Here is a 56,755-nt window from a genome sequence, read left to right as displayed (position 1 = left end):
CTCGCCGAAGTTGTTGGTAGCACCGCCGCCATCGGTTACGGCCTCGCTGCCATCGGCCCGGGTATCGGTGTCGGTCTGGTCTTCTCTGCCTACATCCAGTCGACCGCTCGTCAGCCGGAGTCGTCCCGCCTGACCCTGCCGTACGTCTGGATCGGCTTCGCCGTGGTCGAGGCGCTCGCCCTGCTGGGTATCGCGTTCGGCTTCGTCTGGGCCAAGTAACTGACTCCCTCATCCTCGTTGGGAGGTCTCAATGCTCACTTATCTGGCTGCTGAGGCCGCGGAAACCACCGAGCACAACCCGATCATTCCCGCCTGGGAAGAGATCGTGGTCGGCTCGATCGCGTTCGCGGTGCTCTGCTTCGTCCTGATGAAGTTCGTCTTCCCGCAGATGGAGAAGACGTTCCGCGCCCGCGTGGACGCGATCGAGGGCGGTATCAAGCGTGCCGAGGCCGCCCAGGCGGAGGCGAACGAGCTGCTCGAGCAGTACCGCGCGCAGCTCGCCGAGGCCCGGACCGAGGCCGCGCGCATCCGCGACGAGGCCCGTGCCGACGCCGAGGGCATCCGGCAGGACGTGCTCGCCAAGGCTCGCGAGGAGTCGGACCGCATCATCGCGGCCGGCAACGAGCAGCTCGCGGCGCAGCGCGAGTCCATCGTCCGGGAGCTCCGTGCGGAGGTCGGGACGCTGGCCGTCGACCTGGCCGGCAAGATCGTCGGTGAGGCGCTGGCCGACGAGGCCCGCACGCGCGGCACCGTCGAGCGCTTCATCGCGGACCTCGACGCCGCCGGCACGGCGGGCGGGCGCTGATGGCGTCCGGCGTCACCAACCAGGCCTACGGCGACGCGGCGGAGCGGCTCCGCGCCGCCACCGCCACGTCCACGGGCGCGCAGCTGGCCACGGTCGCCGACGAGATCCTGTCGGTGGCCGGCCTGCTGCGGGGTCAGCCCCGGCTGCGCCGGGCGCTGACCGACCCGTCGCGGCCAGGCGAGGACCGTGCCGGGCTGTTGCGCTCGCTGCTGTCCGGCAAGGCCGCCGAGGTGACCGTCGACGTGCTCGCGGTGCTGGTCTCGGGCCGGTTCTCCCGGCCCGGCGACCTGCTGGACGCGACCGAGCGGCTGGGTGTGGACACCCTGCTGGCCTCGGCGCAGAAGGACGGCAAGCTGGCGGACATCGAGGACGAGATCTTCCGGTTCTCGCAGATCGTCGCAGGCACCCCGGAGCTCGCCGCCACGCTCAGTGACATCGGTGCTCCGGTCGCCCCCCGGGCTAAGCTGGTCGGGGACTTGCTGGACGGCAAGGCCCAGCCGATCACCGTGCGCCTCGTCCAGGTCGCGCTCGAGGGCTTCGGTGGCCGTGGCTTCGAGGCCTCGCTGAACAGGCTGGTCGAACTGACCGCCGCGCAGCGGGACCGCGAGGTGGCGTATGTGACGGTGGCGAAGCCGCTCGGCGACGCCGAGGAGACCGCGCTGGCCGCCAAGCTCTCCGCGATCTACGGCCGTGAGGTCTCGCTGAAGGTGGACGTCGATCCCGCGATCATCGGCGGCGTCAGCGTCCGGGTCGGCTCCGACCTCTACGACGGCACGATCCTGCGCCGGTTGAACGCCGCCAAGCAGGCGTTCGCTAAATAGTCCTTTCCCCTCGATTCCTTAATCGAGAAGCCCCTCGGTGGCGGCGACGTCCCGAGCTAGACAGAGAAGGCAGAGGATGGCCGAGCTGACCATCTCCTCGGACGAGATCCGGGGGGCGCTAGAGCGCTACGTCTCGTCCTATTCGCCCGAGGTCTCCCGTGAGGAGGTCGGCATCGTCTCCGATGCGGGCGACGGTATCGCGCACGTCGAGGGCCTGCCCTCGACGATGGCGAACGAGCTGCTGGAGTTCGCCGACGGCACGCTGGGTGTCGCCCTGAACCTCGACGTCCGCGAGATCGGCGCCGTGATCCTGGGTGACTACGCGAACATCGAGGAGGGCCAGCCGGTCAAGCGCACCGGCCGGGTGCTCTCGGTGCCGGTGGGCGACGCCTTCCTGGGCCGCGTCGTGGACGCCCTGGGCAACCCGATCGACGACCGTGGCGAGATCGCGAACGAAGGCTTCCGCGAGCTCGAGCTGCAGGCGCCGAACGTGATGGCGCGGCAGCCGGTGAAGCAGCCGCTGCAGACCGGCATCAAGGCGATCGACGCCATGACGCCGATCGGCCGCGGCCAGCGCCAGCTGATCATCGGTGACCGCAAGACCGGCAAGACCACTGTCGCGATCGACACGATCATCAACCAGAAGGCGAACTGGGAGTCGGGCGACCCGACCAAGCAGGTCCGCTGCATCTACGTGGCGATCGGCCAGAAGGCCTCCACCATCGCCAGCATCCGGGGCACGCTCGAGGCCCAGGGCGCGCTGGAGTACACGACGATCGTCGCGGCCCCGGCGTCCGACCCGGCCGGCTTCAAGTACATCGCACCGTACACCGGTTCCTCCATCGGCCAGCACTGGATGTACAACGGCAAGCACGTCCTGATCGTCTTCGACGACCTGACCAAGCAGGCCGAGGCGTACCGTGCCGTGTCGCTGCTGCTGCGCCGCCCGCCGGGCCGCGAGGCCTACCCGGGTGACGTCTTCTACCTGCACTCCCGCCTGCTGGAGCGCTGCGCCAAGCTCTCCGACGAGCTGGGTGGCGGCTCGATGACCGGCCTGCCGATCATCGAGACCAAGGCCAACGACATCTCGGCCTACATCCCGACCAACGTCATCTCGATCACCGACGGCCAGATCTTCCTGGAGTCCGACCTGTTCGCCTCGGGTGTCCGCCCGGCGATCAACGTCGGCACCTCGGTGTCCCGGGTGGGTGGTTCGGCGCAGGTCAAGGGCATGAAGCGGGTCTCCGGCCGGCTCCGCCTCGACCTGGCCCAGTTCCGTGAGCTGGAGGCCTTCTCGGCCTTCGCCTCCGACCTGGACCGCGCGTCGCGTGCGCAGCTGGAGAAGGGCATCCGCCTGGTCGAGCTGCTCAAGCAGCCGCAGTACTCGCCGTACTCGGTGACCGACCAGATCATCGTGATCTGGGCCGGCACCACTGGCCAGCTCGACGACATCCCGGTGGCCGACGTGCGCAAGTTCGAACAGGAGCTGCTGGAGTACATCAAGCGGAACCTGAGCGACGTCTACACCTCGATCGAGTCGACGAACAACCTGACCGACGACAACATCGCTTCGCTGGAGTCCGCGGTCGCGGAGTTCAAGAAGTCGTTCCAGTCGAGCGCGTCGGCGACCGAGAGCGGTAACTGAGCATGGCCGGTCAGGTACAGGCGCTGCGTCGGCGCATCCGAACGGTCAAGTCGACCAAGAAGATCGCCAAGGCGCAGGAGCTGGTCGCGACCAGCCGCATCGCCAAGGCGCAGGAGCGGGTGAACGCGTCCCGGCCGTACTCGGTGGCGATCACCAAGGTGCTGGCCGCGCTGGCGTCGAACGCTTCGGTCGACAACCCCCTGCTGGTCGCGCGCGAGCGCGTCCGGCGGGCGGGCGTCCTGCTGATCACCAGTGACCGGGGCCTGGCCGGCGCCTACAACGCCAACGCCATCCGGACCGCCGAGCAGCTGATCGCTCAGTTGCGCTCGGAGGGCAAGGAAGTGGCGCTTTACGTGGTGGGCCGCAAGGGCGCCGGCTACTACCGGTTCCGCAACCGGGAGATCGCGGCGAGTTGGACCGGTTTCTCCGAGCGTCCCACCTTCGCGGACGCCAAGAAGATCGGCGACGCGCTGATCGAGGGCTTCGCGGCGGGCTCGGAGACCGAGGGCGCCTTCGGTTCCGAGGGCATCGCGGGTGTGGACGAGCTCCACATCGTGAGCACCGAGTTCAAGTCCCTGATGACCCAGACCGCACAGGCGAAGCCGCTCGCGCCGGTGCAGGTCGAGGACGACGCCGAGGAGCAGTCCGAGGGGCTGCGCCCGGCGTACGAATTCGAGCCGGACGCCGACGAGCTGCTCGACGCGCTCCTGCCGAAGTACCTCAACACGCGGATCTACGCGGCGTTGCTGGACTCGGCGGCGAGCGAGTCGGCATCCCGGCGGCGGGCGATGAAGAGCGCGTCGGACAACGCCGACGACCTCCTCAAGCGGTACACGCGCGAGATGAACTCCGCGCGGCAGGCTGCGATCACCCAGGAAATCAGTGAGATCGTCGGCGGCGCCAACGCGCTGGCGGCGGCGGGAAGTGATGTGTGATGACTGCTGTAGCTGAGCCCACCAAGGCGGAGACCGCTGTCGGCCGCGTCGTCCGGGTCATCGGCCCGGTCGTCGACGTCGAGTTCCCGCGGGACGCCATGCCCCCGATCTTCAACGCCCTGAACGTCGAGGTGACCCTCTCCGAGGGCACCAAGAAGCTGACGCTGGAGGTCGCCCAGCACCTGGGTGACAACCTGCTCCGCGCGATCTCGATGCAGCCGACCGACGGTCTGGTCCGCGGCAAGGAGGTCGTCGACACCGGTGCGCCGATCTCGGTGCCGGTCGGCGACGTGACCAAGGGCCACGTCTTCAACGCCCTCGGCGAGGTGCTCAACGTCGACCCGTCGACGCTTGACATCCAGGAGCGCTGGGCGATCCACCGCAAGCCCCCGGCGTTCGCCGACCTCGAGCCGAAGACCGAGATGCTGGAGACCGGCATCAAGGTGCTCGACCTGCTCGCGCCGTACGTGCGTGGTGGCAAGATCGGCCTGTTCGGTGGCGCGGGTGTGGGCAAGACCGTGCTCATCCAGGAGATGATCATCCGGGTCGCCCGGAACTTCGGTGGCACCTCGGTGTTCGCCGGCGTCGGCGAGCGCACCCGTGAGGGCAACGACCTCATCCTGGAGATGGACGAGGGTGGCGTTCTGGACAAGACCGCCCTGGTCTTCGGCCAGATGGACGAGCCGCCGGGCACCCGTCTGCGGGTCGCGCTGACCGCGCTCACCATGGCGGAGTACTTCCGGGACGTCCAGAACCAGGAGGTGCTGCTCTTCATCGACAACATCTTCCGGTTCACCCAGGCCGGTTCCGAGGTGTCGACCCTGCTCGGCCGGATGCCGTCCGCGGTGGGTTACCAGCCCACCCTGGCCGACGAGATGGGTGAGCTGCAGGAGCGGATCACCTCGGTCCGCGGCAAGGCGATCACCTCGCTGCAGGCGATCTACGTGCCCGCCGACGACTACACCGACCCGGCGCCGGCCACCACCTTCGCCCACCTGGACGCGACCACCAACCTCGAGCGGTCGATCTCCGACAAGGGCATCTACCCGGCCGTGGACCCGCTGGCCTCCAGCTCGCGGATCCTGGCGCCGGAGTTCGTCGGCGCCGAGCACTACACGGTCGCCCGCGAGGTCCAGCGGATCCTCCAGAAGTACAAGGACCTGCAGGACATCATCGCCATCCTCGGTATGGACGAGCTCTCCGAGGAGGACAAGGTCACGGTCGCCCGGGCCCGCCGCATCGAGCGGTTCCTGTCGCAGAACACCTACGCGGCGGAGCAGTTCACCGGCGTCCCCGGCTCGACGGTCCCGCTGAAGGAAACCATCGAGGCGTTCAAGAAGATCGCTGAGGGCGAGTACGACAACTACCCGGAGCAGGCCTTCTTCATGTGCGGTGGTCTCGAGGACCTGGAGAAGAACGCGCACGAGCTGATGAAGGGCTGACCTCAGTCTTCGCTCAGTTCTGACGAACAGGAAGCCGTGCCGGTGTCGACCGGCACGGCTTCTCGTTGTCTACGGGGTGTACCGAGACGTCAGGGTTGGGGATGTGGTGGCCGAGTCCGTGAAACCGCGCCGGGCGCCGCTGTGGGCCCGCCTGGCCGCTGTTTCCGGCGTCGTGCTGATGCTGACCAGCGGCGCCGTGTTCGTCACCGGCTCCGCCCTGATCACCAGGTACACCGGGGCGGTGGACGCGGACGGCCGCCTGTTCGGTTCGGCGTCCTCCGGCCGCCGGGGGGCGGAGGACATCCGGGGACCGCTCAACATCCTGTTGGCCGGCATCGACCCGCGCGACGAGCACACCGCGCCGCTGTCCGACTCGATCATCGTGGCGCACATCCCGGCCGGCATGGACCAGGTGTACATGTTCTCCGTGCCGCGCGATCTCTACGTGGACATCCCACCCTTCGCGCCGACCGGCTACGCCGGCGGCACCGCGAAGATCAATTCCGCGATGTCGTACGGCAGTGCCACCGGCGACGGGCGGCACGACGTCAGGCAGGGGTTCCAGCTGCTCGCCCGGACGGTCGGCCAGCTCACCGGCATCCAGGACTTCCAGGCCGGCGCGATCATCAACTTCGGCGGGTTCAAGAAGATCGTCGAGGCGATGGGCGGGGTGACCATGAAGATCGACATGACGGTACGGTCGGAGCACCTGCAGCCCAGCGGCAAGCCCCGCCCGCGCCGGCCGGAGTGCGCCGACAACTCGTGCGCGCACCCGTACACCGGGCCGCAGAAGACGTACCGGCCCGGGACGTACCACCTGAGGGCCTGGGAGGCGCTGGACTACGTCCGGCAGCGGTACGGCCTGCCGCACAGCGACTACGACCGCCAGCGGCACCAGCAGCAGTTCATCAAGGCGATGGCCGGACAGGCGCTGAGCAAGGGCGTGGCGACCAGCCCGTCCCGGATGCTGGCGATCCTGGACGCGGCCGGCGACGCGCTGACCTTCGACGGCAACGGGCACAGCGTGCTCGACTGGGGGCTGGCCCTGAAGGACCTGAACACCGACAACATGGTGTCGATCAAGTTGTCCGGCGGTGGGGTCTACGCGGGCGACACGTACCTGGGCGAGAAGCTGGCGGACGGCTCGGAAGATTTCTTCGAAGCGGTCCGGGAGGACCGGGTCCAGGAGTTTCTGCTGGCCCACCCGGAGTTCGTGAACCGCAACAGCTAGCCGGGGCCGAGACCCGGGCGAACGGCCGCGGGCGGGTCCGATTAGACTTTCACCCATTCGGTTCGCAGCGTCAGAGGGAGACAGCGTGGCCAACCAACTCCACGTCGAGGTCGTCGCCGTCGAGCAGAAGGTCTGGGCCGGCGAGGCCGAGATGCTCGTCGCGCGGACCACCGAGGGTGAGATCGGTGTGCTGCCCGGCCACTCGCCGCTGCTCGGTCTGCTCAAGGAGCCGTCCCAGGTGCGGGTGAAACTCGCCGGCGGTGAGCAACTCACCTACGACGTCGCCGGAGGCTTCCTCTCCATCGACGCGAATGGCGTCACGGTGCTCGCCGAGAGCGCCACGCCGGCCGCTCCCGAGCAGCACTGACGCCGCCGATGCGGGTTCTGGAAGTCATCGGAATCTGCCTCGTCGCGCTGCTCGCGCTTCTCTTCGCCATCTTCTTCCGCCGCCGGCTGCTCATACTCGGCGGCGGCACCATCCGCCTGCAGGTCCGCACCAGCACGATGGTGCCGGGCCGCGGGTGGTCGCCGGGCCTGGGCCAGTTCGTCGGCGACGAGCTGCGCTTCCACAAGATGTTCAGCCTGGCGTTCCGGCCCAAGCGGGTGCTCGACCGCCGGGTCCTGACGATCGCCGAGCGCCGGCTGCCGACCGGGCCGGAGCGGCTCACCATGCCGGGCCACTGGGTGGTGCTGCGCTGTGCGATGGGCGCCACCGAGGCCGAGATCGCCATGGCCGAGACGACGGTGACCGGCTTCCTCTCCTGGCTGGAGGCGGGGCCGCCGCGTGATCCGGGCAGTGTCCCGGGCCGGTCCATCTTCGGCCCGCGCCAGGTGGAGAGCTGAGCCTGGCCTCTCCGCTTCGCGGAACCGCTTGTTGCGGATTGGCCGTCGCGTGCGGCCCGTGGCGCGTCTAGCGTCGGGGCATGCGGATTCGGATCGTGGACGCCTTCGCCGATCGGCCCTTCACCGGGAATCCGGCAGGGGTGCTGGTCCTCGACGGGGACGACTTCCCCGCCGACGACTGGATGCAACGGGTCGCGGCCGAGGTCAACCTCTCCGAGACCGCGTTCCTGCACCGGCTGCCTCCCGGCGGGGACGCGGACTGGGCGCTGCGGTGGTTCACCCCGGGCGTCGAGGTCGCCCTGTGCGGGCACGCCACCCTCGCGAGCACCCACGTGCTGCACCGGGCCGGGCTGGTGTCGGGCCGGGTCCGGTACCGGACCGTCCGCAGTGGCGTCCTCGCCGCGGACGTCGCCGAGGACGGGCTGATCACGCTGGACTTCCCGGCCTCGCCGCTCAGCCCGGTCGACGTGGACCCGGCGCTGGCGCAGGCGCTGGGCGTGGAGGTGGTCGCCACCCACTGGACCGGGCCGATCACCGACGACGTGCTGGTCGAGGTCGCCGACGAGAAGACGGTGCGGTCGCTCGGGCCGGATCTGGGCGCGCTCGCCCGGCTGACCCGGCGGGGTGTGCTGGTGACCGCCGTCGCGGAGGATCCGGCGGCCGGCTACGACTTCGTCTCCCGGTTCTTCGCTCCGGCGGTCGGCGTGCCGGAGGACCCGGTGACCGGTTCCGCGCACACGTCGCTGACCCCGTTCTGGACCGGGCGGCTCGGGCGCGACGAGCTCACCGGCTATCAGGCCTCGGCCCGCGGCGGCCTGGTCAGGGTCGCGATCCGCGGCGACCGGACGCTGCTCGGCGGCTACGCGACAACGACTATTGACGGTGAACTGCTCGTCTGACGCACCGGTTGCCCGATGCGTCGTGTCTGCGGGCACACGGGACAACAGCCGGCTGGCGCGCGGCGAGATGATCCCGCGGCCTGGTGTCCGCCGTGGATGGAGAGCCGGGTGCGGATCGCGGCCTGGTGTCCGCCGTGGATGGAGAGCCGGGTGCGGATCGCGGCGTCGTGTCCGCCGTGGATGGAGGACCGGGTGCGGGCCGCGGCGCCGCGCCCGCTGCGGACACGGCGCCGGGCGGGTGGACCGGGTGGGCGTGTGCGCAGTGTCCGGCCCTGCCACCCACCCGGAATGAAGGGTGCGGCGATCGTCCTGGACGCGCCAGCGGCCAGATCGCCGCGCCCGGCCCCGGCGGGAGCGGCGGCCTGTACCCCGCTGGGCCTACGACCTCCAGATCTTGAATGATCTTGAGTTATTCGCGGGATCCGCCCGGCACCCACTTCACGTCGCCGTCCGGGTTCGCCACCCGGGACAGGATGAAGAGCAGGTCGGAGAGGCGGTTGAGGTACTTCGCGGGGAGCACGCCGGTCCGCGCCGGATCGGCCTCGATCAGTGCCCAGGCGGACCGCTCGGCGCGGCGCGCCACGGTGCGGGCGACGTGCAGCAGCGCCGCTCCCGGCGTGCCGCCCGGCAGGACGAAGCTGTCCAGCGCGGGCAGCCGCTCGTTGAACTCGTCGCACCAGCCCTCCAGGCGGGTCACGTAGTCCTCGGTGATCCGCAACGGCGGGTACGGCGGGTTCTCGCTGAGCGGGTTGCCGAGGTCCGCGCCCAGGTCGAAGAGATCGTTCTGGATGCGGCCGAGCACCGCGCGCAGCTCGTCGGGGAGCGCGCCGAGCGCCAGCGCGACGCCCAGCGCCGCGTTGCACTCGTCCGCGTCGGCGTAGGCGGCGATGCGCGGGTCGGTCTTCGCCGCGACCTCGTTGTTGACCAGACGGGTCTGGCCGGCGTCGCCGGTTCGGGTGTAGATGCGGGTGAGATGCACAGCCATGGGGCCACCCTATGCAGTCCGGGTGGGCTCCGGCCCATACCATGGCCCGCGTGGATGTGATCAGGGTCAAGGGCGGCGCCCGGCTCGCCGGTGACGTCACCGTCGGTGGCGCGAAGAACTCGGCACTCAAGCTGATGGCTGTCGCGCTGCTCGGTGAGGGCCGCAGCGTCGTGGCGAACGTGCCCCGGATCACCGACATCGCGATCATGGCGGAGGTGCTGCGGCGGCTCGGCTGCGGGGTGACGCTGGAGGGCACCGAGGCGGTGATCGACGTGCCGCTGGAGCCGGGCGCCGAGGCCGACTACGACCTGGTCCGCCGGCTGCGCGCGTCGATCTGCGTGCTCGGGCCGCTGCTGGCCCGCCGCGGTCACGTGCGGGTGGCGCTGCCCGGCGGCGACATGATCGGCTCCCGCGGCCTGGACATGCACGTTTCCGGTCTGGCCCGGATGGGCGCGGAGATCTCCAACGAGCACGGCTTCGTGATCGCCTCGGCGCCGGCCGGGCTGCGCGGCTCCAAGATCTGGCTGGACTTCCCGAGCGTCGGCGCCACCGAGAACCTGCTGATGGCGGCGGTGCTGGCGAAGGGCGTCACGGAGATCGACAACGCCGCCCGGGAGCCGGAGATCGTGGACATCTGCGAGATGTTGACGGCGATGGGCGCGCGGATCGAGGGGGCCGGCACGTCGACGCTGACCATCGAGGGCGTGGACGGGCCGCTCAAGCCGGTGCGGCACACCACGATCGGGGACCGGATCGTCGGCGGCACCTGGGCGTACGGGGCGGCGATGACCCGCGGCGACGTGACAGTGCACGGGGTGCGGCCGGAGTTCCTGGACATCGCGCTGGACAAGCTGGTGGCGGCCGGGGCGACTGTCGAGCCGGGCGACAACGAGTTCCGCGTCCGGATGGCCGAGCGGCCCCGGCACGTCGACATCGTGACGCTGCCGTACCCGGGGTTCGCCACCGATCTGCTGCCGATGGCGATCGGGCTGGCCGCTGTCGCCGAGGGCGCGTCGCTGATCACCGAGAACATCTTCGACGGCCGGTTCATGTTCGTGAACGAGATGGTGCGCCTGGGCGCGGACATCCGCACCGACGGGCACCACGCGGTGGTCAACGGGCGGGACCGGCTCTCCGGCGCCCCGGTGCGGGCCACCGACATCCGGGCCGGCGCCGGGCTGGTCATCGCCGGGCTCTGCGCGGACGGGGTGACCGAGGTGGGCGAGGTGCACCACATCGACCGCGGTTATCCGGACTTCGTCTCGGACCTGGCCCGGCTGGGCGTCGAGGTGGAGCGCACCGACGTGCCCGAGCCGAGCTTCGGCTTCTGACGCTCAGCTCGATCCGACGAGCCGGCGGGCCTCCTCCACCTCCTCGGCGAAGACGAGCACGCAGACCCGGCCGTCGTGCCGGGTCGCGCTTGTGGACCGGATGCCCGCGTCGATGAGCAACCGCCGGATCTCGTCGGCGACCTCCCGCTCCTCGGTGACCGCGGCGGGCCGGAGCAGGCCGTAGTCCTCCTGCTGCCCGTGTTCGCCCCGCTCGCCGAAGATCGCGAGGCCGTCCGCGTGACCGTCGGTGGCGCTGACGGGTTGCAGACCCATCCGCCAGAAGACGGCGCCGAGGAAGCCGACCAGACCGACGGCGATCAACGGTCCGATGAGGTACCAGCCGTCACTCGTGGCCATGCGCACAGTCTGACACCGTGGATCGAGGATTTCCGGCGGTTTGCCCCGAACGTGAGTCGGCCTAAGTTTCCGTTCAGTAACCCCGTTAGACTGGCGGCGCATTTCGACGAAGGAGTTGAGCATGGCGGGTCGTCTCGCGGTCATCGGTTCCGGATTGATGGGCTCCGGCATCGCACAGGTCTCGGCGCAGGCCGGTTGGCAGGTCACCATGCGGGACGTCGACGACGCCTCGCTCAAGCGCGGCATCGCGGCGATCGGCGACTCGCTCAACCGGTTCGCGGCCAAGGGCCGGATCGCCGCGGAGGACGTCGAGGCCACCCTCAGCCGGATCACCCCGACCACCGACCTGGAGGCGGCCGCCGACGCCGACATCGTGGTCGAGGCGATCTTCGAGAAGGTCGAGGCCAAGCACGAGGTCTTCAAGCAGCTCGACAAGATCTGCAAGGCCGGCGCGATCCTCGGCACCAACACCTCGGCCATCCCGATCACCCAGATCGCCAAGGTCACCGCGCGGCCGGAGTCGGTCGTCGGCATCCACTTCTTCTCGCCGGTGCCGATGATGAAGCTGGTCGAGCTGGTCCGCGGCTACCAGACCTCGGACGAGACCCTGGCCACCGCGCGGGACTTCGCCGAGGGCGTCGGGAAGACCTGCGTCGAGGTCAAGCGCGACGTGGCCGGCTTCGTCTCGAACCGGTTGTTCTCGGCCCTGCTCGTCGAGGCGATCAAGCTGGTGGAGTCCGGGGTGGTCTCGGCCGCCGACCTGGACACGGTGATGAAGCTCGGGTTCGGTCACGCCATGGGCCCGCTGGCGACCATCGACCTGACCGGCCTCGACGTCATGCTGAACGCGGCCGGCAACATCCACCGCGACACCGGGGACCCGAAGTTCTTCCCGCCGGAGCTGCTGCAGCGCATGGTCACCGCGGGGGACCTGGGGCGCAAGACCGGCAAGGGCTTCTACAGCTACTGAGACTTCTGATTCGGTACGTACGCGCGACGTCCGTCGCCACCGCGGGCCGCGGCGCGCCCGCGGGTTCCGGCTGGTCGCCGGGGGTGTCTCACGCCCGTCGAGACACCCCCCCGGACGCCACCGGGCTAGGGCGACGCCGCTGCTGGGCCGGCTGTCGGCGCCGCACGCGTGGTTCGCCGGTCGGTGGGCGCACGACGCCTGAGCGGCGCGCTCGCGGTCCGGGCGGTCAGTGGGCGGCGGCGAAGCTGAGCGAGAGCAGGGTGGCGGCCACCATGCCGCCCAGCAGGGTCAGCCCGATTCCGCCGATGTCCAGCCGTGCCCGCAGCCGGTGGTGCGCCAGGAAGGCCGCCGCCGGCACCCCGGCGGACGGCGCCACGATGAACGTGAGCCATCCCAGGCCACGGATCAGCATCCCGCCGAAGACCGGCGTATGGCCGAAAGTGACCAGCCCAGCCGCGACCAGCCCGGCGAGCGTCGAGGCCACCGCGCCGATCAGCGGCAGCAACGGCAGGGACCAGCGCGGCAACGGGCGCCGGCCGCCCGGCCGGATGCGGTCCTCGATCCGGTCAGCGGCGCGGGCCAGCAGCGCGCGCGGCGACTGCGGGCTGTGCGGGGCGATCTCCGAGGCGGACGGGCCGCGCTGGAGCGCCACCCGGGGCAGCGCCTCCACCGGCGCCGGCTCCGGCACCTCGCCGAGCGCCCGGATCCGCAGGCCACGAGCGCGCCGCAACTGGTCCCAGAGCCGCGCCGCCTCCCGGTCCACGTCGAGCACCTGGGCGGCGGCCGCGCCGGCCCAGCGGTCCGCGGCCAGCGCGTCGTTCTCGGCGCGGGCCAGCTCGCCGGCCGCGCGGGCGGCGCTGTCCTGGTACGCCTGCTCGGCCTCGTCCAGCTCGGCGTCGCGCCGCCGGGTCACCTCGGCCAGCGCGCTCACCATCAACTGGTAGTCGCGGCTGGGCGGCTGCCGGTCACGTGTGGTCACTGTTCACCTCGTACGGGATGATCACTTCCGGGGTGCGGTGCACCGAGCGGTCGAAGAACAGGGCCCGGCGGGTGCGTGGATACCAGGCCGGGCCGCCGGGCTGCGGGTACAGCGGGGCCAGGTCGGCGCCCTGCACGTCGAGCGCCACCCAGGCGCCGATGGCGTCGAGCCGGGTGCCGGCCCCACCCAGGTCGTCGCGGAGCCGGGAAACCGTGCGCCACCAGCCGAGCACGTGGATCCGTTGTTCCGGGCCTTCGGCCAGCAGCTTGCGCAGCGCCGGATCCCCGGCCGCGTCCAGCGCGAAGCCGATCACGTAGTGCGGGACGTCGCGGGGCGCCAGGTCGAAGCGGGCGTCGCCGACGTCGTACCAGTCGGCCGACGGCAGCTCCGCGTAGAGGCGCGCGGCGGCCAGCCCGGCGGCCGGGTCCAGGCACAGCACGCTGAAGTGCGCCGGACCCTGTGCGGCCAGGCTGAGCGCGGCGGCAGCGAGGACGTCGCAGGCCTCGTCGGTCCGGGTGCCGAGCACCGCCAGGTTGCGTCCCGGCATCCGCCCGAGCCGCAGGCGGGCCGGTTGCGCCGCCACGTCGATGCGCTCGCCGAGCACCGCCCCGGGCGACGACCCCACCGGCTCCGTCGCGGACGGCACGCGCCCGGACGGCCGCAGCGCGGACGGCAGCCGGGGCACCGCGTCGCCGTCGAAGAGCCGCGGCTCCGCGCAGCCGGGTGGCCGGTCGCGCCACAGCCTGCGTTGCAGGGCGCGCCAGAGGGTCCGGTCACCGGCGTCCGGCAGGCGCACGATCCGGTTGGCGCCGGACATCCCGGACTCGGTGTTGATCACCGCGTGGAAGCGCGGGATGACCGCCGCCGCCAGGTTGTCGTCGGCCAGGATGCGGCGGGCCTTGGGCAGCGCGATCCGGAGCGTGAACTGGGCGATCAGACCGGGCCGGCCCCACAGCGCCTGGATCCCGGCCACGTCCTGCGAGGCGAGCACCAGGTGGATGCCCTGCGAGCGGCCCCGCCGCGCGAGGTCCTCGAGCAGGCCGACGGCCTCCTCGGCGACCGCGTCCCGGCCGGCCAGCAGCACCTGGAACTCGTCGATCACCGCGACGATCCGCGGCCAGTGCCCGTCCGGATCCTCGGTACGCAGCTCGGACAGCTTCCCGGCGTCGTGCCGTTTCGCCGCCTGGGCCCGGGTGCGCAGCTCCTCGCCCAGGTGCCGGAGCAGGGCCAGGCCGAACTCCCGGTCGCCGTTGACGTTGATGCCGGCCAGCCGCACCTGCGGGAGCCAGCTCGGGTCGCGCGGGCCCGGGACGTACCGGGCGAAGGACACGCCCTCCTTGAAGTCGAGCAGGTAGAGCGCCAGTTCCTCGGGGCCGTACCGGGTGGCCAGCGAGCCCAGCAAGGTGTAGATCAGATTGGTCTTGCCGGAGCCGGACGGCCCGCCGATCAGCGCGTGCGGCGGGTCGTCGCCGAGCGGCACGTCGACAAGCGTGCCGTCGGTGCTGTCGCCGATCGGCGCGACGAGACCGTGCAGCGCCGACTCCCCCCAGTACTTGTCCGGTTCCAGGTCGGCGAGCCGGGCCGGGTCCCGGCCGGCTCGCATCCGCTCGGCGGTGGCCCGGCAGAACGCGACGATCCGTTCCGGCGGGGGCGGCGGGTCCAGCCGGATCTCCAGGCTGCCCAGCGAGGCGCAGGTGGCGACCTGGTCGCGGACCACGATCCGCTCCACCGTCGGGTCGTCCTCCAGGGGCAGCCCGCGGACCACCAGGTGCACTCCGCAGGCCACCCCGGTCCGTACGATCCGGTCCAGCTGCGCCCGCTGCGCGGCTGTCATCTCCACCGAGGTGGCCCGGTCGGCGAGCAGCACCACCAGCCGCCACGGCTCGGGGCGCGGTCCGGGCCGGGCGGCGGCCAGGTCGGCCAGCGACGGGTGCTGCCCGCCGAGCGACTCGTTCACCCGGCAGATGTGTTCGGCGAGGTCGTCCAGGAGCGAGCCGAGCCCGCCCGGCCCGACGAATGTCGGGTTGAGCGACGCGAACGGGGCCAGCGTGCCGCCCAGGTTCCGCGGGTCGTACACGGTCAGGTGCACGTCGCCGGCCCGGGTGCTGCCCAGCGCCCGCAGCAGCACTCCGGTGATGAGGTCGTCGACCTGCGGGGACGTCCCGGAGACGTGCAGGTGCACGGCGTCCAGCAGCGGGATCAGGCCGGGCAGCGCGGCGGTGTCCTCGAACGTGATCGCGCCGATCCGCAGCAGCCCGGGACGGCTGCCCGGGTCGGGCTCGCTGGGCGCCCACAGCCGCCAGGGCGCGCCGGCCGCCCCGGTGGCGCTGGAGGTGGCCAGGCCGCGCAGGTGCCCGGCGAGCCGGGTGGCCTCGCTGCGGTAGCGCCGCTGGACGTCCTCGCGGGCCGACTCGCGCGCGGCGGTGAGCTGGCTCAGGCAGGTCGCGTAGGCGTCGCGGACCAGCCGGCGCCGGTTCTGCGCCTCGCCTCGTGCCGACTCCGCGGCGGCCAGCAACGCCCGAGCGGAGCCGCGGGCCTCGGCGAGTTCCTGCCGGACCGCGGCGACCAGCGCGTTGCGGTGACTACCCACGCGACCCCCCGGAATCCATGTGGGGGTATTTTAGCGATTTCCCACCATTATGACCGATTAGTCATTGCGTGTCGTGTTCTGTCGCTCGAAAAGGCCTCTGTCCACAGCCGGCCGGCCACCACCATCGCGGCCTCCCGCTGCCACTGCCGCATGGTGTCCCGCGGCACGCTGCGCCGGAACCAGTCGACAGCCATCCGGGCCTCCCGGCTCAACCCGTCCGTCCGCGGCCGCCGGGCGTACGGATTCACCCCGAGCACCCCGCAGAACTGCAGCGTGTTGTAGTACCGCCAGGCGTCGGAGGTGTCGAACGGCCCGGACGGCCGCAGCGCCGACACCGACTCGCGCAGCACCGCCCGCAGCTCCCGGGCCCGGGTCCGCGGCTGGTCGTCGCCGCGCCTGGCCACCCGCCGGGCCACCACCGGCAGATCGGTGAGCGGACTGCGGGACAGCCGGTTCAGGTCGTTGAAGTCCTCCAGCGCCCGCCGGGTCAGCCGGAGGAACTCGGGCTCACCGACCTCGGCCAGCCGCCGGCGCTCCCGCAGGCGCAGCAGCGCGTCCGCGTTCAGGAACAGCGCCGCCCGGTCGTGGCGCAGCCGGACGTCACGGCCCAGCGCGATCAGGTCGAGCACCCGGCTCAGCCGCCCGGTCAGCCCGGCCGCGGTCGCGGCGGCCGCCAGCGGCACGAACTGCAGCACGGTCACCAGGTCGTCGCCGCGGGTCGCGTACATGGTGAGCATCGCCGGCAGGCCGACCAGCAGCAGCACGCCGAGCCCGGCGGCCAGCGAGCGCCGCAGGTCCAGGCGCAGCCGCTCGCCGCCGGCCACCGCATGGGCCACCGCTGTCAGATAACCGAAGACCAGCAGGTCCAGGCCGATCGCGGCGAGTGCCGGGGCGGGACCGCCGGCGTCCACCGGGAGCAAGAGCAACGCCAGGCCGGCCGCGTAGAGCCACGCCATCGAGGTCAGCGCGAGCGGCAGGCGGCGCGGGACCACCTGCTCACGGTTGCGCCAGAGCAGGAACAGCGCACCGGCCAGCGGGGTCAGCCCGACCAGCTTCCCGGCGCCGGGCAGCGCGACGATCATGAGCTGGAACAGCACGCCGAGCACCAGGGCGCCGATGTCGATCGGGCGGCGTTCGGACGGCGCCAGCGGCAGCAGCGAGACCACGCTGCCGGCCCAGGCGAGGGCCGGCAGGCAGACCAGGATCTGGGCGGTCCGGGAACCCGGCGCGACCGTCCAGGTCACGACCGCGACGGCGTACGCGGTGAGCGCCGCGCCCGCCCACCGCAACGCCGGCCGACCGGGATCCCGCCCGATCAGATAGCCGGCGAGCCACCAGGTGAGGGCGAAGGCGGGTACGGCGAGTGCGAGCACCCGCAGAGTCAACCAAACAGTCGGCGCGTTTCGGCACCCGTAAGTCTCGCCTGCCTCCGGCGCCCGCGGCGCCGGAACACCCACACCGCGCCCCAGACCAGCAGCACCAGGCCTACCAGGACCAGCGCCGGGAGCAGGATCGCCAGCACGGACAGGAGCACACTGCCGATGTCCTCGGCGGTGCTGGCCACCGGGGCACCGAAACCGGCAGTGGTGACGTTCACCACCGGGCGGGAGGCCGCCTTCACGCCGTGCACGCAGAGCGCGATCAGCACGCCGGCCGCGATCGGCACCCACTGGTGCGAGCCGAAGAAGGAGCCCGGGTCGGAGACGGTGACCGTCTGCGAGGAGGAGCCGGCGCCGAACGCCAGGCCGCCCGCGGTCGGCCGGACCACTGTCTGCACCACGTCGTTCAGGTGGTCGACCACTGGCACCTTGTCGGCGACCACCTCGATGGCCAGCAGGATCGCCAGGATCACGAGGGTCCAGCCGTTGGCGAGCCAGGACCAGCCGGCCGGCAGGTCGATGGCGTCGGTGTAGCGGGCCAGCAGGCCCATGCTGAGCAGGGGTATGTACGCATTCAGGCCGGCGGATGCGGCCAGACCGGTGCCGGTCAATGCTTCGAACACGATGTCAGCATGGCACCGGCACGCACGTCCCGCCCGACACGCTTCCGGTAGTGTCGCCGGGTGCGTCTGGTCATCGCGAAGTGCTCCGTCGATTACGTCGGACGGTTGTCCGCCCACCTGCCGCTCGCGACGCGGCTGCTCATGGTGAAGGCCGACGGGTCGGTGTCGATCCACGCCGACGACCGTGCCTACAAGCCACTGAACTGGATGAGCCCGCCCTGCAGGCTCCAGGAGGCGCCGGGCGTCTGGAAGGTGGTGAACAAGGCCGGCGAGGAGCTGCGGATCACCCTGGAGGAGATCTTCCAGGATCACTCGTACGATCTGGGCGTCGACCCGGGCCTGGTCAAGGACGGCGTCGAGGCGCACCTGCAGGAGCTGCTCGCCGAGCACCCGGAGACGTTCGGCGAGGGGCACACGCTGGTCCGCCGCGAGTTCATGACCGCGATCGGCCCGGTGGACCTGCTGCTCAAGGACGCCGAGGGCGGCTCGGTGGCGGTCGAGGTGAAGCGCCGTGGCGAGATCGACGGCGTCGAGCAGCTCACCCGGTACCTGGAGCTGATGAACCGGGATCCGCTGCTGGCCCCGGTCAAGGGCGTGTTCGCGGCCCAGGAGATCAAGCCGCAGGCGCGCGTGCTGGCGACCGACCGCGGCATCCGCTGCGTGGTGGTCGACTACGACAAGCTGCGCGGCATGGAGCGCGACGAGCTGACCCTCTTCTAGGCCCGCAGTTCGACGCGGGCCGGGTCGGTGGTGCCGGCCAGGTAGGCGCGGGCGCCGATCAGGGCGAGCGCGGTCTGGAAGAGCAGCAGGGTGTACGTCAGCGGCCCGCCCTGGCCGACGGCGACCACCGTGGGGACGCCCAGGATCAGGGCGTCCGGCCCGGCGAAAGCGTGCACCAGCGGGCCGGTGGAGACGGTGCCCATCGGGGTGTCCAGGGGCAGCAGATCGTTGCGGACGAAGCCGGCCCGGGCCCGGCGCACCGCGGCCACCCCGCCGGTCACCCCGAGCGGCACGCTGAGCAGGAACCACTGTCCACCTGGCAGGTCACCGGCGACCTGCATCAGCACCAGCGCGATCAGCGACCAGGCGAAGGCCAGGGCGACCGGGATCCGGAGCCGTTGCAGCAGGGCCGCCCGCGAGCTCAGGCCGAGCAGCCGCAGCAGCACCGGGTTGCCCGCGTCGGTGTTGACGGTCGCGGTGGTGGTGCCGCCGGCGATCATCGCGCCGAGCAGCACGGCCACCGCGGCCACCCAGGGCGGCGCGGCGGTCAGCAGCAGCGGGATCGGCGTGGCCGCGAGCAGCCAGAGCAGGCGGGGCAGCCGGCGCCGGACGAGCAGGAAGTCCTGGCCGGTGAGGACCGGCAGCCGGGCCGGCGGGCGGGCGCTGCGCAGGCGCCGGTTCGACCAGTACCGTCGCGCCACCAGGTCGGTGACGAAGGACGGTTCCATCCCGAACGCGGTGTCGAAGATGGTACCGGTGGTCTTCGCGGCGTCCAGCACGCGATCGTCCGGGGTGCGAGCCAGATCGCGTACGATCAAGGCACTCCCGGCCGCGACGACGACCGCGAGTGATCCGGCGAGAGTGACGAGCAACGGCCTCGACAACCACCCGCCGGTCGCGGGCCGCGAGCGCACCGCCAGGTTGTCGGCGATCAGCAGCGCCAGCCCGGCGGCCGCCAGGGCGGTGGCCAGCCGGTCGGTGACCCGGGCCCAGCCGTGCGCCCGCTGCGCCACCACCGCGACCAGCAGCAGGCCCACGCCGAGCAGCGCCCCGGCGGCGATCAGCGGCCCGGCCACCGCGTGCGGCGCGGCGTGCCCGGCGAGCGCGGTGGCGATCAGGGCGGCGAGACACGCGGCGACGAGCGCGGCCAGCCGCAGCGACGGCAACAGCAGGCGGCGGCGGCTGACCGGGGCGGTGAGCAGGAAGTACGCCGCCGGCCGGCCCAGTGTGACGGGTCCGGTGGCGCGCATCGCCATCAGCAGGAACCCGGCCCCGAGCAACCCCAGCGCCACGGCCGGCAGGATGCCGAGATCGGGCGTACCGGGCCAAAAGATTTTGGAAATCTGTTTGTGGGTCACGGCGCCGAGCACCGCGATCAGCAGCGCCGCGAAGTAGAGGTTGCCCAGCGTCGCGCCGCGTTCGCGATGGGACACCTGGCGCTGGTGGATCCAGCGGCGCACCGGCCGCAGCGAGACGATGACTGTCATCGGGCCAGCGACTCCATCGTGGTGATCGCCGCCCCCGAGGCCACCGCGAACTTGTCGTCGTGGCTGGCCATCAGCAGCGAGCCGCCGGTCGACAGGTAGTCGGTCAGCATCCGCGCGACGGTGTCCCGCCCCTCCGGGTCCAGCCGCTGCTCCGGCTCGTCCAGGATGAGCAGCGAGCTGGGCCGCAGCAGCGCCATCGCCAGGGTGAGCCGCTGCTTCTGTCCGGAGGAGAGCGACGGCGGGATGGCGTCGCCGTGCCCGGCCAGCCCGAAGCGCTCCAGCGCCTCGTCGACGCCGGCGTCGTCCGGGTCCTGCCCGTGCGCGCGGCAGATCAGCTCGGCGTGCTCGCGGGTGGTCAGCCCCGGGTACCAGGTCGGCGGCTCGACAGTGGTCACCACGGCGGCCCAGAACTCCGGGCTGGAGCCGGGAGCGGCGCCGAAGACCCGGATCCGGCCGTCGTCCGGTCGCTGCAGGCCGCTCACGCAGCGCAGCAGCGTCGACTTGCCGACGCCGTTCTCCCCGGTCACGCAGACACCGGTGCCGGCCGGGACGGTCAGCGCGACGCCGGCCAGCACCGGCGCCGAGCCGTAGCTCACGCAGAGATCGCTTACCTCAACCGCGGGGTGGTCGGCCACCCGGACAGCCTAGGGCCTGGTCGGCCGGGCCGTGAGAGCGAGGCGAGGTCCAGGCGGAGCCTTACCGCCTACGGCCGTAGAGCAGGCGCAGGGCCTTGACGATCTGCCTGACCTGGGCCGGGGTGCGCTCGAAGGTCATCGCTGGGAGAAGTGAGCGCGCCCGGCGCACGGTGATCGCCTTGGGCCGGGCGAACTCGCGCAGCCCGTCCTCACCGTGGATACGGCCGAACCCCGACTCGCCGACCCCGCCGAACGGCAGATTGCCCATCCCCACGAAGGTCAGCGTCCCGTTCACGGCCACCATCCCGGCGCGCAGCCGCCGCGCGATGCGCACCGCGTCGCGCTTTCCGAAGACCGAGCCACCCAGGCCGTACGGCGTGTCGTTGGCCTTCCGGATCGCCTCCTCCGCGTCGCGGACCCGGGTGATCGTCAGCGTCGGCCCGAACGTCTCCTCGCGGATCTCCGACGAGTCGTCCGGCACGTCCACCAGCACGGTCGGCGCGACGTACGGCGCCCGCACCGCCTCGGCCCCGCCGAGCACCGCCCGCCCGCCCCGGGCCAGCGCGTCCTCGATGTGATCGCGGATGATCTCCAGCTGCCGCGGCATGGTGATCGGGCCGATCTCCTCGCCGGTGCGCAGTTTCCCGGCCTTCTCCACGACCGCCTGGACGAACCGGTCGTAGACCGGCTCCACCGCGTACACCCGCTCGATCCCGATGCAGGTCTGGCCGGCGTTGGTCATCGCGCCCCAGACCGCCGCCTCGGCCGCCGCCGGCACGTCCGCGTCGGCGTCCACGATCAGCGCGTCCTTGCCGCCGGCCTCGATCACCACCGGCACCAGGTTCTCCGCGCAGGCGGCCATCACCTTCTTGCCGGTGGCGGTGGAACCGGTGAAGGAGACCTTGCCGACGCCGGAGCGGCACAGCGCCCCGCCGACATCGCCGAGCCCGTGCACGGCCCGCAGCACCGGCTGCTCCGGGACGATCTCGGCGAACGAGTCGGCCAGCCACTGGCCGACCACCGGGGTGTACTCGCTGGGTTTGAAGACGATCGCGTTGCCGGCCGCCAGCGCGCCGGAGATCGGGCCGATCGGGGTGACAATCGGGTAGTTCCACGGGCCGATCACGCCGACCACGCCGTACGGCTGGTACTCCAGGTGACCGACGTGCTCGGCCAGCAGCAGCCGGGTCCGCATCCGCCGCGGGCCGAGCACCCGCCTGGCGTTCCGGGCGGCCCAGTCCAGGTGCTCGACGGCGGCGGTGACCTCGACGATCCCGTCGTTGATCGGCTTGCCGCTCTCCGACCTGGCCAGCTCGGCCAGTTCCTCGATCCGCTCCACCAGCAGGGTGCGCCAGCGCAGCAGCCGGACCTTGCGGCCCTCCCAGCCCCGGCTCTGCCACCAGACGGCGGCCTCCCGGGCCTGCTCGACGGCGGCCGTCACCGCCTTCTCGTCGGCGACCGGCACCCGGCCGGCCTCCTCGCCGGTGGCCGGATTCGTGGAGATCAGCTGGCCGTCCTCGATCACGGGCAGGCCGGGAACGTGAGTCGCCGTCATGTCGGGAGTCTAGGCTGAATGTTACCGGTGAGTCACTACGTACTCTTGACGTCGTGAGCCCCCGCCGCAACCACCCGCGCCGTCGCACCGCCGACGAACCGCAGCCGGACCGTCCCGGCATCACCGAGCAGCGCGTCCAGCAGTGGCAGGACGGCGAGTGGATGGTGCGCAGCATCTTCGGGGCGGCGGCCGTCAAGACGTACCTCTGCCCGGGTTGCCTGCAGGACATCCGGCCCGGGGTGGCGCACGTGGTGGCCTGGCCGGCCGACGGCTGGGGCGACGCGGCGGACCGGCGGCACTGGCACACCGGCTGCTGGCGGGCCCGCGACCGGCGGGGGCCGGGCGTGGAGCGGTCCCGCAACGCGCCACGCTATGGATGAGCCCTTCCCGCCAGCCGAAAAGGAACAACGGCCTCATGTCGAGCAATCAGATCCGTGCCAACTCGATCCTGCCCGCCGAGCGGGAGGAGATCGAGCTGCACACCGCGGACGGCGTCACCCTGGTCGGTGAGCTGGCCCGGCCGGCCGGGCGCGAGCCGGTGGCCACCCTGGTCTGCCTGCACCCGCTGCCCACGCACGGCGGGATGATGGACAGCCACGTCTTCCGCAAGGCCGCCTGGCGCCTCCCCGCCCTGGCCGGCCTCGCGGTCCTGCGCTTCAACACCCGGGGCACGTCGAGCGTCCGCGGCACCAGCGGCGGCTCCTTCTCGGCCGGCGTCGGCGAGCGCTACGACGTGGCCGCCGCCATCGAGTTCGCCGAGTTCGCCGACCTTCCGGACATCTGGCTGGTCGGCTGGTCCTTCGGGACGGACCTGACGTTGATGTACGGCCTGGACCCGGCGGTCACCGGGGCGATCCTGCTCTCCCCGCCGCTGCGCTTCTCCGAGCCGGCCCACCTGGCGGCGTGGGCGGCCGACGGGAAACCGGTGACCGCGCTGATCCCGGAGTTCGACGACTACCTGCGCCCGGCCGAGGCGAAGGCCCGGTTCGCCGCGATCCCGCAGGCCGAGGTGGTGGCGATGCCGGGCGCCAAGCACCTGTGGGTGGGCGACGCGGAGAAGGCGCTGGACGAGATCGTCAAGCGGGTGGCCCCGGGTGTCCCGACGCCGCTGCCGCGCAGCTGGGAGGGTCCGATGGAGACCGGCGACATGAACGCCTACGCCGATCGCACGGTGGCCGCCTTCGCCGACGTCGACGTCCCCCGGCCCCTGCGGGACTGACCGCCGCGGGCCGGGGCCCTCGAAGGTCCCGCCCGCGTGCCGGGCGTCGGGCTCGTATTCGCGTTCTGTCCCCGGCCGCAGCGGCGCCGGGTGTCAGGCGACGCCGGGCGGGACCTCGTCGAATCCCGGGGTGTGCGCCGTGAAGGCGCCGGCAACCGGTGGGTCGGCCGGCGGCCGGGGCCGCAGCATGCCGGGCCGGGTCGCCGGTAGCGGCTCGGAGTCGAGCAGTGGCGCCGAACCCAGCGGCCGGGAGAGCAGCCGCACCTCCGCGGCCATCGGAGCCACCCGGAGCGGCCGCGCCTGTTCCGCATCGGACTCGTCATCCGCGAATTCCGACTCGCCGGAGTCGCCCTCCGGCGATCCCGCTTCCAGCGCCGCGGGCCCGAGCTCGACCTCCGATCCGGGCTCCGTCTCCGGCTCCAGCTCCAGCTCCGGTTCCGGTTCCGGTTCCGGCCCCGACCCCGGTTCCGGTTCTGGTTCCGACGCGGGTTCCGGCTCGGATCCCGGTTCCGGCTCCGACGAGCCGAGGTCCGTGTCGTTCACCGGCCCCGGCGAAGCCTCGATCTCAGGCGCGGAAACGTCCTCCGCCAGAACCGGCTCCACCGGGTCCGCGTCCGCGGAGCCGATATCGAGCAGCTCGGCGTCGACAGGTTCGGCATCCACAGGTTCGCCGTCCGCCAGGACCGCGATTTCGGCGACCGCGACGACCGGCTCTTCCGGGGTTTCCGCGAAAGGGATGCCCGCCGCCTGCGCAGCACCGGTGCCCGGCGCCTCCGCGGAACGGGCGCCCGGCTCGGCGACAGCGTCCGAAGCCTCCGCAACGCTCGCGGCCACGCCCGGCGCATTCGCCAGATCGCGCCGGGCGGCGATCAGATCCGGTCGCGGAGCCACCGCCCGAACCGGCGCCAACCCACTCACCACCGCGGACGTGATCTCCGCCGCGTACCGCCCGTCCGGGTCGTAGTCCGGGTCGAAGACGGTGATCTCCACGCCCAGGCAGTGCGGCGACTCCACCAGCCCGGTGAGCAGCAGCTCCAGCTCCGGGAACGCGATTCCGCCCGGGTCCGGCGCGTCCACCGCGGGCATCACCGCCGGATCGAGCACGTCCACATCGACGTGCACCCAGTACCCGGCGCAGTCCACCAGCTGATCGCGGGCCCACTGCGCGCTGCGGGCCGCGCCCTCGGCGCGCAGCATCGGGACCGGCCGGGTCACTATCCCGGCCGCCTGCAGGTCCAGCCGGTACTCGTCCTGCGCCCGGATCCCGAGCACCACCACGTCGATGTCGCGGAAGTACGGCCGGCGGCTCTCGATCGCCGCCAGGTTCGCCTGGCCGCGGCCGGTCACCAGGGCCAGGTCCTCACCGGCGGCGGCGCCGACGTAGGACGCGTTGCCCGGGTGCCGGAAGTCGGAGTGCCCGTCGACGAAGACCAGCCCGATCCGCCCGCCGACCGCCTCGCCGAGCCGGTGCATGGCCAGCCCCGATCCGATCAGGATGGAGCAGTCCCCGCCGAGGACCACCGGGAACTCGCCGCCGTCGATGATCGCGCCGATCCGGTCGGCCAGCGCGCGCGAGTACGCCGCGATCTCGGCCGCGTGCGCCACCCCGTCGCCGGGCCGCCAGTCGCCCGGGTCGTACCGCGGCGGGGTGAGGCAGCCGGCGTCCCGGGCGGCGAGCCGGGTCAGCAGCCCGTGGTCGCGGAGGGCGCCGGGCGCCTTGGCGCAGCCCGGCACCGACGTGGGCGTCGGCGGGCGCAGGCCGAGATTGGACGGCGCGTCCAGAACGGCGATGCGTCGCACGACGCCCTCCCGCTTCGCTCGTGACTGTCGGTTCTAGAAGAGTGCGCTGGCCAGGGCCCGTCGCGCGCCGGCCACCGCGGGGTCGTCCGGCCCCGCCACGGTGAACAGCGACAGCAGGTGCTTGCGCACCGCCTCCCGCTCCTCCCCGCTGGTCCGCTTGACCAGGGCGACCAGCCGCGAGTACGCGTCCGGGGCCTGGCCGCTGAGCACCTCGATGTCGGCGGCGAGCCGCTGCGCCTCCACGTCGTCGGGGTCGGCGGCGGCCCGGGCCAGCACCGACGCCGGGTCCTGCCCGTTGATCCGCCGGTACAGCTCGACCTGCGCGAGGCCGGCCTCGGCGGCCGTGTCGGCCGGCGACTCGGCGAGGATCTTCCGATAGGCCGCCTCGGCCGCGTCCAGGTCGCCGACCATCAGCGCGTCGTCTGCCGCGTCCAGCCGGGGGTCCTCCGGCGCGGCCGCGCCGCCGCCCTCCACCCCGGCTGCCTTGAGCACCGCGTCGATGTACTGGCTGATCTGGCTCTCCGGCAGCACCCCGGTGAAGCCCTCGACCGGCTGGCCGCCGATCACCGCGCTCACCATCGGGATGCCCTGCACCCGGAAGACCTGGGCGAGCCGTGGGTTGGCGTCCACATCGACCTTGCCGAGCACCCACGAGCCCTGGCCGGCCACTGCCAGTTTCTCCAGGATCGGGGAGAGCTGTTTGCACGGCGCGCACCAGTCGGCCCAGAAGTCCAGGATCACCGGCGTGGTGAGCGAGCGCTCCAGCACGGTGCTCTGGAAGTTGGCCTCGGTGACGTCGATGATCGTCTCCGGGGCGAGGCCCGGCAGGGCGCCGGGAACCGGGTCGCCGCCGGAGCCGTCGGAGGCGGCGGGACGGCTCGGCGCGGCGGGCTTGGCCGGCGCCGGGGTACGCAGCGCGCTGAGATCGACCGCGCCGCGGGTGAAGATCGACGGAGTGGTCCGTGGGTCGCTCATGGTTATCTAGTCTCGCACGCTGTCCGGCCTGTTCGCGCCGCCGCCAGGCGGGCGATATCGGACGTCACCGAGCTACCCCCGGACCCTCCGTGATCGGGTCAGAATCGCGCGGGTTCCCGGTAGACGCCCCACTCGCCCCGCAACGCGTCACAGATCTCACCGAGGGTGGCCTCGGCGCGGGCCGCCTCCAGCATCGCCGGGATCATGTTGCGCTCGGTGCGGGCGACCGCGACCAACTCGTCCAGGGCGGACTTGACCCGTACCGGATCGCGTCGCTGTTTCCGCTCCTCCAGCACCCGCCGCTGGTCCACCTCGACCTCGTGCGACACCCGGAGGATCTCCAGCTCCTTGGCGACCGTGCCGGTGTGCGCGTTGACCCCGACGATCCGCTTCTCGTTCTTCTCCAGGGCCTGCTGGTAGGTGAACGCGGCCTCGGCGATGTTCGCGGTGAACCAGCCGTCCTCGATGCCGCGCAGGATGCCCGCGGTGATGCTGCCGTCGTGGCCGAGCTCACGGATCCGCTGGAAGATCTCCTCGGCCTCGGCCTCGATGCGGTCGGTGAGGGCCTCCACGTACCAGGAGCCGCCGAGCGGGTCGGCCACGTTCACCACCCCGGTCTCCTCCATCAGCACCTGCTGGGTGCGCAGGGCGATCTCGGCGGACTCGTCGGTGGGCAGCGCGAGCGTCTCGTCGAGGGCGTTGGTGTGCAGCGAGTTGGTGCCGCCGAGGACCGCGGCGAGCGCCTCGACCGCGGTGCGCACCACGTTGTTGACCGGCTGCTGGGCGGTGAGCGAGACCCCGGCGGTCTGCGTGTGGAACTTGAGCCACAGCGCTTTCTCGCTGGTGGCGCCGTACTCCTCGCGCAGGTGCCGGGCCCAGATCCGGCGCGCCGCGCGGAACTTGGCGATCTCCTCGAAGAAGTCGATGTGCGAGTCGAAGAAGAAGCTCAGGCCGGGCGCGAACTGGTTGACGTCCAGGCCCCGGGACAGGCCGAGCTCGACGTAGCCGAAGCCGTCCGCCAGCGTGTAAGCGAGCTCCTGCGCGGCGGTCGCCCCGGCCTCGCGGATGTGGTATCCGCTCACCGACAGCGGCTTGTACTTCGGGATCTCGGCCGCGCAGTACTCCATCAGGTCGCCGATCAGGCGCAGGTGCGGCTCCGGCGCGAAGAGCCACTCCTTCTGCGCGATGTACTCCTTGAAGATGTCGGTCTGCAGCGTGCCGTCGAGCTTGCCGAGGTCGGCGCCCTGCCGCTCGGCGGCCACCAGGTACATGCAGAAGACCGGGACGGCCGGGCCGGAGATCGTCATGCTGGTCGTCACGTCCTGCAGCGGGATGCCCTCGAACAGCACGTCCATGTCGGCCGCCGAGTCGATCGCCACGCCGCAGTGCCCGACCTCGCCGAGCGAGAACGCGTCGTCCGAGTCGCGGCCCATCAGCGTCGGCATGTCGAACGCGACGCTGAGCCCGCCGCCGCCGGCGGCCAGGATCATCTTGTACCGCTCGTTGGTCTGCCGCGCGTTGCCGAATCCGGCGAACTGCCGGATGGTCCAGGTGCGCCCGCGATAGCCGGTCGGATAGAGACCCCTGGTGTACGGGAACTCGCCGGGCCAGCCGATCCGCTCGAACCCGGGATACGACGTGCCGGGCGGTGGCCCGTAGACCGGCTCCACCTGGTTCCCGGAGAGCGTGGTGAAGTCGGCGTCCCGTTTGCGGGCCGCGTCGTAGCGGCGCTGCCAGCGCTCCCGCCCGGCGTCGATCTCAGCTGCGTCCATGCGGTCATCCTAGAGCAGAACTGAACGATCGCTAAGGTTGCCGCCCGGGTCGTGCCGCGCACGGCCGAAGGCGGGGGTCCGAGGGGTCACCGCCCGCGTGTCGCCCGCGCCCACGGGCACGCGATCCACGGACGGGGCTCAGAGCCCGGCGAGCAGTTCGTCCGCCGCGGCGTAGGGGTCGAGCGCGCCGTCCGCCACCTTCGCGGCGAGCCCGGCCAGCGCCGTACCGCCGTGCAGATCGCCCATCCGGGCCCGCAGCGTGCCCAGCGCCAGCGCGGAGATCTCCGCGGCGGCCCGCCGCTCGCGGCGGGCCCGCAGTTCGCCGCCGGACTCCAGCCAGTCCCGGTGCTTGCCGATCGCGGCCACCACGTCGTCGACGCCCTCGCCCTTGACCGCCACCGCGCGGACCACCTGCGGCCGCCAGTCGCCCGCGGCCCGCTCGCCGAGCGCCAGCATGCCCTGGATGTCGCGGTACGTGTTGTCCGCCCCGGGCCGGTCCGCCTTGTTGATCACGAAGACGTCGGCGATCTCCAGCACCCCGGCCTTGACCGCCTGGATCGCGTCGCCCATCCCCGGGGCGAGCAGCACCAACGTGGTGTCGGCCAGCGAGGCGATCTCCACCTCGGCCTGGCCCACGCCGACGGTCTCGACCAGCACCACGTCGCAGCCGGCGCCCTCCAGCACCCGGACGGCCTGCGGGGTGGCCGCGGACAGCCCGCCGAGCTGACCGCGACTGGACATCGAGCGGATGTACACGCCGGGGTCCGCGGTGTGCTCCTGCATCCGCACCCGGTCGCCGAGGATGGCGCCGCCGGTGAACGGGCTGGACGGATCCACGGCCAGCACGCCGACCCGCCGCCCGGCCAGCCGCAGCGCGCGGACCAGCTCGTTGGTGGTGGTCGACTTGCCCACGCCGGGCGCGCCGGTCAGGCCGACCACCTGGGCCCGGCCCGCCTGCGGCGCCATGGCCGCGGCGACCTCGGGCAGCGCCGGATCGCCGTTCTCCACCAGGGTGATCAGCCGGGCCACCGACCGTGGATCGCCCTCCCGGGCCCGCGCGAGCAGGGCGGGCACGTCACGTGCTGGGCTCACGCGGTGGGGACCTTGATGATCAGCGCGTCGCCCTGCCCGCCGCCGCCGCACAGGCCGGCCGCGCCGGTGCCGCCGCCGCGCCGCTTCAGCTCCAGCGCCAGCGTGAGCACCAGGCGCGCGCCGGACATGCCGATCGGGTGACCGAGGGCGATCGCCCCGCCGTTCACGTTCACCTTGCTCTCGTCGACCTTCAGCTCGCGCATCGACTGGATCGCCACCTGCGCGAAGGCTTCGTTGATCTCGATCAGGTCGAGGTCGTCGACGGTCAGGCGGGCCTTGTCCAGCGCGTGCCGGATGGCCTTGGCCGGCTGCGACTGCAGCGAGCTGTCCGGGCCGGCCACGTTGCCGTGCGCGGTGATCTCGGCGAGCCAGGTCAGCCCCAGTTCCTCGGCCTTGGCCCGGCTCATCACCACGACCGCGGCGGCGCCGTCGGAGATCGGCGAGGAACTGGCCGCCGTGATCGTCCCCTCCGGGTGGAACGCCGGGCGCAGCTTGGCCAGCGATTCGGCGGTGGTGTCCGGCCGGACGCCCTCGTCGGTCTCGATCGGGCCGGGCGACCGGCGGTCGCCGGACGGCAGCGGCGCGATCTCCTCGGCGAACCGGCCCTCTCGCTGCGCGGCGGCCGCCCGCCGGTGGCTGAGCGCGGCGAAGGCGTCCTGCTCGGCGCGGCTGATGTCCAGCCGGGCGCCGCTCTCCTCGGTGGCCGCGCCCATCGAGATGCCGGCCCACGGATCGGTCAGCCCGTCCAGCGCCATGTGGTCGCGGACCGTGGTGTCGCCGAACTTGGTCCCCCGGCGCTGGTCCATCAGCAGGTGCGGGGCGTTGGTCATGGACTCCATGCCGCCGGCCACCACGATGTCGAACTCGCCGGCCCGGATCAGCTGGTCGGCCAGGGCGATCGCGTCCAGCCCGGAGAGGCACACCTTGTTCACGGTGAGCGCGGGGACGGTCATCGGGATGCCGGCCCCGACGGCGGCCTGGCGGGCCGTGATCTGCCCGGCGCCGGCCTGCAGGACCTGGCCCATGATGACGTACTGCACCTGGTCGGGGGCCACGCCGCCACGCTCCAGCGCGGCGGCGATGGCGTGTGCGCCCAGGGCGGTGGCGCTCAGGTGCTTGAGGTTGCCGAGCAGCCGCCCCATCGGGGTGCGGGCGCCACTGATGATCACGGAGCTGGTCACGGTCACGTCCGATCTGCGACGCCGGGGTGCGGTGGGTCACCCGGGCAGGACTTAACGATGAGTCAGGTCAGAGACTAGTGGCATGACTGACGACACATCGAGTCCCGTCCAGAGCGAGAATGTCACACTCGCCGGCGTCGAATTGCTCCGGATCGACCACGTCGGCATAGCTGTGGCTGATTTGGACGAGGCCATCCAGTTCTACGAGAAAACCTTCGGTTTGCGGTGTGTGCACCAAGAGACCAATGACGAACAGGGTGTGCGGGAAGCGATGCTCGGGGTCGGCGACGGCGCCGGGCCCCGGATCCAGCTGCTCGCCCCGGCCCGGCCCGACTCGGCGATCGCCAAGTTCCTCGACCGCGGCGGCCCCGGACTGCAGCAACTCGCCTACACGGTGGCCGACGTGGAGGTCGCGGCGGACGCGCTGCGGGCTCGTGGCCTGCGTCTGCTCTACGACGCCCCGAGGCGCGGCACGGCCGGCTCCCGGATCAACTTCGTGCACCCGAAGGACGCCGGCGGGGTCCTGGTCGAGTTGGTGGAACCGGCCGCCGGGGTACACCTTCCGGGTGAATCGGACTGACGTGAGCCCGGTCGCCTGGCAGGATCGGGGCCATTGAGCAGGTCCGACAATCCCGGCGACCGGACGACGATCTTCCGGAGCCCCGAGTCAGCAGGTGGCGACGGGACGGCGCCGGCCTGGGCCAGGTGAGTGACCGGCGTCCCCGGGACGACCCGGCACCCGCCCGCGCAGCAGCTCAGAGCTGATCTACATTGGGGTTCGAGAGTCAACCCGCCCTTGCATGTCCGCCCCCTTCTCGCCAGGATGGCGCAATGCCCCAGCAGCAGGATCAGCACGTGGACTTCTTCGAAACCGCGAATACCCAGCACGACTTCACCGTCGTCCTGCGTGGTTACGACCGCCAGCAGGTCGACGGACACATCGGCCGTCTGCTCGCCGCGCTGAACCAGGCGTACCAGGCCCGTGGTGAGGCCGAGCAGCGCATGAACGACGCCCAGCGCCGCCTCCGCCAGGCCGAACAGCGGCTGAACGTGCTGGAGCAGAAGCTGGCCGACAGCAACAAACTGCTGGAGGAGAACAACCGGCCGACGCTCTCCGGACTGGGCACCCGGGTGGAGCAGATCCTGCGGCTCGCCGAGGAGCAGGCCAACGACCACCGCGGCGAGGCGAAGCGGGAGAGCGAGGGCATCCTCTCCGCGGCCCGCCTCGAGGCCCGGGAGATCACCGACAAGGCGCGTGCCGAGGCCGCCGCCATGAAGGCGACCGCCGAGCGCGAGGCCGGCCAGGTGCGCACGCACGCCGAGCGGGAGGCCGCGGAGACCCGGGTGCAGGCCCGGCGCGAGGCCGACACGCTGCGTTCGGACGCCGACCGCGAGACCAAGCAGCTGCGCACGGTCACCGCCCACGAGGTGGCCGAGCTCAAGTCCACCGTCGAGCGGGAGGTCGCGTCGCTGCGCGCCACCGCCGAGCGGGAGATCACCCAGGCCCGCGCCAAGGCGGCCCGGGAGGCCGAGGAGAAGCGCGCCGAGGCCACCAAGATGCTCACCGACGCCCGGGACAAGCGCGACAAGGACCTGCAGGCCCTGGCGCTGGAGATCGCCGAGCGCCGGGAGAAGTCGGAGACCGAGGAGTCGCAGCGGCACGCCGCTCAGGTCGCCGCCACCCAGAAGATGGTGGCCGAGGCCGAGGAGCGGGCCCGTGCCGCGGAGGAGCGCGCCAAGGAGATCGAGCAGCGCGCCGAGACCCGCCGGGTCGAGTCGGAGCGTTCCGCCGCCGAGGCGGTGGAGAAGGCCCGGGCCCTCGCCGAGAAGACCGTCTCCGAGGCTCGTTCCGAGTCCAACCGCCTGCTCAGCGAGGCGCGCACGGAGGCCGAGCTGACCACCCAGGCGGCCCGCCGCGAGGTGGAGGACCTCACCCGGCAGAAGGACGCCGTCACCAACCAGCTGGGCCAGATGCTCTCCGGCCTGTCCGGACTGGTGCCCGGGGTGGGCGGCGCCGCGCCGGCCGCCGCCGTGGCGAAGGCGGCCGAGCAGGCCAAGACCGCCGCACCGGCGCAGCCTGATGCCGTGCGGCCCGACGCGGCCCAGCCCGCGACGGAGGAGGCCGGGACCGGCGAGGAGCCGGTGGCCGCCAAGACCAACTCCTGACCGACGGGTCCCGGTTCGCTCCGGTTGCGGACTCTTGTGGAGTGCGCGACCGTGAACCGGGTCGGAGGTTTTTGTGTGACTCAGGCCGTACCGGAGTTTCTCCGGACGGCCTGAATCGTTTTGGCGCGTAGCCTGGTTTCGCCCGGTCCCCGGTCGGACAATTCGCAACTACCCGCATAGTCCCGCTCAAGCCGGTGTGTATCCACATGCCGCAGGACTACGCGTATGTGAGGATGGAGAGCATGTCGCACGGCGGTGAAATCTTCGGCCTTGGCGGAGAGTCGGCCACCGAGCCCAGCTTCGAGACCGCGCTGCGGGGCTACGAGCGCAAGCAGGTCGAAAGATACGTCGCCCGCGCCGAGAACGAGATCGCCGCGCTGGCCGCCGAACGTGAGCAGGCGTATTCGCAGATCCAGGCGATGGCGGCGCAGATCGAGCGGCTCCAGCAGGAGATCACGCAGGCCCGCCGCAACACCGGCATCTCCGGCGAGGTCTCCTTCCGGCACCTCGGTCCCCGGGTCGAGCAGATTTTGGCACTCGCCGAGGAGCAGGCCGAGGCGATCAAGGCATCGGCCACCGACGACATCGCCGGCCGGCTCGCCGAGGCGGAGCGCATCCGGGCCGAGGCCGAGGCGCACGCCCACGACGCCGTGCGGGACTTCGAGGTGGCCCTGGCCGCCCGCCGCGCCGAGGAGGAGAAGGCCGACGCCGCCAAGCGGGCCGCCGCGGAGAAGGCGGTGGCCACCGCCCGGCAGACCGCCGAACAGATCCGCACCGAGAGCGAGGCCCTGCTGGCCCGCTCCCGCGCCGAGGCGCAGCACCTGGCCGACAAGGCCGCGCAGGAGGCCCAGCGGGCCCGCGCCGAGGTCGACGGTTACGTGCAGTCCACCCGGATGCAGGCCGACCAGGAGATCAAGGCGCTGCGGGAGAAGACCAACCAGGAGATCGCCGCCCGCCGCGCCGAGGCCGATCGCGAGCAGGCCGACCTCAAGGCCGCCGTCGAGCACGAGCTGGCGCTGCGCCGGCACGCGGTGATCGAGGAGCTCGCCGAGCTGCGCTCGGGGGTCGAGAAGCAGTGCGCCGACCTGCGCAGCGAGGCCGACAAGTACGCGGAGGAGGTGCTCCGCCGCTCCGACGAGCAGGCCACCGCCACCCGCAAGGAGCTCGCCGCCCAGCAGGAGAAGATCGCCCAGGCCGGCCGGGAACTGGAGGCCGCCCAGGCCAAGGTGACCGAGGCCGAGGAGCGCCTGGCCGCGGCGGCCGAGCAGGCCGAGGCCGCCGAGCTGGAGACCGAGCGGGTCAAGCAGCGCCTGGCCGACGCGGCCGAGCAGCTGGAGCGCGAGCTGCAGCGGGTGAGCGACGCGAAGCAGGCCGGCGAGGCCGCCGAGCGGCATGCCGCCGACGTCCGCCGCCAGGTGCAGCAGGAGGCGAAGCGGGTGGCCGAGCTGGCGGCGGCCGCGGTGCTGGCCGCCGCGGCGTCCCCGGACGATCAGGAGAGTGGCGGCAAGGCGGGCGGCCCGGTCGGTGCGCACGCGGCGCCGGAGACGGCTTCGCTTCCGGCCCCGGCCACCGGAGTCGCCGCGGTGGGATCCGCGCCCAAGGGGTCCGCGGTCGTGGGATCCACGACCAAGGGGTCCGCGACCCCGGCGGAGAAGGTGGCGGCCCAGCCGGCCAAGGTGACCGCTTCGGCCAAGGTCGCCGTTCCACAGGCGAGCCGCGTGTCCGCGGACGCCGATTGAAACCCTCCGGTGGTACGGGACCGGCACGGTCGCGCATCGACGGATTGGCGGGTCTCGCACGGCGGCGATAGCCTCCTGGGGCTTGCCGTCCGCCGTGGAGGTCCCGCATGTCATCCGAGCCCGTGGACGCTGACCTCTCAGGAGATCCGGCCGCCGGGCCCGGTGTCGCGGGTGCGCCGGTAGCCAGGCCCGATGGCGGGAGCGTGTCGCCCGCCGGTCCTCGTTCCACGGGCGTGCTGCCGGCCACCGCGCCGCATTCCACGGGCGTGCCGGCTGCTGTGCCCCGCTCCGGGAGCGGGCCGGCTGCCGGGCTCGGGTCGGACCTGGAGCCGGAGGGGACGGATGTCGGGAAAGGACGGTTCGGTGCGCCCGGCCGGCCGTTGAACCGGCGCAGCCCGTTCCTGTTCGGCTTCCTGTTCGGGCTGGGCGTGATCGTGGCGTACGCCCTCTTCCTGGGGGTCCGCAACGCCGCCTCGATTCTTGTCCTGATCTTCATCGCGCTGTTCCTGGCGATCGGGCTGAACCCGGCAGTGGTGCGGCTGCGGCGCTGGGGCCTGCCCCGCGGCGCGGCCGTCGCGTTCGTCGCGCTGGCCGTGGTGGCACTGCTGGCCGGCGGCATCGTGGCGCTGATCCCGCCGCTGGTCACGCAGACCACCGAGCTGGTCAACAACGCTCCCGAGACGATCGACAACCTGCGCCGCAGTGAGACCGTCAACGAGCTGGTGCAGCGCTACGACATCGTCAACAAGGTGCAGAGCGCGGTGAACGCGGGCACCATCGGCAACGCGCTGGGCGGCGTGGTCGGCGGCGCCAAACTGATCTTCGGGACGATCTTCAACGTCCTCACCGTGCTGGTGCTGACCATCTATTTCATGGCCTCCTTCGAGCGGATCAAGGAGGCCGGCTTCTCGCTGGTCCCGTCGTCGCGGCGGGATCGGGTGCGGCTGCTCACCGACGAGATCCTGACCAAGGTCGGCGGTTACATGGTCGGCGCGATCTCGATAGCCGTGCTGGCCGGGGTGGGCACCTTCGTCGCGGCGGTGCTGCTGGAGCTGCCGTACCCGTTCGCGCTCGCCGTGGTCGTCGCGGTCTGCGACCTGATCCCGCAGATCGGCGCGACCATCGGCGCGGTGATCGTCAGCCTGGTCGGGCTGGCCTCGTCGGTCACCGACGGCGTGGTCTGCATCGTCTTTTTCGTCGTCTACCAGCAGGTCGAGAACTACCTGATCTATCCGAACGTGATGCGCCGCTCGGTCCAGGTCAGCGACGTGGCCGCGTTGGTGGCGGCGTTGCTCGGGGTCGCCCTGTTCGGGGTTTTCGGCGCCCTGGTGGCCATTCCCATGGTCGCCGCCGTCCAGCTCATCACGCGCGAGGTCCTGGTGCCCAGCATGAACCACCGCTGACCACCCCTCGACCCCGCCCCCGCGCCACCGGCCGGCCGCCAGGGGGTCTCACGACCGCCGAGACACCCCTCGAGCCCCGCCAGCACCGCCACCGGGAGGTGTCGGGCCCGCGGGGTCCAGTAGCGCTGTGTTGACTGGTGCTGGGAAGCGTCTCGCGGGGGCTGGAGGGGCCGCCGGGTTGTCGGATTACTTGTCGAGGGTGGTGAGGAAGCGCTTGACGACCGGGACCGCCGCCTCCGAGCCGGCGCCACCCTTCTGGACCATCACCGCGAACGCCACGTCGCCCTGGTAGCCGACGAACCACGAGTGCGTCTCGTCGGAGCCGTTCTGGAACTCGGCGGTGCCGGTCTTGCCGTGGACCGGCTTGCCCGGAACGCTCTTCAGCGCCGTGCCGGTGCCGCCGGTGACCACCTCGCGCATCATCGACCGCAGCGCGTCGACCGACTTCGCGTCCAGGGTCCCGGCCGTGCCGGCCGCCGCCGGCGCCGGGTCGAGCACCAGCCTGGGCGGCTGGAAACCGCCCTTGGCCACGGCCGCGGTCGCGGCCGCCATGGCGATCGGGCTCACCGCGGTGCTGCCCTGGCCGAAGGTGGCGGCGGCCAGCTCCGCCGGGTCCGCGCCGTCGGAGACCTTCCCGGTGTACGCGTCGATCCCGATGTTCCAGTCCCCGCCGATGCCGAGCGCGCTCGACGCCGACTTCAGCCCGTCCGCGCCCAGCTCGGCGGAGAGCCCGGCGAACGCGGTGTTGCAGGACTTGGCGAAGTCGACGTGGAACGGCACCTTGCCGAGCTCCTCGTCGTGCGAGTTCTTGAACGTGCGCCCGCCGACGGTCGCGGTCTTCGGGCAGTCCACCGCGGTGTCAGCGGTGACCTTCCCGGTGGAGAGCAGCCCGTACGCCGAGATCATCTTGTATGTCGAACCGGGCGGCACCTGCCCGGTCAGCGCGGTGTTCACCCCGCCCGCGTCCGGCCCGTTCGCCACCGCGAGCACCGAGCCGTCGCTGACCCGCAGCGCGACCAGCGAACTGGGCTGCTTCTCGGCGGCGACCGCCTGGTCGGCCGCGTTCTGCGTGGCGGTGTCCAGGGTGATCTTGACGTTCGTGCCGTCCACCGGCTGCGAGGTGAAGACCGGCTGGGTCTGCACGCTCTCGTCGGCGGCCTCGGCGGCGATCACCACGGACAGGCCGGGCGTGCCGCGCAGCTGCTTGTCGTACCTGCCCTGCAGGCCGCCGTGGCCGACCTGGTCACCGGTGGTCAGCTCGTCGGGGTGCTGGTCCAGGTCGTCCTTGGTGGCCGGGTCGACGGTGCCGAGCAGAGCGCGGGCGAAGGCGCGGGTCGGGGCGAGCTGACGGGTCTCCTCGCGGAACACGGTGCCGGGCAACGGCCGTACCTCGTCGCGGATCTTGTCGTAGTCGGCCCGGCGCAGCGTGACCAGGTCGAGGAAGGCTCCCTCGTCGGCCTTGGCGACCCGGTCCTTCAGGCTGGCGAGATCGACGTCGACCTTGATCTTCCGGAACGCGGCGCCGAGCGACCTGGTCAGCGACACGAGGTCGGTGATCTTCTCGGGGCTGACCCCGATCACGATCACCTTCTGCGGCCCGACCAGGGGCTTTCCGTTCGCGTCCAGGATCGTGCCGCGCTTGGCGGCGACCCGGCGCAGCCGGAACTTCTCGCCCGTCTCCAGCTCGGACCGCAGCACGGTGGGCTCCCAGATCACCTGCCAGCCGTCGCCGCTGCGCTTGGTCATCCGGACGCTGGACTTGTACTCCCAGGTGACGTTCCCCGGAAGGGTCCATTTCAGGTCGAGGGGGGTGGTCGCGATGTCGCCGGACTCCTCCGGGTCGCCGGCCGTCGAGACGGCGAGCGGCTGATCCTTGAGATCGCCGTAGAAGTCGCGGATCGCGGTCAGCACGTCAGCCGACGCGATCTTGCCGCCCTCGGCCGTGACGAAGCCCACTTTGCTCAGGTCGCCGTTCTTCCAGCCGTTGAGAAACTCCGTGACGGTGTCCTGCGGCTCGTCCCCGGAGCATCCGGCCAGTCCGCCCGTGACCAGCAGGAGCAGAGTCGTCAATCCGATGGTGGAGCGGCGCATGAGGTTTCCCCCTGTGGGTACGTCTTGCTGGGCTGATCGCACGGTAGTCGCCGGAGGCCCGTCCGCGCCGCCCCGCACCGTACGAAACCTCGCATATCAGCCCACTTGTCGGGCTGGCACACCCAGGGTGTGAAGCAGTCGCGCCCGCTCGTTCTACGCTGTGCCCGACACGTTCGAGCCCACAGTGCCGTGGGTGAGGGGAGCGCCGGAAGATGGCTGTCACCGACGAGGCAGCGACCGATTCTGATCACACAGTGCCCGGCCCCGGGCTCGCCCTCACCGGGCGGCTCGGTGCGTCCACCGATTCCGGGGAGCTCGACGAGCCGCTCCCGAACGCCGAGCGACTCGTTGCTCAGGCCGTGGAGCGAGCCGGCGAGGACCACAGCACCGCGTCCCTGGTCGCCCGTTTCTGGCGATTCGCGCCCGACGAGGAACTGGTCGGGCGCACGCCGGACGAGATGTTCACCGCAGCGGTCGAGCACCGCGAGCTGGCAGTGAACCGGTTGCCGGGCGAGCTGAAGCTGGCCCTGACCGAGCCGCGCGGCTCGCAGGGGCACACCGTGCTGCAGATCGTCACGGACGACATGCCGTTCCTGGTCGACTCGGTGATAGCGCTGCTGACCGCACACAACCTGCAGGTCCACCTGATGGTGCACCCGCTGATCGTGGTGCGGCGCGAGCCGCTCGGCGCGCTCGGCGAGCTGGAGGCGGACGTCGAGCCGGACGACGCCATCGAGGGCGACCTGGTGGAGAGCTGGATCCGGATCGAGATCGACCCGGTCCGCCGCGCCGAAGCCCGCGACCAGCTGCTCAACGAGGTCCGCCGGGTGCTGACCGACGTGCGCGAGGCCGTCGAGGACTGGCCGCGGATGCGCCAGCGCGCCCTGGTCATCTCCGACGAACTGGCCGCCGCGCGCGGATCGGACCGCAGGCTGCCGGTGCCGGAGAAGGACGTCACCGACTCGATCGAGCTGCTCAAGTGGCTCGCGAACGATCACTTCACGTTCCTCGGCTACCGCGAGTACCGGCTGGACGACGACGGGGTCCTCCAGTCGGTGCACGGGACCGGCCTGGGCATCCTGCGCGGCGACAGCCGGCCGCGGCGGCTCGACAGCATGGCGCCCGAGGCGCACCGGCGGGCCATGGAGAAGCGGCTCCTGGTGATCACCAAGGCGAACTCGCGGGCCACCGTGCACCGCTCCGCCTACCTCGACTACATCGGCGTCAAGTCGTTCGACGGCGACGGCAACGTGGCCGGCGAGAAGCGCTTCCTCGGCCTGTTCTCCAGCTCGGCGTACCGGACCAGCGTCCGCGAGCTGCCGGTGGTCAAGCGCAAGGTCACCGAGGTGATGGACCGCTCCGGCCTGTCGCCGCGCGGCCACTCCGGCAAGGACCTGCTGCAGATCCTGGAAACCTATCCGAGGGACGAGCTTTTCCAGATCAAGACGGATGATCTGTACGAGGCGGTCGTCGGCGTGCTCCGGATGGCCGGCCGCCGGCAGCTGCGCCTGTTCCTGCGCCGGGACGGCTACGGCCGCTTCATCTCGTGCCTGATCTACCTGCCCCGGGACCGGTTCACCACCGGCAATCGGCTGCGCATGCAGGAGATCCTGCTGCGTGAGCTGAACGGCGTCGGCGTCGACTACACCACCCGGGTGACCGAGCGGATGCTCGCGCGGGTGCACTTCATCGTGCGCACCGACCCGGCCGCGCCACCCGGGCACCTGGACCCGAACACGCTGGCCGAGCAGCTCGCCGACGCCACCCGGATGTGGGACGACGACTTCAGCCTGGTGCTGGAGCGCAAACTGGGCGACGAGCCGGCCAAGGAGCTGTTCAACCGCTACGCCCACGCCTACCCGGAGAGCTACAAGAACGGCCACACGCCGTACGAGGGCATGCAGGACCTCGCCAAGCTGGAGCTGCTCGAGGAGCCCGGCCAGCTGGAGATGCACCTGTACCGGCGTCGCAGGCTGGGCCCGGACGGCGCCCCGGAGCCGGACGAGCACGACATCCGGTTCAAGGTCTACCGGTTCGGCGAGCCGATGATGCTCTCCGCCGTGCTGCCCGTGCTGCACTCGCTCGGCGTGCAGGTCAGCGACGAGCGGCCGTACGAGATCCGCCGCGAGGACGGGCTGATCTACCTCTACGACTTCGGGCTCAGGCCGCCCAAGGTGCACCGCGAGCTCTCCGAGGTGCGGCCCCAGGTGGAGAACGCGTTCGCCTCCACCTGGCGGGGCGAGGCCGAGGTGGACGGCTTCAACGAGCTGGTCCTGCGCGCCGGGCTGACCTGGCGGCAGGTGGTGGTGCTGCGGGCCTACGCGAAGTACCTGCGCCAGGCCGGCAACGTCTTCTCCCAGCGGTACGTGGAGTCCACCTTCATCGCCTACCCGGACATCGCGCGGCTGCTGCTGGAGCTCTTCGAGGTCCGGTTCTCGCCGGCGCTGCAGATCGGTGAGGCCGAGCGGACCAGACGCTCGAGCGAGGTGGCGGCCCGGATCACCGAGCTGCTCGACGAGGTGGAGAGCCTGGACCAGGACCGGATCCTGCGGTCGTACCTGACGCTGATCGAGGCGACGCTGCGGACCAGCTTCTTCCAGCGGGGTGCGGACGGGCGGCCGAAGTCGTACGTCGCCTTCAAACTGAACCCGGAGGCCATCCCGGACCTGCCGCAACCGCGCCCGAAGTACGAGATCTTCGTCTACTCGCCGCGCTTCGAGGGCGTGCACCTGCGCTTCGGCGCCGTCGCCCGGGGCGGGCTGCGCTGGTCGGACCGGCGCGAGGACTTCCGTACCGAGGTGCTCGGCCTGGTCAAGGCGCAGATGGTGAAGAACTCGGTGATCGTGCCGGTGGGCGCCAAGGGCGGCTTCGTGCTCAAGCAGAAGCCTGGCGACCGGGACGAGGCGGTGGAGTGCTACAAGCGCTTCGTCACCGCGCTGATGGACGTCACCGACAACATCCTCAGCGGCAAGATCGTGCCGCCGAGCGACGTGGTCCGGCACGACGGCGACGACCCGTACCTGGTGGTCGCCGCGGACAAGGGCACCGCGACGTTCAGCGACATCGCCAACGAGATCTCGGTGGGCAAGGACTTCTGGCTCGGCGACGCGTTCGCCAGCGGCGGCTCCGCCGGTTACGACCACAAGAAGATGGGGATCACCGCGCGGGGCGCGTGGGAATCGGTCAGGAAGCACTTCCGCGACCTGGGCAAGGACATCCAGAGCGAGGACTTCACGGTGGTCGGCGTCGGCGACATGTCCGGCGACGTCTTCGGCAACGGCATGCTGCTGTCCGAACACATCCGCCTGGTGGCCGCGTTCGACCACAGGCACATCTTCCTGGACCCGGACCCGGACGCCGCCAGCTCCTACGCGGAGCGCCGCCGCCTGTTCGACCTGCCGCGCTCGTCGTGGGCCGACTACGACCGGTCGCTGATCTCGGCCGGCGGCGGGGTCTATCCGCGCGGCGCCAAGTCGATCCCGGTCAGCCCGCAGGTGCGCGCCGTGCTCGGCCTCGGCGACTCGGTCTCCGCGGTCAGCCCCGGCGAGCTGATGCGGGCCATCCTCAAGGCCCCGGTCGACCTGCTCTTCAACGGCGGCATCGGCACCTACGTGAAGGCGGCCTCGGAGTCGCACGCCGACGTCGGCGACAAGGGCAACGACGCCATCCGGGTGAACGGCGCCGACCTGCGCGTCAAGGTGGTCGGCGAGGGCGGCAACCTGGGCCTGACCCAGCGCGGCCGGATCGAGTTCGCCCGCTCCGGCGGCCGCGTGTTCACCGACTTCATCGACAACTCGGCAGGCGTGGACTGCTCCGACCACGAGGTGAACATCAAGATCCTGCTCGGCGGGGCGGTGGTGGACGGCGAGCTGTCGATGCCCGAGCGGGATGAGCTGCTGGCCGCCATGACCGACGAGGTGGGCGCGCTGGTGCTGCGGGACAACTACGAGCAGGCGATGGCGCTGGGCAACGCGCGGGCGCAGGCCCACTCGCTGCTGCCGGTGCACCGGCGGATGCTGAACTCGCTGGAGCAGCGGGGCGAGCTGAACCGCGAGCTCGAGGCGCTGCCCACGGACAAGGAGCTGGCTGTCCGCTACGAGAACGGCGAGGGCCTGAGCGCGCCGGAGTTCGCGGTGCTGCTCGCCTACGTCAAGATCAGCCTGGAACGCGAGGTCCTCGCGGACGAACTGGTCGACGAGGCCTGGACCGAGCAGGTGCTGCACCAGTACTTCCCGACCCCGCTCCGCGAGCGTTACGCCGCCCGGATGGCCGGCCACCGCCTGCGCCGGGAGATCATCTCGACCGCGCTGGTCAACGAGGTGGTCAACCGGGGCGGCACGTCGTTCGTCTTCCGCGCCATGGAGGAGAGCGGCGCCTCGGCCGCCGACGTCATCCGGGCGTACGTGGTGATCCGCGACGTCTACGGCCTCCGGGACATCTGGGCGGCCGGCGAGGCGCTGGACAACCAGGTGCCGACCTCCGCGCAGACGCTGGTCTTCCTGGAGACCCGGCGACTGCTCGACCGGGCCGTCCGCTGGCTGGTCAGCACCCGGCGCTCGCCGATCGACGTGGCCGGTGAGATCACCAAGCTGCGTCCCGGCGTGGAAACCCTGCTGCCCCGCCTCCCGGAGGTGATCGTCGGCGCCGAGCGCCGCGCCTTCGAGGAGCGCGCGGCCACGCTGGCCGGCAAGGGGGTGCCGGCGGACCTGGCCGACACGGTGGCCCGGGTGTTCTACGGCTTCGGCCTGCTGGACATCCTGGAGACGGCGACCGCCATCGACCGGGACGTCACCGAGGTCGCCCAGGTGTACTTCGTGCTCTCCGAGCGCTTCGGTGTCGACGCCCTGCTGTCGCACATCTCCCGCCTTCCTCGTGGTGACCGCTGGCAGACCCTGGCCCGGATGGCCCTCCGCTACGACCTGTACGCGGCACTGGCCGCTCTCACCGCCGAGGTCCTGCAGTCCACCCCGGAGACCGCGGCCCCGGAGGACCGTGTCTCCCAGTGGGAGCAGGTCAACGCGGCGTCGATCGCCCGCGCGTCCAACGCGATGGGGGACGTGGACGAGTCCCCGGCGGACCTGGCAGCGTTGTCGGTGCTGCTCCGCCAGATCCGCACGCTGGTGAAGACCTCGTCGGCGAGCTGAGGTCCCGCCGTCCGCCGCTCGTCGGTGACGGGTGACGATCGGCGGGCGGCGAGCGACGGGTGACGATCCGCGGCAGGCGGGCGCCGGATGGCGAACGGCCGGCGAGGGGGCGCGGCAGGTCGGGCCGTGGATGATGATCGGCCGGCGGCGGGGCGTGGCTGGCGGCGGACGACGATCGGCGGGCGCGGCAGGAAAGGGACGGGCGGCGGACGCCCGAGTCGGCCGGGGCGGGTGCCCCGGCCGACCGTCCGGGATCGTCCTTTCCCGGAGCGCCCGGTGCCCGGAATGCCGGGCCTGCCGGTTGCCGCCGGCAGACTTCAGGCGCTCTGCGATACCTCCCTTCTCGAGAATCGCGGACGCGCCGCGCGGTGATCGGGGGCGGTCAGCCCACGCGGCAGGGTCGAGGGGTCGTGCGGGCCGGCATGTCCGGCACGCGGACGACGTCCGGGCGAGGATCGTTACTGGCTGTAGCAGGATTTGGTGACGGCGAGTAAGGATCGGTCATGTCGTGGGCCAGTGGGGAAGTTCTGTCGTCCGGCCGGCGGCGTAGGCGAGCAGGGCGGCCACCGCGCGGCGACGGGGCAGCCAGGTGCGGCGTTCGAGAGCCCGGGCGATGCCGTCCGGAGTCGTGCGGCGGTGGAGGCAGGCGACGATGATCCAGCGCAGCGCCTCGTCCACGCTGGCCGAGGTCGAGGCGAGGTCCAGCACCGTCTCCTCCAGCCGGGTCTGCGGCGGGCGCCGGCGCGGGTGCCTCCGGGCCTTGGCATACCGGGACCGGTGCACCACCATGCCCGGGGCCGGCCGGACCCGGCGGCTCTCCGGGATCAGCACGTGGACGGCGCCCTGACCGGATCTGACCAGGCCGGACTCCTCGGCCGCCGAGCGGTGGCAGAGCATCGCCCCGGAACCCGAATAGAGCACGGCGGCCCAGCGCAGCGCGGCCGGCGGCGGTCGGCCGGCGAAGGTCGCATAGGTCCCGGGCAGCAGCCGCTGCCAGCGCCCGGTCGTCACCCGGCGCTGCAGGACGCCCGGGGAGATGCCGGCCTGGAACGCCTGCCGGCGGCTGACGACCCCGCGCTGGCGTCGGGCGATCTCGTCGAGTTGTGGCATGCCCGGGACTCTGCCGGTTTCCGCGAGCGGATGCTTCGGGCCCTGTGGACAGAGGCACGGTGTGGATAACTCCCGCGCGGAAACTTTGCCGGACTCAGCCGGTGTGACCTGGGATTCCGGCGGCGGAACGGGATGGCGGGCGCGGCGGCCGGCCGCGATGTGCGGGACGCGCTCACGCCGAAAGGCCGGGAAACCGAGTCCGAAGTCGGAGGGCCGGTGTCCCGGACTCGGCCAGCCGGGCGGCGGGGGACTGCTCCCGAAGTCCCGCCGCGCCCGGCTCACCTACCACGTCGCGGACGCATGGCGTAAGCCGCGACATCCCCCCAGATCCACCTGCGCTCAGGACGCTACGTGACTTACCGGATCGAAAGGAAGTTCTCAGCGTGAGCTCTGGCCGTTCGTACGAGTGGATTTATCCCTCACTAGTCTGCTTTTCCGGACATGTGTTACCGACTGTCACGACGCATCGGCGTAACGTTCGGTAAGGAAGCCCAGCGCCTCGGCCGCCACCCGGGCACTGGCCAGACTGGCCCCGTGCGTGACCAGGAAGGCGCGCGCCCCCTCCGGCCGCCAAGCCGACGGCCACCCCATCTCGACCACGCCGGTCGGCCACGCCGCGGCGAGCTTCTCGGCCAGATCCCGGCTCCCCGCGTCCTGATGCACCCGGCGCCCGACCAGCAGGACCGGCCGCCCGGCCGCCCGCTGGATCAGCTCGTCGGCGGTGACCTCCGACGCCACCACGTCGACCTGCTCCACCGCGCCGAGGAACGGCCGCAGCCCCCACGGCACCTTTCCCTCCGCGATCGAGTAACCGCTGACGAGTTGGACGACCAGCGGCCCGGCCAGCCCGGCGGGATCGCCGTCGATCCGCAACGCCCGCCGCGCCGCGCAGATCCCGAGCTCGACCCGCCCGGCCGCCTCGTGCGAGACCCGGGCGGCCGCCCCGGCGCCACCCGCCCGGGTGACCCGGGCCCGCGCCGCCCACGACGCCAGCTCGGCGTTGCGCTCGGCGGCCTGCTCCAGCCGTACCGCCGCAATCCGTCCGTCTCCCGCAGCGGCCGCGACCTCGTCGGCGACCGCCACCACCAACTCCCGGTCCACCAGCGCCCCGATGCAGAGCAGATCAGCCCCGGCGGCCAGTGCCGCCACCGCGGCGCGCGGGATACCGCCGGCCGCCCCGGCGGCGCCGCGCATCTCCAGCGCGTCGGTGACGATCACCCCGGTGAAGCCGTATTCCTCCCGCAGCAGCCCCTCCAGCGCCGCCCGGCTGAAGGTGGCCGGCCCGTCGCCGGTCAGCACCGGAACCCGGATGTGCGCGCTCATCACGGCCCGCACCCCCGCCGACACCGCCGCCGCGAACGGCGGCAGGTCGCGGGCGCGGAGCAGGTCGAGGGTCTCGTCCACTGTCGGCAACGAAAGATGAGAATCGGTCACCGTCGCGCCGTGCCCGGGGAAGTGCTTGGCGCAGGCGGCCACTCCGGAGGACTGCAGGCCCTCGACGGCCGGCCCGGTGTGCCTGGCGACCAGTGCCGGATCCGCGCCGAAGGACCGGGTCCCGATGATCGGGTTCTCGGCCGCGGTGTTCACGTCGACGGTCGGCGCCAGGTCCAGGTTGATCCCGGCCGCGGCCAGGTCGTCACCCATGGCGGCGTACACCAGCCGGGTGAGATCCGGGTCGTCGGCCGCGCCCAGCGCGGCGTTCCCGGGATAGCCGCTGCCCTGCCGGTGCCCCAGGCGGGTGACGTCGCCGCCTTCCTCGTCGATCGCGATCAGGGCGTCCGATCGCGCGGACCGCAGCCGCGCGGTCAGCCGTGCGAGTTGTGCGGGGTCGGTGACGTTGGTACCGAAAAGGGTGAAACCCGCCAGCCCGTCGGCGAGCAGGTCGAGCGCCCAGTCCGGCGCGGCGGGGCCGGGGAACGCGGCGAGCAGGGTGCGCAGGGCGAGTCGGCGGAGCCCGGGGTCGATGGCCATGGTGTCCTTCCGGTGACGTCGCTCTGGCCACCGGAGGCGGCGAGCTGCCATGATCGCTCGAAGTCGATAGCCACGGTACGGACAGGCCACGTCGCCGACCGTTACGCTGCGGCTGCATGTCGAGCGCCGCCACTGTAACAGGAAACAATCTTTATTATTAGGGGTACGACAATGGCCGCCACTCGCCTTCCGGGCACACCCCGGCTGCTACGCGCACTCAACGACCGCGCGGCGCTGGACCTGCTGCTCTCCCGAGGCCCACTGACCCGGGCGCAGCTCGGCGAGCTGACCGGCCTCAGCAAGGTGACGGCCTCCCAGCTGGTCGAGCGGCTGGAGGAGCGCGGCCTGGTCCGCCGGGTGGGTGAGCAGGCCGGCGGCCGTGGGCCGAACGCGCAGCTCTACGCGGTCACCCCGGGCAGCGCGCACGTGATCGGTGTCGATGTCGGGCCGGACTCGGTGCTCGCCGCCTGCGCGGACATCACCGGCACAGTGACCGGCCGCTCCGAGCTGAGCACCAAGGACACCGACGACCCGGTCGGGGTGGTGCACCAGGCCGTGGTCCAGGCCGCGAGCGACGCCGGGACCGACATCACCTCGGTACGCCGGGTCGTGCTCGGCACCCCGGGCCTGGTCGACCCGCAGTCCGGCGAGATCTCGTTCGCCTGGGACCTCCCGCGCTGGCACCGCGGCCTGCTCGCCGACCTGCGCCGCGACCTGAGCACCCCGGTCGTCTTCGGCAACGACGTGAACCTGGCCGCCGTCGCCGAGTCGAGCACCGGCGCGGCCGCCGGGGTGTCCGACTTCGCCCTGGTCTGGATCGGTCGCGGCGTCGGCCTGGCCAGCGTCATCGGCGGGCGGCTGCACCAGGGTGCTACCGGCGCGGCCGGCGAGATCGGCTACCTGCCGGTCGGTGGCGCCGAGGTGCCGCACAACGCGTCGCGGCGCGGGGTGAAGGGCGCGTTCCAGACCCTCGCGGCGGCCGAGGCGGTCAAGGCGATCGGCAGGCAGCACGGTTTCCGCGGCGCCGAGGCGGCCGACGTGGTGCGCGCCGCGGTGGACGCCGGCGAGGCGGGTGAGCCGGTGCTCGACGAGCTGGCCCGCCGTCTCGCGCTCGGGGTCGCCGCCACCTGCCTGGTGCTGGATCCGCCGCTGGTGGTGCTGGCCGGGGAGGTGGGCCGGGCCGGCGGCGCGGCACTGGCCGGCCGGGTGGAGCGCGAGGTGGCCGCGATCACGCTGGTCTCGCCGAAGGTCGTGGTGACCGGGGTGGCCGCCGAACCGGTGCTGCACGGCGCCCTGCGCACCGCTCTGGACGCGGTGCGCGACGAGGTGTTCGGGTCGACCACCGACTGAGCGGGTGACTCCGGCACGCCGCCGGATCGGCGACCCGCGCACATGGTTGGATGGACGCGTGCTGGAGGCTGCCGTAACCGTTCCGCCGGACGAGGACACCGTCATCGCGTTCGACCGCGTCAGCGTCGTCCGCAGTGGGAATCACCTGATCAACAGCCTGTCCTGGCAGGTCGAGCTGGACGAGCGATGGGTGGTGCTGGGCCCGAACGGCGCCGGCAAGACCACCCTGCTCAACATCGCGTCCGGCCGGCTGCACCCGACCCGTGGACAGGCGTGGGTGCTGGGCGAGCGCCTGGGCCGGGTCGACGTCAACGAGCTGCGCACCCGGGTCGGGATCACCACCGGCCGGCTGGCCGACCGGATCCCGCCGGACGAGAAGGTGCTCGACGTCGTGGTCACCGCCGCCTGGTCGGTGGTCGGCCGCTGGCGCGAGGAGTACGACCCGCAGGACGTCGCCCGCGCCCGGGACCTGCTCGACCAGCTCGGCATGACCGCCTTCCTGGGCCGTGAGTTCGGCACCCTCTCCGAGGGCGAGCGCAAGCGCACCCAGATCGCCCGCGCGTTGATGACCGATCCCGAGCTGATGCTGCTCGACGAGCCGACCGCCGGCCTCGACCTGGGCGGCCGGGAGACGCTGATCGGGCACCTGACCGAGCTGGCCCTGGACCCGGACGCCCCGGCCATGGTGCTGGTCACCCACCACGTCGAGGAGATCCCGCCGGGCTTCACCCACGGGCTGCTGCTGCGCGAGGGCTCGGTGGTCGCGGCCGGCCTGCTCGGCGAGGTGATGACCGCGGAGAACCTGACGAAGACGTTCGGTCTACCGCTGGTCGTGGACCGGCTCGGCGATCGGTACACGGCGCGGGCCGCCTGACATGCCGCGGGTCACCGTCGTCGGCAGCGCCAACATGGACCTGGTCGGGCTGGCCGAGCACCTGCCCCGGCCGGGGGAGACGGTACTCGGCGACGACTTCGTGATGACCCCGGGCGGCAAGGGCGCCAACCAGGCGATCGCGGCCGCCCGGGCGGGTGGCGCGACCACGTTCCTGGGAGCGATCGGGTCCGACTCGTTCGGGGTCACCCTCGGCTCGCGGCTGGCGGCGACCGGTGTGGACACCACCCACCTGCGGACCAGCTACGGCTCGTCCGGCGTCGCGGTGATCATGGTGGACCGGGCGGGGGAGAACTCGATCCTGGTCAGCCCCGGCGCGAACCGGACCTTCCTCGACCTCACCGAGGACGAGCTGGCCTGCGTGCAGGGGGCCGACGTGCTGCTGTGCCAGCAGGAGATCCCGCTGGCCACGGTGTCCGCGGCGCTGGCCGCCGGGCGCGCGGCCGGGACCCGGACGATCCTGAACGCGGCGCCCGCCCGGGAGCTGCCGCCCGGGCTGCTCGACCAGGTCGACCTGCTGGTGGTCAACGAGACCGAGGCGCGGGCGATCAGCGGCGGGTCGGCGTCGGACCTGACGGCGCTGCTCCCGCTGGTGCCCCGGGTGGTGCTGACGCTCAGCGGCGACGGCTCGCGCTACGTCGACCGGGACGGGCGGGACGAGCACGTGCCGGCGTTCCGGGTGGACGTGGCGGACACCACGGCCGCGGGCGACGCGTTCTGCGGTGCGCTGGCGGTCGCCTGGGCCGAGGGCCGGGAGCTGCTCGACGCCGTTCGCTGGGCCAATGCGGCGGGGGCCGTCTGCGTGCGCAAGGTGGGCGCGAGCAACGCGCTGCCGGACCGCTCGGAGATCGAGGCGCTCTACGCCGGCTAGGACTGCCGGGCGGTGGTGAGGAAGCGGGTGACCTCGGCCCGCAGCACCTCGGCGAGCTGGGACAGGCCTGTCGTGCCGCCCGCGCCGCTGCCCTCCACCGCCACGGCGATGCCGTCGATCAGGTTGTTGATCTCGCGAAAGCTGCGGGTCACCCCCTCCAGAACCCCGACCGCGTCGGCCGCCGCCTGCTGGACCGTGTTGACCTGGCCCATGATCTGCTCGCTGGACGCGCTGGTCTCGTTGGCCAGTTCCTTGACCTCGTTGGCCACCACCGCGAAGCCGCGTCCCGCCTCGCCGGCCCGCGCGGCCTCGATGGTGGCGTTCAGCGCCAGCAACCGGGTCTGCGACGCCACCTGGTTGATCAGGTCGACCGCGTGCCGGATCTCCTCCGAGGCGCTGCGCAGCGAGGTGACCGTGCCCAGCCCGTGCTCGGCGTCGTTCACCGCGCCCCGGGCGAACGTGGCCAGCCCCTTCGCGGACGCGCCCATCTCGGTGGCCGCTGTCGCCACCTGCTCGGAAACGGTCAGCACCGCGGACTCCAACTCGTCGGCGAGGGCGTGCCGGGCCCGGGTCGCCTCGGCGATCTGATCCGCGTTGCGGTGCATCGCGGTCACCGACTCGTTGATCTGCTCGGCGGCCAGCTTGAACGTGCCCTGCAACCCGGTGGTCAGGAAGCGCCGGTAGAAGCGCCCCTCGGCGGCCGCGGCGCAGGCGGCGCCGGCCTCCCGGGCGAACGCGTCCAGCCGGTCCAGCAGGCCGTTCACGGCGCTGCGGGCGGACAGCGCGGCCTCGCTGTCGCCGATCGGGGCGAGCCGCGCCTCGAAATCGCCGGCGGTCATCCGGCGGCAGGTCTCGGCGATCGCCAGCAGGCCGCTCTCGTCCCGGACCTCGATCCGCTTCATCGTCCCGGCCCGTTGGTCAGGGACCAGACCAGTTCGTCGTAGTCCATCCCGCGCTCGTCCAGCACGTCCTGGAGCGCCTGCCGGCCGGCCGCGACAGCGTCCGGGGTGTGACCGTGCCGGGACTCGGCGGCGCGCATCCGCGCGTAGAGGTCGCTGACCGCCTGGACCGCCGACCGCGCCGGGCGACGCCGGTTGGAGTGGTAGCCGACCACCCGCCCGGAGCTGCCGTAGGACGGGGTGATGTGCGCCAGCACCCAGTAGTGCGCGCCGTCGGCGGCCAGGTTCAGCACGTAGGCGAAGATCTCCCGCTGCTCCCCGAGCACGTCCCAGAGCAGTGCGAACACCGCGCGCGGCATGTCCGGGTGCCGGATGACGTTGTGCGGCTGCCCGACCGCCTCGCCCTCGGTGAGCGCGGAGATGCGCAGGAACACGTCGTTGGCGTAGGTGATCACGCCACGCGGATCGGTCTTCGTGACGATCATCTCGTGGTCGTCGAAGGTCCGCTCGATCCCGGTGGGCCGTACCCGCGTAGCTCTCATGATGTTTCGATCGTGCCGAATGCGGGCCGCCGATCAAGGCGAATCAGCGAGAAACGCGCGGTGTCCCAGGCGATCGTCGGGGTCGGCGGCGGGCCGGCGGCGGCGCGTCCGGCCGGCGAGGCGTGCCGCCGGTCCGCTCTCACCGGCGCACCGCCGGCTCCAGCGCCCGCTGCAGCGCCCGGTAGATCCGGCCGAAGCGCTGCGCGTTCGCCGTGCGCAGCAGCAGCACGTCGTCGCCGCGGACCCGGCCCCAGATCTCGATGGTGCGGGTGCCCTCGTCGTAGGAGCGGTCCACCCGCTCCAGCACCAGATCGGTCACCGGCACCGCGGCGAGCCCGACCAGCAGCCCGCCGACCACCAGCGCGACGGTGTGCGCGGCGTCCAGGCGGGCCACCAGCGCCACCCCGACCGCCAGCGCGCCGACCGCCAGCGGCAACAGGATGACCAGACCGAGAGCGCCACGCTTGGCGATCACCGACCAGGAGCGGCCGCCGCGGATGTGCCAGACCCGGGCCAGCTCACCCAGCCGGAACTCGCGGCCGTTCATCCGCACCCCGGACGAAGTGATCAGTACGTCCGGATCCCGGTAGTACGTGGTCATGTCCACCTCCTGGAGGCCCGCCCCCAGGATTACCCGTCGTAGGCTGTCGGCCAAACGGCAACCAACGGAGGTCGGCGTGGGCGAGTTCGTACGGCTGGAGATCGCGGACGGCATCGGGACGATCCGGCTGGAGCGGCCACCGATGAACGCGCTGAACACCCAGGTCCAGGAGGAGCTGCGGGAGGCCGCCACCAGCGCGGCCGGCGACCCGGACGTGCGCGCCGTCGTGGTCTGGGGTGGCGGGAAGGTGTTCGCCGCCGGCGCCGACATCACCGAGTTCACCACGGTCAGCTACCAGCACATGGTGGGCCGGGCCGCGGCGCTCTCCGCGGCCTTCGACGCGGTCGCCCGGATCCCCAAACCGGTGGTCGCCGCGGTCACCGGCTTCGCCCTGGGCGGCGGCTGCGAGCTGGCCCTGGCCTGTGACTGGCGGGTGGTCGCCGAGGACGCCAAACTCGGCCAGCCGGAGATCAAGCTGGGCATCATCCCGGGCGCCGGCGGGACGCAGCGGCTGGCCCGGCTGATCGGCCCGGCCCGCGCCAAGGACCTGATCTTCTCCGGCCGGATGGTGGAGGCGCCGGAGGCCCTGCGGATCGGCCTGGCCGACCGGGTGGTCCCGGCCGACCAGGTGTACGCGACAGCCGTCGACCTGGTCCGCCCGTTCGTCACCGGCCCGGCGCTCGCCCTGCGTGCCGCCAAGCAGGCCATCGACGCCGGCCTCAGCATGGACCTCGCGGCCGGCCTGGCGTTGGAGTCGCACCTGTTCGCGGGGTTGTTCGCCACCGATGATCGGGTGGAGGGGACGACCGCTTTCGTCGAGAAGCGCAAGCCTGATTTCACCGGACAGTGATGGTGAGCCTACCCGTCATCGGGACCGCCTAGACTGCGCACATGTCCATCGACCAGGGTGGTCCGAAGCACGCCCTCGGCATCGACTTCGGCACCTCGAACACCGTTGCCGTCGCGCGGTGGCCGGACGGCCGCGCACGGCCGATCCTGGTCGACGGCTCGCCGCTGCTGCCCTCCGCGGTCTACGCCGACGCCGAGGAGAATCTGCTGGTCGGCCGGGACGCGGTGCACAGCGCGCGGCTGGAGCCGGCCCGTTTCGAGCCGAATCCGAAGCGCCGGGTCGACGACGGCCTGGTCCTGCTCGGCGAGCGGGAGTTCACCGTCGTCGAGCTGATCACCGCGGTGCTCGCCCGGGTGGTGGAGGAGTGGCACCGGGCGGTCGGGCCGTACCGGCCGGAGACCACGCTCACCTGCCCGGCCACCTGGGGCGCCACCCGGCGCACCCTGCTCGCCGAGGCGGCCGACCGGGCCGGGCTGTCCGGCGCGCGGCTGGTCGCCGAGCCGGTCGCCGCGGCTACCTACTTCGCCGACGTGCTCGGCCGCGAGGTGCCGATCGGCTCGGTGCTGATGGTGCACGATTTCGGGGCCGGCACGTTCGACGCCAGTCTGGTCTCGCGCACCGCCACCGGCTTCGAGGTGCTGGCCGTCGACGGGCGCGACGACCTGGGCGGCCTGGACGTGGACGCGGCGCTCGTGGAGCACCTGCGGACCGACGCGTGGGAGCGTCTGCTGGAGCCGTCCACGGTCGAGGAGCGCCGGGCCCGCCGCCAGCTCTGGGACGACGTGCGGATCGCCAAGGAACGGCTGTCCCGGGCCCAGTCCGCCGACTTCGTGGTGCCACTGCTGGACGCCGAGGTGCACCTGACCCGGGACGAGTTGGAGCAGGTCGCCCGGCCGGTGCTGGAGCAGACCGTCCGGATCACCCGCAACCTGCTGAGGTTCGCCGACCTGCCGGCCGGCCGCCTGGCCGGGGTCTTCCTGGTCGGCGGGGCCAGCCGGATCCCGCTGATGGCGACGCTGCTGCACCGCGAGCTGGACGAGCCGCCGGTGGTGATCGAGCAGCCGGAGCTGGTGGTGGCCGAGGGCAGCATCCTGGCCGGGGCGGCGCTGCTGGCGTCCGAGCCGGCCGCGCCCGGGCCGACCGCGGAGCTGCGGCTGCCCTCGAAGAGCATGCCGGAGTTCGCGCCCGAGCCCGGGCCGGAGCCCGCCGCCGAGCCGGTCGATCTGGACCGGATGCCGGTCGTGACGCAGCCCGTCGCGGCCCGGTCCATCCCCGAGGCGGCCGGGGCGGCGCTGTCGAAGCGGACGCCCGGCGCCGCCGTCGTGGAGCCGGAGCCGGTGCCCGACGATCCGGAGCCGGAGCAGACCCCGGTGGACAACCGGGAGACCGAGGTGCGCCCGGAGCTGATCGTCGCGCCGCATCTGCGGCCGCCGGTCGACCCGTGGCCGGACGCGGACCCGCCGCACTGGCGGCCCGACCCGGACGCGACGGTCCCGACCAGCCCGCCGCCGCATCCGCGGCAGCCGTCCGAGCCGAAGAAGAGCCGCACCGCCCACCCGGTGGTGGCGCACGCCCGGCCGGTCTCGCCGCCGACCCCGACGCCCAAGCCGGTCTCCGGCCGGGCCGTGGTGGCGCCGCCCCGGCCGCCGTCCGTGCCCCAGCAGTCGCGGAAGAAGCGGCGCCCGGTGCCGCGGCAGCGGCAGCGGCCGGCGCAGCGCCCGAAACGGCGCCGCAGCCGGGTGCTCCGGTTCTTCCAGGTGCTGCTCAGCGTACTGACCATGATCTGCGTTCCGCTGGCCGCGCTGATCCTGGCGTACGGGTACGGCAACGGCCTCTCCTGGCAGCAGGACGCGATAGACGTCTTCAACGACATCGCCACCCTGCTGAACCTGAAGCCGTAGCAGGCGGTCGACGGCCGGCTTCCTCCGGCCGCGGCTGGACGTGACTCTCTCGACGGGTCCGGTCCCCGCTGGCGCCTATCCCCGGTCCTCGTCCCTCGCCTGAGGTTTCCCGTCCTTCTCGCCCTTCGCCGGGGGTTCCTCCTCCTGGCGCAGCTCACGCTCCCACCGGGCGAGCAGCTCGCGGTCGCGGCGGGACTGCTCGGTGTCCATCGAGCGCAGGAAGTCCGGATCGTCGTCGGGCGCGGACGGGCGGGCGGCCGGACGGCGGGCGGCGCCGGACGGACGGCCCCACAGGAAGTACGCGATCGGCCCGGCCAGCGGCAGGAGCAGCACGACCAGGACCCAGAGCAGCCGCGGCATGCCGCGCACGCGCTCCGCCGACAGGCACGCGATGAGCGCCAGGATCAGCAGGACCAACGCGACAGCGGCCAAGAGGATGAACAACCGGACCATGGGGCAATGATGCCCCGCCCGCGCCCGCCCGGCGACGATCAGAGCATGACAACCAGTCCGCCGACGAGCGCGAAGGCCACGGTGATCAGCGCGTAGGCCCGGATCGCGCGGGGCGCCGGCCGGGGCGGGCGGCCCCGCAGGCCGGGCGAGCGGTGCAGGGCCAGGCCCACGAGAGCGGCCCAGCCGCCCATCGCGGCGGCCGCGACCAGCCACTCGGCCACCCCGGCGCCGGGGTGCACGGCCGGGCGGGCGGCGAGCAGCGCGACGGCGGCCGCGGACAACCCGGTGCGCCGCCAGGCCAGCCGGGTGCGTTCCGGGGAGGCGCCCGGGTCGCGAGTCACTTCACCGTCCGGTAAAGCACGCTGGCGACCAGCAGCAGCGCGCCGATCGCCACGACGATGGCCAGGATCGCCGGGAACCGCGAGCGGGGCAGGTCGATGCCGAGCCGCATGGCCCGCTCGGCACGCGCCCAGTGATCAACGGCACGCAGCGCCACCACGCCGCCGAGCACCAGCAGCGCGATGGCGATGATCTCCCGGAGCCGGGCGATCGGCAGCGGCGGCAGGAACTGGGCGCAGGCCAGCCCGCCGGCGATCAGCGCGAGCCCGGTGCGGATCCAGGCCAGGAAGGTCCGTTCGTTGGCGAGCGAGAAACGATAGTCCGGGGTGGTGCCCTCGGAATGGGCGCCATCCGGGTCGAACCAGTTGCTCAGGCCACCGAACACTCCGCCGATTATTGACCTTATCGGTCAAGAAGGTCGTGCCAGAGGTTGCGTACTTCGTCACTCACGCAGGCCTCACGCGGGCGCCCGCAGCGGCACCACGGTGAGTCCGGACCGGAGCGGCCGTGGACCTGTCCCGCCACACCCGCGGGCGGTGGGAGAGGATGGGAACCGGGCAGGCGAAACCCGTCCAACGGTGATGCTTTTTGGCCGGACATGTCACGACACCTCCTCCTGGCCATGCTAGTGAGGTGTGTCACTCTGGGTGGCCGGCAACAGCAAAGCTACTGGCGGGTAACCTTGCCGTCAGTCCGTCCGGGCGGAGTGATCCGGCCGGCCCGGATGCGCGATGCGCAACGGTGCGGTCAATACAGGAGGTCGTAGGAGCGCGATGAATATCGTCGTACTGGTGAAGCAGGTGCCCGACTCCGGTGCCGAGCGCACCCTGAGCGCGAGCGACAACACCGTCGAGCGCGGCTCGGCGAGCAACGTCATCAACGAGATGGACGAGTACGCCATCGAGGAGGCGTTGAAGATCAAGGAGGCGCACGGCGGCGAGGTGACCGTGCTCACGGTCGGCCCGGCCGGTGCGACCGACTCGATCCGCAAGGCGCTCTCCATGGGCCCCGACAAGGCCGTCCACGTGTCGGACGACGCCCTGCACGGCTCCTGCGCGGTGGCCACCTCCAAGGTGCTCGCCGCCGCCCTCGGCCCGCTCGGCGCGGACCTGATCCTGTGCGGCGCCGAATCCACCGACGGCCGGGTCCAGGTCGTCCCGCACATGCTGGCCGAGCGTCTGGGCGTGGCCGCGCTGACCGGCGCGCGCAAGCTCACCGTGGACGGCTCGCAGCTGACCGTCGAGCGGCAGACCGACGAGGGGTACGAGGTGGTCACCGCCTCGACGCCGGCCATCGTCAGCGTCTGGGACACCATCAACGAGCCGCGGTACCCGTCCTTCAAGGGCATCATGGCCGCCAAGAAGAAGCCGCTGCAGAGCCTCTCCCTGAGCGACCTGGGCGTGGCCGGCGACGAGGTCGGCTTCGCTGGCGCCACCAGCCAGGTGCTGGAGTGGTCCAAGCGCCCGGCCCGCTCCGGCGGCGCCAAGGTCACCGACGAGGGCAACGGCGGCGAGCAGCTCGTCGCGTACCTCGCCACCGAGAAGTTCGTCTGAGGGGATAGCTAGACATGGCTGAGGTACTGGTCGTCGTCGAGGCCTCGCAGGCCGCCGGCGTCAAGAAGGTCACGCTCGAGATGCTGACCATCGCCCGCACCCTGGGCGAGCCGTCCGCTGTCGTCTTCGGCGACGCCGCGGCGCTCACCGAGAAGCTCGCCGAGTTCGGCGCCGCGAAGATCTACGCCGCGTCCGGCCCGGACGTGGAGGACCACGGCGCCGCGCCGAAGGCTACCGCGGTCGCCGAGCTGGTCAAGCGCGTCCAGCCGGCCGCCGTGCTGATCGGCTCCACCCAGGAGGGCAAGGAGATCGCCGGCCGGCTGGCCGTCAAGCTGGACAACGGCCTGCTCACCGACGCGGTCGACGTCGCCGCCGACGGCACCGCCACCCAGGTCGCCTTCGCCGGCTCCACGATCGTCAAGTCGAAGGTCACGCGCGGTCTGCCGATCGTGACCATCCGGCCGAATTCCACCACCCCGGTCGCGGCCCCGGCCACGCCGGCGGTCGAGCAGCTGTCGGTGGCCGTGTCCGACACGGACAAGCTGGCCACGGTCGTCGAGCGGGTCGCCGAGCAGAAGGGCTCGCGTCCCGAGCTCACCGAGGCCGGCA

The 56,755-nt window shown here is 72.2% G+C and carries 49 protein-coding genes and 1 pseudogene (2 of these 50 running past the window's edge); 27 read left to right on the top strand and 23 right to left on the bottom strand.

The genetic code is table 11. The annotated features are described in order from the left end of the window. The 10 genes from Asi03nite_RS03035 to Asi03nite_RS02990 all read left to right on the top strand — a co-directional run. Positions 1-219 carry the 3' portion of an ATP synthase F0 subunit C gene (locus tag Asi03nite_RS03035; protein WP_203676809.1) on the top strand. It extends 6 nt beyond the left edge of the window, so only the last 219 of its 225 coding nucleotides appear in the window; its start codon lies beyond the left edge, outside the window; its stop codon occupies positions 217-219. Positions 220-250: 31 nt separating this feature from the next. Then, positions 251-805 carry a F0F1 ATP synthase subunit B gene (locus Asi03nite_RS03030; protein ID WP_203676808.1) on the top strand — a complete coding sequence of 185 codons (555 nt, stop codon included), beginning with the start codon at positions 251-253 and terminating at the stop codon, positions 803-805. Continuing rightward, positions 805-1,626 carry a F0F1 ATP synthase subunit delta gene (locus Asi03nite_RS03025; RefSeq protein ID WP_203676807.1) on the top strand — a complete coding sequence of 274 codons (822 nt, stop codon included), beginning with the start codon at positions 805-807 and terminating at the stop codon, positions 1,624-1,626. Before Asi03nite_RS03030 ends, Asi03nite_RS03025 begins: the two co-directional genes overlap by 1 nt. A gap of 76 nt (positions 1,627-1,702) precedes the next feature. Then, positions 1,703-3,271 carry a F0F1 ATP synthase subunit alpha gene (gene atpA / locus Asi03nite_RS03020; RefSeq protein ID WP_203676806.1) on the top strand — a complete coding sequence of 523 codons (1,569 nt, stop codon included), beginning with the start codon at positions 1,703-1,705 and terminating at the stop codon, positions 3,269-3,271. A gap of 2 nt (positions 3,272-3,273) precedes the next feature. Further along, the gene (locus Asi03nite_RS03015) at positions 3,274-4,206 is read left to right on the top strand and encodes a F0F1 ATP synthase subunit gamma (RefSeq protein ID WP_203676805.1); all 933 of its coding nucleotides are present in this window, start codon (positions 3,274-3,276) and stop codon (positions 4,204-4,206) included. After that, positions 4,206-5,648, top strand: a complete 1,443-nt coding sequence (atpD, locus tag Asi03nite_RS03010; RefSeq protein WP_239102323.1) for a F0F1 ATP synthase subunit beta — start codon at positions 4,206-4,208, stop codon at positions 5,646-5,648. Before Asi03nite_RS03015 ends, atpD begins: the two co-directional genes overlap by 1 nt. Before the next feature lie 106 nt (positions 5,649-5,754). Then, a complete protein-coding gene (locus tag Asi03nite_RS03005) occupies positions 5,755-6,879 on the top strand; it encodes an LCP family protein (RefSeq protein WP_444978636.1) in 1,125 nt (374 codons plus the stop codon). A gap of 85 nt (positions 6,880-6,964) precedes the next feature. After that, on the top strand, positions 6,965-7,246 hold the full coding sequence (locus Asi03nite_RS03000; RefSeq protein ID WP_203676803.1) for a F0F1 ATP synthase subunit epsilon: 282 nt from the start codon (positions 6,965-6,967) through the stop codon (positions 7,244-7,246). An 8-nt stretch (positions 7,247-7,254) separates the two neighbouring features. Then, positions 7,255-7,722 (top strand): DUF2550 domain-containing protein, encoded by a 468-nt coding sequence (locus tag Asi03nite_RS02995; RefSeq protein WP_203676802.1) that lies wholly within the window; start codon positions 7,255-7,257, stop codon positions 7,720-7,722. Between the two features lie 80 nt (positions 7,723-7,802). Continuing rightward, a complete protein-coding gene (locus Asi03nite_RS02990; protein ID WP_203676801.1) occupies positions 7,803-8,621 on the top strand; it encodes a PhzF family phenazine biosynthesis protein in 819 nt (272 codons plus the stop codon). 409 nt (positions 8,622-9,030) lie between these two features. Here the strand turns inward: Asi03nite_RS02990 and Asi03nite_RS02985 are convergent, their stop codons facing one another. Next, the gene (locus Asi03nite_RS02985; RefSeq protein ID WP_203676800.1) at positions 9,031-9,606 is read right to left on the bottom strand and encodes a cob(I)yrinic acid a,c-diamide adenosyltransferase; all 576 of its coding nucleotides are present in this window, start codon (positions 9,604-9,606) and stop codon (positions 9,031-9,033) included. 41 nt (positions 9,607-9,647) lie between these two features. On the opposite strand from Asi03nite_RS02985, the gene murA reads away from it, so the two are divergent. Next, positions 9,648-10,937, top strand: coding sequence for a UDP-N-acetylglucosamine 1-carboxyvinyltransferase (gene murA, locus Asi03nite_RS02980; protein ID WP_203676799.1), 1,290 nt, complete (start codon positions 9,648-9,650; stop codon positions 10,935-10,937). A gap of 3 nt (positions 10,938-10,940) precedes the next feature. On the opposite strand, the gene Asi03nite_RS02975 is transcribed toward murA, so the two are convergent. Then, positions 10,941-11,294, bottom strand: a complete 354-nt coding sequence (locus tag Asi03nite_RS02975; protein ID WP_203676798.1) for a hypothetical protein — start codon at positions 11,292-11,294, stop codon at positions 10,941-10,943. Between the two features lie 121 nt (positions 11,295-11,415). Here Asi03nite_RS02975 and Asi03nite_RS02970 point away from each other — a divergent pair, with 121 nt between their 5' ends. Further along, positions 11,416-12,264 carry a 3-hydroxyacyl-CoA dehydrogenase family protein gene (locus tag Asi03nite_RS02970; protein ID WP_203676797.1) on the top strand — a complete coding sequence of 283 codons (849 nt, stop codon included), beginning with the start codon at positions 11,416-11,418 and terminating at the stop codon, positions 12,262-12,264. A 226-nt stretch (positions 12,265-12,490) separates the two neighbouring features. On the opposite strand, the gene Asi03nite_RS02965 is transcribed toward Asi03nite_RS02970, so the two are convergent. Genes Asi03nite_RS02965 through Asi03nite_RS02950 form a run of 4 tightly spaced genes read right to left on the bottom strand, consistent with a single transcriptional unit; the run spans position 12,491 to position 17,835 of the window. After that, positions 12,491-13,243 carry a hypothetical protein gene (locus Asi03nite_RS02965; RefSeq protein ID WP_203676796.1) on the bottom strand — a complete coding sequence of 251 codons (753 nt, stop codon included), beginning with the start codon at positions 13,241-13,243 and terminating at the stop codon, positions 12,491-12,493. Then, positions 13,230-15,833, bottom strand: a complete 2,604-nt coding sequence (locus Asi03nite_RS02960) for an FtsK/SpoIIIE domain-containing protein (protein ID WP_203676795.1) — start codon at positions 15,831-15,833, stop codon at positions 13,230-13,232. Before Asi03nite_RS02960 ends, Asi03nite_RS02965 begins: the two co-directional genes overlap by 14 nt. A gap of 47 nt (positions 15,834-15,880) precedes the next feature. Continuing rightward, the gene (locus Asi03nite_RS02955) at positions 15,881-17,206 is read right to left on the bottom strand and encodes a hypothetical protein (protein WP_239102321.1); all 1,326 of its coding nucleotides are present in this window, start codon (positions 17,204-17,206) and stop codon (positions 15,881-15,883) included. An 8-nt stretch (positions 17,207-17,214) separates the two neighbouring features. Continuing rightward, on the bottom strand, positions 17,215-17,835 hold the full coding sequence (locus tag Asi03nite_RS02950) for a DUF4126 domain-containing protein (protein ID WP_203676793.1): 621 nt from the start codon (positions 17,833-17,835) through the stop codon (positions 17,215-17,217). A gap of 60 nt (positions 17,836-17,895) precedes the next feature. On the opposite strand from Asi03nite_RS02950, the gene nucS reads away from it, so the two are divergent. Then, the gene (nucS, locus tag Asi03nite_RS02945; RefSeq protein WP_203676792.1) at positions 17,896-18,555 is read left to right on the top strand and encodes an endonuclease NucS; all 660 of its coding nucleotides are present in this window, start codon (positions 17,896-17,898) and stop codon (positions 18,553-18,555) included. Here nucS and Asi03nite_RS02940 read toward each other — a convergent pair. The 3 genes from Asi03nite_RS02940 to Asi03nite_RS02930 all read right to left on the bottom strand — a co-directional run bounded on the left by Asi03nite_RS02940 (position 18,552) and on the right by Asi03nite_RS02930 (position 22,232). Next, positions 18,552-20,042: a DUF6297 family protein gene (locus Asi03nite_RS02940; RefSeq protein ID WP_203676791.1), complete on the bottom strand. Its 1,491-nt coding sequence runs from the start codon at positions 20,040-20,042 to the stop codon at positions 18,552-18,554. The genes nucS and Asi03nite_RS02940 overlap by 4 nt on opposite strands. Next, the gene (locus Asi03nite_RS02935; RefSeq protein WP_203676790.1) at positions 20,039-20,677 is read right to left on the bottom strand and encodes an ABC transporter ATP-binding protein; all 639 of its coding nucleotides are present in this window, start codon (positions 20,675-20,677) and stop codon (positions 20,039-20,041) included. Before Asi03nite_RS02935 ends, Asi03nite_RS02940 begins: the two co-directional genes overlap by 4 nt. A gap of 61 nt (positions 20,678-20,738) precedes the next feature. Then, positions 20,739-22,232, bottom strand: a complete 1,494-nt coding sequence (locus Asi03nite_RS02930; protein ID WP_203676789.1) for an aldehyde dehydrogenase family protein — start codon at positions 22,230-22,232, stop codon at positions 20,739-20,741. A 53-nt stretch (positions 22,233-22,285) separates the two neighbouring features. On the opposite strand from Asi03nite_RS02930, the gene Asi03nite_RS02925 reads away from it, so the two are divergent. After that, positions 22,286-22,612, top strand: a complete 327-nt coding sequence (locus Asi03nite_RS02925; protein WP_373872078.1) for an Rv1322 family protein — start codon at positions 22,286-22,288, stop codon at positions 22,610-22,612. Positions 22,613-22,647: 35 nt separating this feature from the next. Continuing rightward, positions 22,648-23,451, top strand: coding sequence for an alpha/beta hydrolase (locus Asi03nite_RS02920; RefSeq protein ID WP_203676788.1), 804 nt, complete (start codon positions 22,648-22,650; stop codon positions 23,449-23,451). 756 nt (positions 23,452-24,207) lie between these two features. On the opposite strand, the pseudogene Asi03nite_RS02910 reads toward Asi03nite_RS02920, so the two are convergent. From Asi03nite_RS02910 to Asi03nite_RS02890, 5 genes and pseudogenes are all read right to left on the bottom strand, one after another. Beyond that, positions 24,208-25,251, bottom strand: a pseudogene (locus Asi03nite_RS02910) (arginase family protein); the annotation flags it as partial. 33 nt (positions 25,252-25,284) lie between these two features. Beyond that, the gene (locus Asi03nite_RS02905; RefSeq protein WP_203676786.1) at positions 25,285-26,226 is read right to left on the bottom strand and encodes a tetratricopeptide repeat protein; all 942 of its coding nucleotides are present in this window, start codon (positions 26,224-26,226) and stop codon (positions 25,285-25,287) included. Between the two features lie 98 nt (positions 26,227-26,324). Next, positions 26,325-27,998 (bottom strand): coenzyme B12-dependent isobutyryl-CoA mutase large subunit, encoded by a 1,674-nt coding sequence (gene icmA / locus Asi03nite_RS02900; protein ID WP_203676785.1) that lies wholly within the window; start codon positions 27,996-27,998, stop codon positions 26,325-26,327. A gap of 138 nt (positions 27,999-28,136) precedes the next feature. Further along, positions 28,137-29,090, bottom strand: a complete 954-nt coding sequence (meaB, locus tag Asi03nite_RS02895) for a methylmalonyl Co-A mutase-associated GTPase MeaB (protein ID WP_203676784.1) — start codon at positions 29,088-29,090, stop codon at positions 28,137-28,139. After that, complete coding sequence (locus Asi03nite_RS02890; RefSeq protein ID WP_239102348.1) at positions 29,087-30,232, bottom strand: acetyl-CoA C-acetyltransferase; 1,146 nt, start codon at positions 30,230-30,232, stop codon at positions 29,087-29,089. Before Asi03nite_RS02890 ends, meaB begins: the two co-directional genes overlap by 4 nt. Before the next feature lie 121 nt (positions 30,233-30,353). On the opposite strand from Asi03nite_RS02890, the gene mce reads away from it, so the two are divergent. From mce to Asi03nite_RS02870, 4 genes are all read left to right on the top strand, one after another. Beyond that, the gene (gene mce, locus Asi03nite_RS02885) at positions 30,354-30,851 is read left to right on the top strand and encodes a methylmalonyl-CoA epimerase (RefSeq protein WP_203676782.1); all 498 of its coding nucleotides are present in this window, start codon (positions 30,354-30,356) and stop codon (positions 30,849-30,851) included. Positions 30,852-31,102: 251 nt separating this feature from the next. Beyond that, positions 31,103-32,437 (top strand): coiled-coil domain-containing protein, encoded by a 1,335-nt coding sequence (locus Asi03nite_RS02880; RefSeq protein ID WP_203676781.1) that lies wholly within the window; start codon positions 31,103-31,105, stop codon positions 32,435-32,437. A gap of 242 nt (positions 32,438-32,679) precedes the next feature. Continuing rightward, positions 32,680-34,176, top strand: coding sequence for a coiled-coil domain-containing protein (locus tag Asi03nite_RS02875; RefSeq protein WP_203676780.1), 1,497 nt, complete (start codon positions 32,680-32,682; stop codon positions 34,174-34,176). A gap of 107 nt (positions 34,177-34,283) precedes the next feature. Next, positions 34,284-35,579: an AI-2E family transporter gene (locus Asi03nite_RS02870; protein WP_203676779.1), complete on the top strand. Its 1,296-nt coding sequence runs from the start codon at positions 34,284-34,286 to the stop codon at positions 35,577-35,579. Between the two features lie 186 nt (positions 35,580-35,765). On the opposite strand, the gene Asi03nite_RS02865 is transcribed toward Asi03nite_RS02870, so the two are convergent. Next, complete coding sequence (locus Asi03nite_RS02865; RefSeq protein WP_203676778.1) at positions 35,766-37,670, bottom strand: penicillin-binding transpeptidase domain-containing protein; 1,905 nt, start codon at positions 37,668-37,670, stop codon at positions 35,766-35,768. A gap of 212 nt (positions 37,671-37,882) precedes the next feature. On the opposite strand from Asi03nite_RS02865, the gene Asi03nite_RS02860 reads away from it, so the two are divergent. Next, the gene (locus Asi03nite_RS02860) at positions 37,883-42,814 is read left to right on the top strand and encodes an NAD-glutamate dehydrogenase (RefSeq protein WP_203676777.1); all 4,932 of its coding nucleotides are present in this window, start codon (positions 37,883-37,885) and stop codon (positions 42,812-42,814) included. Between the two features lie 501 nt (positions 42,815-43,315). Here Asi03nite_RS02860 and Asi03nite_RS02855 read toward each other — a convergent pair. Then, positions 43,316-43,924, bottom strand: a complete 609-nt coding sequence (locus Asi03nite_RS02855) for a type IV toxin-antitoxin system AbiEi family antitoxin domain-containing protein (RefSeq protein ID WP_203676776.1) — start codon at positions 43,922-43,924, stop codon at positions 43,316-43,318. 456 nt (positions 43,925-44,380) lie between these two features. Further along, positions 44,381-45,895, bottom strand: a complete 1,515-nt coding sequence (locus Asi03nite_RS02850; RefSeq protein WP_203676775.1) for a glycoside hydrolase family 3 protein — start codon at positions 45,893-45,895, stop codon at positions 44,381-44,383. Positions 45,896-46,066: 171 nt separating this feature from the next. Here Asi03nite_RS02850 and Asi03nite_RS02845 point away from each other — a divergent pair, with 171 nt between their 5' ends. From Asi03nite_RS02845 to Asi03nite_RS02835, 3 genes are read left to right on the top strand one after another with little or no spacing between them, the layout of a single operon-like run. Next, complete coding sequence (locus Asi03nite_RS02845; RefSeq protein WP_203676774.1) at positions 46,067-47,245, top strand: ROK family transcriptional regulator; 1,179 nt, start codon at positions 46,067-46,069, stop codon at positions 47,243-47,245. Positions 47,246-47,303: 58 nt separating this feature from the next. After that, positions 47,304-48,119 (top strand): ABC transporter ATP-binding protein, encoded by an 816-nt coding sequence (locus tag Asi03nite_RS02840; protein ID WP_239102317.1) that lies wholly within the window; start codon positions 47,304-47,306, stop codon positions 48,117-48,119. Between the two features lies 1 nt (position 48,120). Beyond that, positions 48,121-49,008: a ribokinase gene (locus Asi03nite_RS02835; RefSeq protein ID WP_203676773.1), complete on the top strand. Its 888-nt coding sequence runs from the start codon at positions 48,121-48,123 to the stop codon at positions 49,006-49,008. Here the strand turns inward: Asi03nite_RS02835 and Asi03nite_RS38390 are convergent. From Asi03nite_RS38390 to Asi03nite_RS02820, 3 genes are all read right to left on the bottom strand, one after another. Then, the gene (locus Asi03nite_RS38390) at positions 49,005-49,910 is read right to left on the bottom strand and encodes a methyl-accepting chemotaxis protein (protein ID WP_203676772.1); all 906 of its coding nucleotides are present in this window, start codon (positions 49,908-49,910) and stop codon (positions 49,005-49,007) included. The genes Asi03nite_RS02835 and Asi03nite_RS38390 overlap by 4 nt on opposite strands. After that, on the bottom strand, positions 49,907-50,449 hold the full coding sequence (locus Asi03nite_RS02825; protein WP_203676771.1) for a PAS domain-containing protein: 543 nt from the start codon (positions 50,447-50,449) through the stop codon (positions 49,907-49,909). Before Asi03nite_RS02825 ends, Asi03nite_RS38390 begins: the two co-directional genes overlap by 4 nt. Before the next feature lie 139 nt (positions 50,450-50,588). After that, entirely contained in the window at positions 50,589-51,050 is a 462-nt protein-coding gene (locus tag Asi03nite_RS02820; protein ID WP_203676770.1) for a DUF6232 family protein, read from the bottom strand. Between the two features lie 76 nt (positions 51,051-51,126). Here Asi03nite_RS02820 and Asi03nite_RS02815 point away from each other — a divergent pair, with 76 nt between their 5' ends. Together Asi03nite_RS02815 and Asi03nite_RS02810 are read left to right on the top strand one after the other, a co-directional pair. After that, complete coding sequence (locus Asi03nite_RS02815; protein ID WP_203676769.1) at positions 51,127-51,900, top strand: enoyl-CoA hydratase/isomerase family protein; 774 nt, start codon at positions 51,127-51,129, stop codon at positions 51,898-51,900. A 41-nt stretch (positions 51,901-51,941) separates the two neighbouring features. Continuing rightward, entirely contained in the window at positions 51,942-53,801 is a 1,860-nt protein-coding gene (locus Asi03nite_RS02810) for an Hsp70 family protein (protein WP_203676768.1), read from the top strand. Between the two features lie 75 nt (positions 53,802-53,876). On the opposite strand, the gene Asi03nite_RS02805 is transcribed toward Asi03nite_RS02810, so the two are convergent. From Asi03nite_RS02805 to Asi03nite_RS02795, 3 genes are read right to left on the bottom strand one after another with little or no spacing between them, the layout of a single operon-like run. Then, complete coding sequence (locus Asi03nite_RS02805) at positions 53,877-54,254, bottom strand: PLDc N-terminal domain-containing protein (protein WP_203676767.1); 378 nt, start codon at positions 54,252-54,254, stop codon at positions 53,877-53,879. Positions 54,255-54,292: 38 nt separating this feature from the next. Beyond that, positions 54,293-54,595, bottom strand: a complete 303-nt coding sequence (locus Asi03nite_RS02800) for a DUF202 domain-containing protein (RefSeq protein WP_203676766.1) — start codon at positions 54,593-54,595, stop codon at positions 54,293-54,295. Further along, a complete protein-coding gene (locus Asi03nite_RS02795) occupies positions 54,592-54,978 on the bottom strand; it encodes a YidH family protein (protein ID WP_203676765.1) in 387 nt (128 codons plus the stop codon). Before Asi03nite_RS02795 ends, Asi03nite_RS02800 begins: the two co-directional genes overlap by 4 nt. Before the next feature lie 388 nt (positions 54,979-55,366). On the opposite strand from Asi03nite_RS02795, the gene Asi03nite_RS02790 reads away from it, so the two are divergent. Together Asi03nite_RS02790 and Asi03nite_RS02785 are read left to right on the top strand one after the other, a co-directional pair. Further along, a complete protein-coding gene (locus tag Asi03nite_RS02790; protein WP_203676764.1) occupies positions 55,367-56,146 on the top strand; it encodes an electron transfer flavoprotein subunit beta/FixA family protein in 780 nt (259 codons plus the stop codon). Between the two features lie 14 nt (positions 56,147-56,160). Continuing rightward, positions 56,161-56,755, top strand: partial view of an electron transfer flavoprotein subunit alpha/FixB family protein gene (locus Asi03nite_RS02785; RefSeq protein WP_203676763.1) — the 5' portion only. 356 nt of this gene lie beyond the right edge of the window; only the first 595 of its 951 coding nucleotides appear in the window; it begins with the start codon at positions 56,161-56,163; its stop codon lies beyond the right edge, outside the window.

It is taken from the genome of Actinoplanes siamensis, assembly GCF_016862395.1.
Lineage (GTDB): Bacteria > Actinomycetota > Actinomycetes > Mycobacteriales > Micromonosporaceae > Actinoplanes > Actinoplanes siamensis.
The sequence above is the reverse complement of the archived record's forward strand: the minus strand, read 5'-3'. Positions and strand labels throughout refer to the sequence as shown.

Coding starts and splice junctions, on each gene's coding strand:
- Asi03nite_RS02810 (WP_203676768.1), top strand. CDS start 51,942: ATGTCCATCGACCAGGGTGGTCCGAAGCACGCCCTCGGCATCGACTTC.
- Asi03nite_RS02825 (WP_203676771.1), bottom strand. CDS start 50,449: ATGAGAGCTACGCGGGTACGGCCCACCGGGATCGAGCGGACCTTCGAC.
- Asi03nite_RS03030 (WP_203676808.1), top strand. CDS start 251: ATGCTCACTTATCTGGCTGCTGAGGCCGCGGAAACCACCGAGCACAAC.
- Asi03nite_RS02905 (WP_203676786.1), bottom strand. CDS start 26,226: ATGAGCGACCCACGGACCACTCCGTCGATCTTCACCCGCGGCGCGGTC.
- Asi03nite_RS02845 (WP_203676774.1), top strand. CDS start 46,067: ATGGCCGCCACTCGCCTTCCGGGCACACCCCGGCTGCTACGCGCACTC.
- icmA (WP_203676785.1), bottom strand. CDS start 27,998: ATGGACGCAGCTGAGATCGACGCCGGGCGGGAGCGCTGGCAGCGCCGC.
- Asi03nite_RS02835 (WP_203676773.1), top strand. CDS start 48,121: ATGCCGCGGGTCACCGTCGTCGGCAGCGCCAACATGGACCTGGTCGGG.
- Asi03nite_RS02990 (WP_203676801.1), top strand. CDS start 7,803: ATGCGGATTCGGATCGTGGACGCCTTCGCCGATCGGCCCTTCACCGGG.
- Asi03nite_RS02940 (WP_203676791.1), bottom strand. CDS start 20,042: ATGACAGTCATCGTCTCGCTGCGGCCGGTGCGCCGCTGGATCCACCAG.
- Asi03nite_RS02865 (WP_203676778.1), bottom strand. CDS start 37,670: ATGCGCCGCTCCACCATCGGATTGACGACTCTGCTCCTGCTGGTCACG.
- Asi03nite_RS02880 (WP_203676781.1), top strand. CDS start 31,103: ATGCCCCAGCAGCAGGATCAGCACGTGGACTTCTTCGAAACCGCGAAT.
- Asi03nite_RS02790 (WP_203676764.1), top strand. CDS start 55,367: ATGAATATCGTCGTACTGGTGAAGCAGGTGCCCGACTCCGGTGCCGAG.
- Asi03nite_RS02805 (WP_203676767.1), bottom strand. CDS start 54,254: ATGGTCCGGTTGTTCATCCTCTTGGCCGCTGTCGCGTTGGTCCTGCTG.
- Asi03nite_RS02870 (WP_203676779.1), top strand. CDS start 34,284: ATGTCATCCGAGCCCGTGGACGCTGACCTCTCAGGAGATCCGGCCGCC.
- atpA (WP_203676806.1), top strand. CDS start 1,703: ATGGCCGAGCTGACCATCTCCTCGGACGAGATCCGGGGGGCGCTAGAG.
- murA (WP_203676799.1), top strand. CDS start 9,648: ATGGCCCGCGTGGATGTGATCAGGGTCAAGGGCGGCGCCCGGCTCGCC.
- Asi03nite_RS02820 (WP_203676770.1), bottom strand. CDS start 51,050: ATGACCACGTACTACCGGGATCCGGACGTACTGATCACTTCGTCCGGG.
- Asi03nite_RS02890 (WP_239102348.1), bottom strand. CDS start 30,232: ATGGGGCGGCTGCTCGGCAACCTCAAGCACCTGAGCGCCACCGCCCTG.
- Asi03nite_RS03015 (WP_203676805.1), top strand. CDS start 3,274: ATGGCCGGTCAGGTACAGGCGCTGCGTCGGCGCATCCGAACGGTCAAG.
- Asi03nite_RS02855 (WP_203676776.1), bottom strand. CDS start 43,924: ATGCCACAACTCGACGAGATCGCCCGACGCCAGCGCGGGGTCGTCAGC.
- Asi03nite_RS38390 (WP_203676772.1), bottom strand. CDS start 49,910: ATGAAGCGGATCGAGGTCCGGGACGAGAGCGGCCTGCTGGCGATCGCC.
- Asi03nite_RS02860 (WP_203676777.1), top strand. CDS start 37,883: ATGGCTGTCACCGACGAGGCAGCGACCGATTCTGATCACACAGTGCCC.
- Asi03nite_RS03025 (WP_203676807.1), top strand. CDS start 805: ATGGCGTCCGGCGTCACCAACCAGGCCTACGGCGACGCGGCGGAGCGG.
- Asi03nite_RS02975 (WP_203676798.1), bottom strand. CDS start 11,294: ATGGCCACGAGTGACGGCTGGTACCTCATCGGACCGTTGATCGCCGTC.
- Asi03nite_RS02850 (WP_203676775.1), bottom strand. CDS start 45,895: ATGGCCATCGACCCCGGGCTCCGCCGACTCGCCCTGCGCACCCTGCTC.
- Asi03nite_RS02930 (WP_203676789.1), bottom strand. CDS start 22,232: ATGACGGCGACTCACGTTCCCGGCCTGCCCGTGATCGAGGACGGCCAG.
- Asi03nite_RS02985 (WP_203676800.1), bottom strand. CDS start 9,606: ATGGCTGTGCATCTCACCCGCATCTACACCCGAACCGGCGACGCCGGC.
- Asi03nite_RS02970 (WP_203676797.1), top strand. CDS start 11,416: ATGGCGGGTCGTCTCGCGGTCATCGGTTCCGGATTGATGGGCTCCGGC.
- Asi03nite_RS02995 (WP_203676802.1), top strand. CDS start 7,255: ATGCGGGTTCTGGAAGTCATCGGAATCTGCCTCGTCGCGCTGCTCGCG.
- mce (WP_203676782.1), top strand. CDS start 30,354: ATGACTGACGACACATCGAGTCCCGTCCAGAGCGAGAATGTCACACTC.
- Asi03nite_RS02875 (WP_203676780.1), top strand. CDS start 32,680: ATGTCGCACGGCGGTGAAATCTTCGGCCTTGGCGGAGAGTCGGCCACC.
- Asi03nite_RS02920 (WP_203676788.1), top strand. CDS start 22,648: ATGTCGAGCAATCAGATCCGTGCCAACTCGATCCTGCCCGCCGAGCGG.
- atpD (WP_239102323.1), top strand. CDS start 4,206: ATGACTGCTGTAGCTGAGCCCACCAAGGCGGAGACCGCTGTCGGCCGC.